Raw genomic sequence first — 40,435 nt, 5'->3', positions numbered from 1 at the left:
ATCTTAACCCCCTAGGTAGTTAGGGGCGTCTCTCGATCTGTAACCAGCGTTCGGCGAAAATTTCCGCCGGAAGCGGCTGGCTGTAGAGATAACCTTGATAAAAATCGCATCCCTGCTGGGCGAGAAAGTCCAGTTGGGGTGCGGTTTCCACGCCTTCGGCGAGGACCTTGATCCCTAAAGCGTGCGCCATGGCGATGATGGCGGAGGCGATCTCGCAGTCCTCCCTCAAAGAGGGCAGGTCATCGACGAAACACTTGTCGATTTTGATCAGGTCCAAAGGCAGCCGCTTGATCTGGGCGAGCGACGAGTAGCCCGTGCCGAAGTCGTCCAAGGCTAAAGTCACTCCAAGCTCGCGTAGGGCGGTTAACAATCCGGCGGCCGTCTGTTCTTGTTCTAGAAGTGCGGTTTCGGTCAACTCCAGCGCTAACAAGCGCGGGGGGAAACCGGTTTGGTCTAAAATTTCGGCGATCGCCTGATCGAACCGCCAGCGGTGTAGCTCCTTAGGCGAGAGGTTGGCGGCCAGGGTCGGCACGCGCAGACCTTGCTCCAGCCAAGCGCGCCCCTGACGGCACAGCGCGGCGATGACGTACAGGTCCAGTGCGGCGATGAGGCCGGTCTGCTCGGCAATGGGAATAAATTCGCTGGGCGGAATCATCCTATTCGCGCTCGGCCAGCGCACCAAGGCTTCGGCCCCGACGAGGTTGCCCTGGCGGTCGCACTGCGGTTGGAAATGAAGCACGAGCCGCTGCTCCTTAAGCGCCCGACGCAGTTGGCTGGCGAGGTGGAGGCGGCGGCGGGTGCGCTCGGTAAGTTCCGGGGTGAAATAGCAAAATTGGCCGCGTCCTTGGGCTTTGGCCTGATATAGGGCGGCATCGGCGTGCTGGAGCAAGAGGCTGGGGTCGTCGCCGTGATCGGGATAGACGGCAATTCCTAAGCTGACTCCGATCCGCACCTCGATCTCCGGGCTCAACCGCCAGGGGCGTTCGATCGCATCGATTAGGTCGGCGGCTACGCGCCCAGCGTCCTCGGGGGCGTTGAGCTCGGCCAAAACCACAGCAAATTCGTCGCCGCCTAAGCGGGCCAGCAGGTCGGTAGCGCGCAGGCGTTGCTGGAAACAGGCGGTGACTCGGGCCAGAAGGCGGTCGCCTAGGTCGTGGCCAAAGCAATCGTTGACGTCCTTGAACCGATCCAGGTCCAGCAGTATTAAAGCGAACTTCGTACCCTGCCGGCGCGCGTGGGCGATAGTCTGGGAAAGGTGCTCGAGCAGCCGACGGCGGTTGGGCAGCGAAGTCAAAGGGTCGTGGTAAGCGAGAAATTCGAGTTCTTTCTCTTGAAGCTTGCGTTCCAAGGCAATCGCCTCGAATTCCAGCGCGAAACCGATGTCGGCGGCAAGCTCTTCCAGCAATCTCAGGTGCTCGGCTTCGAAAAACCCGCGCTCTTTGGCGCCCACCGCCAATACTCCGATCGCTCGGCCGCGCACGCGGATGGGGAGCAGCGCCAGCGCCTCGATCCCGCAGCGGCCGATCTCCGCGCGCAACGCCGCATCGCCGATGGTCTCAGGGACGTTGGCCAGCCAAGGCCGGTTGTGGTTTAAAAGCTCTTTGGCCAGCGACGGCAGGGTTTTGTGCAGGCGGGACGCGTTGGTGCAAGGCGTGGCGGCGACCAGCATTTGCGGTTGGAGCTGACCGTGGGCATCGCCGAGGCCGATCCAAACCAATTCGAACCCGCCTTCGTGAAGGATGATCTGGGCGATGCGTTCGAGCAAGACCTTACGCCCTGGACGGCGGAGGATGAGTTGGTTGATCTGCGACAGCAGCCGATAGAGCCGGTGGATTTTCTCCAGGTCCGAGCGGATGCGGTGGTGCTCGCTTAAATCGCGGGTGATGACGAGGGCGCCTTCGATCCGGCCGCTGCGGTCAAATAAAGGGACGCCGTGCGACTCGACCCGCCTCTGGATTCCGTCCAGCCCTTCCAAGAGCAACTCGATCGGTTCGCCTGGCTTTCCTTGCAGGATTTTGGCCAACCAAGCCCTAGCGCGCGGGCGGTCGGGCGGGGCGAGGTATTCCCAAGCTTGGCGTCCGGCGATGTCTTGCCAGCTTTTGGCCCCGAGCAGGGCGATCCCGGCGCGGTTGATGAATCGGCGGGTGCCGTCGGGGTTGAGCACCTGGATGCAGTCGGGAGCGGCTTCAACCAGGGTGGCGAACCAGTCCGAAGTAGGTCGCCGCACTCGCCGGCGCAAGTTTTGCAACCACCGCATTAGGCCAGTTCCACCCGATTGCGGCCTTTTTCCTTAGCGCGGTATAAGGCTTGATCGGCGGCGTGGAGCAAGGAGTCCAGATCGCGCGCCGGCGGACAAGCGCCCACGCCGATCGAGACCGTCACCGGCCGCCTGAGCGCCAGAGCTTTAGGTTGCTTGGCGGCGAGGGCTTGCCGCAGGCGCTCGGCCAGTTTGCCGGCAGCGGCCAGGTCGGCGTTGGGCACGATGGCCAGAAATTCCTCCCCGCCCCAGCGGCACAATACGTCCGAGGCCCTTAAGGCGTTTTGCAGGACTTGGGCGGCGTGTTTTAACACCGCATCGCCTGCCGCGTGGCCTAAGGTGTCGTTGATGCTCTTGAAGTGGTCTAGGTCCAATATCATCGCGCTCAAGGGGCGGCCGTAGCGGCGCGCCTGGGCCAGTTCTTGGACGAGGCGCTGTTGCGCGTAACGGCGGTTGGGAAGGCCGGTTAAGAGATCGGTGTTGGCCAGCTGCTCGAGTTTGCGGCTCAGAAGCGTGAGTTCCTTGGCCTTGAGCTCGAGTTCGGAGCGCTCTTTGGCCAGTTCCTGCTGCAGGTGGACGATCCTTTGGCCGGCGCGCAGGCGGGCCGAGAGCACTTTGAGGTTGATTGGCTTGACCAGGTAATCGTCGATGCCGGCCTCGAAAGCCTCAACTAAAGCGTCTTCGGTTTCGTTGGCGGTGAGCATGATGAGATACAAGCGCTTGCCCCAGTCCGACTCGCGCAGCGTGCGGCATAAAGTCAGACCGTCCATAGGGCGCATCGACCAGTCGGTGAGTACCAGCTCGGGCGGCTGCCTGAGGATTTCCTGCAAAGCCTCTGGCCCGCTGGTGCAGGTGCGCACCTTGTGGCCCAAGTCGGCCAGCGGTTTTTTCAACCGCGCCAAGGTCAAGGGATCGTCGTCCACCACCAGAATATCCAGCCCCGGCAAGCTCGCTTCCGTAGACGCGGCTTGGGCTTTGGGCCGAGGGAAGTCGGTGGGTACTTCAAGCAACTTGGCCCAGGCGTGATAGGCGGTCTTAAGATCTTCAAGAAAGCTTGCGGCTTGCTCCTTGGCGATTCCAATCGAGCTTAAGTCCGGCGCTTCTTCCTCGCCCAGGCACCAGGCGGCTAGCCGCTCGGCCAGGGCAAGTTGAAAAGCAAGCGTTTGGGTGCGGGGGTCGCTTGCCTCCTCGGGCGCAGGCTCGGCGGCGATGGCGTCGACAAACACCTCGGGCAATTTCCAGTCGGTAAACAAAAACCCAGTCAGCTTGCGCGCATCCAAAGCGAAATACTTGCGTTCTAGGGCGGTTAGGTCTTCGGCGCCTTGGGCTTCGCGCAGACAGCGGGCGTATTCCTCGGGCCAGGCAGTGGCCAGAGCCAATTGGCCGATGCGGGAAAGAAGCCCCAAGACGAAGGCTTCCTCCGGGGCCAAGGCGCGCCGGCGCTCGGCCAATTGGCTCAAAGCCACTGCGCGCGCCAAGGATTTGGCCCAGAACCTCGGGTAGTCGAAGGCCGGGCATTGGACGATCGGGTGGCGGCTGAGCAAGGACAGGGACAAAACCAAGGCGCGGGCGGCCTTGAGGCCGATGCGGATGAGCGCCTCGTGGAGGGAGACGATGGGCCGTCGCGGCGCGATGAGGGGCGAGTTGGCGAATTTCAAGACTCTGGCGCTTAAAGCCGGGTCGGTTTGGATCAGGCGGGCGATGTCTTCTAAAGGGGTGTCTTCCCGGCTGCTCAGCTCCAAAACCTTAAGCGCCACCCCTTGCGGCGAAGGCAGGCGCTCGGCGGCTTTGAGTTCGGCAAACAGCAAGTCTTCATCCGACATGGGCGTTCTCCTTAAGCTGGGCGAGCAGCGCCGCAAGCGTCTGGCCGAGGGCGGCTGTGCGCGCGCCGTCGGGGTCGCCTTGGCCCTGTTTGGCGGCTTGTTCCAAGGCGGCGGCCTCCTCTTTAAGGCGCAGCGCGCCGATCTGCGCCGCCATGCCTTTGAGCGCGTGGGCGGCCGCTTGCAGCGCCTCCAAGTCGGCGCTTTGCTGCGCTGCTTTGAGCGCTTCTAGGCGCTTGGGCGCTTCGTCCACAAACAGGGCGATCAGTTCCTCCAACAGCGCCTCGTCGCCGTCGAGGTGGCGCAAGGCGAGGTCGCGGTCGAACTGCGCTGGGGAGGGGGCGGCTTTAGGCGTTGCCAAAAAACGCCCCAGCATCTGTTCCAGCCCTCGGCGCGTGAGCGGCTTGGCCAGGTATTCGTCCATGCCGCACGCCAGGCACTTTTCCCGTTCGTCCGCGCCGGCGTGGGCGGTGAGCGCCACCACCGGCGTGGGCGGGAGGTTCTGGGCGCGTTCCCTGGCGCGCAAGGCGCGCGTGGCCTGATAGCCGTCCAAAACCGGCATCTGGCAGTCCATCAAGACCAGATCGAAGCGCTCCTTGTCCAGGATGGCCAAAGCCTCTTGGCCGTTGGCGGCCAGCTTAAAGGTGACGCCAAAGCCGGCCAAGAGCTTGGCGATCACCTTCTGGTTGACCGGATTGTCCTCGACCGCGAGCACGCGCGCCTTAGGCCAAGCCGGCGCGGCCGCAAGGGGCGGGGGCGCGGCGCCTTCGCTTTCGGCAAACAGTTGGGTGAGCGCCTCGATGAGGCGGGTGCGGCGCACCGGTTTGAGCAGGCAAGCGTCGATTTTGGCCTCTTGGCGCTGTTGCGAGTCCAGCCAGGTGCCGGAGGTCAACAGCAGGCGTTTGGCCGCGGCGAGTTTGGGGATCGCGAGCAGGGCTTTGGCCAGCGCGACCCCGTCGAGACCGGGCATGTGGCCGTCGAGCACGATGAGTTCGGGCGGTTCGTGGGTGGTCAGCCAGGCGAGGGCTTGCAGACCGTCGGCGGCGGTTTCGACCGCAAAGCCCAAGTGCTCAAGGTACGAGGTCAAAAGCCTGCGGTTGGTGGCGTTGTCGTCCACCACCAGAGCGCTTTTTCCGGCAAATTGAGGGGAAGCCGGGGCGGTGGTGACGCCGGCGGTCTTGAGCGGCAGTTCGAAGGTAAAGACGCTGCCTTGGCCTTCTGCGCTTTTTACTCCGATCCGGCCGCCCATCGCCTCGACCAGCTGGCGGCAGATCGCCAAACCTAAGCCGGTGCCGCCGAAGCGGCGGGTGGTGGAGGCGTCGGCCTGGGTGAAGGGCTGGAACAGGCGCGCCTGGGCTTCTGGAGGAATGCCGATGCCGGTGTCCTGGACTTGAAAGCGGACGCGCCCGCCTAAGTCCATTACCTCGACCGTCACCTCGCCGCGCTCGGTGAACTTGATCGCGTTGCCGAGCAAATTGCTGAGCACCTGGCGGATCCGGGTCGGATCGCCCAGGCGGTGGGCGGGAAAAGCGGGCGGGAGGATCAGGTTCAGCTCCAGGCCTTTGCTGTGGGCGCGGGGGGCCAAGGCTGCGACCGTCTCTTCGACGAGGTGGATCAGGTCAAACGGCACCTGCTCCAATTCGAGCTTGCCGGCCTCGAGCTTGGAAAAGTCTAAAATGTCGTTGAGGATGTCGAGCAGCGCTTCCGCAGAGGCGGCGGCGGTTTCCACCAAATCGCGCTGTTCGGAAGTGAGCGGGGTATCCTTAAGCAGCTCCAGCATTCCCAACACCCCGTTCATGGGCGTGCGGATCTCGTGGCTCATGTTGGCCAAAAACGCCGCTTTGGCCTGAGCCGCCTTGAGCGCTTCGTCGCGCGCGGCAGCAAGCGCTGCCATGGCTTCTTCTTGAAGGAAGACGGTTGCGAGCATTTCCCCCACGTGCGCCAAAAACGCTAGGCGATTTGGATCTTGCGCTGGGTAAGGGGCGGTATAGAGGAACAATACGCCTAGGATAGTTTCTCGATAGCGCAAGGGGACGATGTAGTGGCCGTGGGGTTGCATGTTGGCAAATTGGCGCTCGTGGCGCGGATCGCAAAAGCAATCGTCCGAGATCAAAAGTTCCCCGGATAGGGCCGCCCGACCGCACAGGCATTCGCCCAAGGGAACGAACTGCTCTTGGGCGCGGAATTCCTCGGAGAACTGACCGTGCAGCAGATAAAGGCGCAGGCCGTCGTCCTGGCGCACGAACACCCCGCCTTTGCGCTGGAGCTCCATGCCCGAAAGCGCAAACAAGATTTCCAGCGCCTCGATCAGGCGTTCCGAGAGGGGCTTGGGGGAAGCCAGAGCCTGGGCGATCGCCAGGCGCGCCTGGGTGTCTTGGGCTTCTTGCCGGCGGCGCGCCTCCTCGGCGACTTCGGCCGAAACATCGCGCTGGATCTGAACGTAGCCTAAAAGCGTTTGATCCTCACCGAGGATCGGCGAGACTGTGATTTCCGCCCAGTATTCCAAAGGGTCCGGGGGAGCGGCCTGGCCTTCGATGGGGATGGGAAAAGGCCGAGGGCCTTTGCGCCGTTGCAGGATTCGCCCCGACCACGAGCGGCCCTCTTTGAGCTGCGCGGTCATCGCCTTGAGGGTCTTGCGGCAGGCTTTGGGGCTGTCGAGCCGATGCGGGCTCTGGCCGAGCAGCTCGTCTAGGCCAAAGCCGCAAGCACGGCAAAGCGCCGGATTGGCGTATACGATCCGGCCTTGGGCGCCGGTGATTAGGATCATCTCGGCGCAGGCGTCGAGGATCTGGCGTAATTCGGGCGAAACTTGCATCTCTCCGGGGTCTCCTTATTGGCCGTTACCCCGGTAAGTATAGACCGGCTTAGCCGAAGCGTCCGGTGATGTAATCTTCGGTCAGAGGGTGGCGCGGGTTGGTGAAGATCTTGGCGGTCGGGCCGATCTCGATCAGCCTTCCCAAGTGGAAATAGGCGGTGCGCTGGGAGACGCGCGCGGCCTGCTGCATGTTGTGGGTGACGATGACGATGGAATATTTCTCGCGCAGCTCGTCGATGAGCTGCTCGATGGTGGCGGTGGCGATGGGGTCGAGCGCCGAACAAGGTTCGTCCATGAGCAAAACTTCCGGGTTGACCGCGATCGCGCGGGCGATGCACAGGCGCTGCTGCTGGCCCCCGGAGAGGCTGGTGCCGGGCTGATCGAGGCGGTCTTTGACTTCTTCCCAGAGGCCGGCTTTTTTCAGCGAGTCCTCGACGATCTCGTCGAGCTCGGTGCGGTTGCGGGCCAGGCCGTGGATGCGCGGACCATAAGCGACGTTGGCGTAAATCGATTTGGGAAAGGGGTTGGGTTTTTGGAACACCATCCCCACCCGGGCGCGCAGGATCACAGGATCGAGCCCGTCGCGGTAGATATCTACGCCTTCAAGCTTGATCTCGCCTTCCACCCGGCAGCCCAAAATGGTGTCGTTCATCCTATTCAAACAGCGCAAGAAGGTGGATTTGCCGCAGCCGGAAGGGCCGATCAAAGCGATCACCTCGCGCTGGCCGATGTCCAAGTTGACGTTGAAGATCGCCTGTTTTTCCCCGTAGAACACGTTGACACCCCGGCAGGTCATGCGCGGTTCGGGGACGGTGTAATCGCCGATGGTGACCTGCGGCAGTTCTTCCAGCCGGTCGCGCGCGGCCGGTTCCGCCGAAGTCGCCGGGGGGGTTAGGGGGACGGTGGCAAGTTGAGTCTCGCTCCAGTTTGACATGGTTTGCACTTTAAGTGGTTGAACGGTTACCAGCGCCGCTCGAAATGTTTGCGTAAGACGATGGCCAAGGCGTTCATGAGCAGCATGAACAAGAGCAGCACTAGGATCGCAGCCGCGGCGCGCTCGACAAAGCCGCGTTCGGCGCTGTCGGCCCACAGGTAAATCTGCACCGGCAGCACGGTGGCCGGATCCCCAAATCCTTTGGGGATGTCGACGATAAACGCCACCATCCCGATCATCAGCAACGGAGCGCTTTCCCCCAAGGCGCGGGCCGTGCCGATGATGGCGCCGGTGAGCATCCCCGGCAGGGCCAGGGGCAAGAGGTGGTGAAAAACCACCTGCATCTTGGAGGCTCCGATCCCCAACGCGGCATCGCGAATCCAAGGCGGGACGGCGGCCAACGCCACCCGGGAGGCGATGATGACGGTAGGCAAAGTCATCAAAGCCAGAACCAGCCCGCCGACCAGCGGGGTGGAACGCGGCAGGCCGAAAAAGTTCAAAAATACCGCCAGCCCCAAAAGGCCGAAGACGATCGAGGGGACCGCCGCCAGGTTATTGATGTTGACTTCGATCAGATCGACCCAAAAGTTTTGCTTGGGCGCAAACTCTTCCAGGTATACAGCGGCTGCAACACCCAAAGGAAAAGACAGGGCCAAAGTCAAGACGATGGTGTAGAACGAGCCCAGAAGCGCTCCCAGGATGCCGGCCAGTTCCGGTTCGCGCGAGTCGCCGGCGGTGAAGAAAACGGAATTGAAACGCAGCTTGAGGCGGCCGTCGGCGGCCAGGCGATCGAGGCAGGCGATCTGAAGATCCGTCAGCCGGCGCTGTTCAGGTGGGTCGGTGCGCTTGAAGTAGCCTTTCAGAAACGTATCGACGTCGCCGCTCGCCGGCAGCCAGACCCGCTGGCTGGTGCCGATCACGCGAGGGTCGCTCAGCACCATCCGGCGCAGTTGATCCGCCGCGCCGACGCTGGCCAGTCGGTACAGCGCCCGGGTTGCATGGCGGTCGGCAATCTCCGGGAAAGCGTCCTTCAAGGCGCGTTTTACCAGCGCCTCGTAGTCGCCCTGGCGCAGCGAATCCTCGTCCATACGCCCTTGGGGGGCGATAATCTCGGGGTCGAAGTAAACGTCCAAAGCCAGATAACTCTGTTGGAAAGCACGCCAGCCCAAAGCGACGATGCTGGTCAGCAGGCTTCCTAGCAGAAAGAGGCCCAAAGCCACGGCCAGCACTCCGTACAGCTTCAGGCGGATTTCCCGGGCGCGGCGGCGGGGTAGGCCGGCGGCGATCTGCTCCGCTAAAGAGGTTCTATTCATAGCTTTCCCGGTATCTGCGCACCACGTACAACGCCAGGACGTTGAGCCCCAAGGTGATCACAAATAATACTAGCCCCAAGGCGAAGGCGGCCAGCGTCTTGGGGGAGTCGAATTCTTGATCGCCGATCAGCAGGGAGACGATCTGCACCGTGATGGTGGTGACCGAGTCGAGAGGATTGAGCGTCAGCTTGGCGGTGAGGCCGGCGGCCATCACCACGATCATGGTTTCGCCGACGGCGCGCGATACCGCCAGCAGGATCCCGCCGACGATCCCCGGCAGCGCCGCCGGGATCACCACCTGGGTGATGGCCTCGGCGCGGGTAGCTCCCAAAGCGTAGGCGCCGTCGCGCAGGGACTGCGGGACGGCGTGGAGGATGTCTTCGGAAATCGAGGAGACGAAGGGCACGATCATGATCCCCATCACCAGACCGGCGCCTAAGGCGCTTTCCGAGGCGATGTCAAGACCCAAGGCGCTGCCCAAAGCGCGCAGAAAAGGGGAAACCACGAGGGCGGCGAAGAACCCGTAGACCACCGTGGGCACGCCGGCGAGGATCTCCAAAAGCGGCTTGGCCACCGCTCGCAGCTTGGGATGCGCAAATTCGGCCAGATAAATAGCCGCCAAAAGACCTACCGGCACCGCCACCGCCATGGCGATTGCCGCGATCAGAAGCGTGCCGGTGAGCAGCGGGAGAAAGCCAAAAGCTCCAGAGGCGCCCACCTGATCCGGGCGGATAGCCAACTGCGGGCTCCAGCTTTGACCGAACAAAAATTCACCCACCGGCACCAGGCGGAAAAAGCGCAGCGATTCGAACAGCACCGACAGCACGATCCCGACGGTAGTGAGGATGGCCAAGGCGGCGCTGGCAATCAAGAAGATCTCCAGCGCTCTTTCTACTTGATTGCGGGCCTGAAGCTGGGGCCGGATCCTGGTCGTGGCCCAGGCCGCGCCTATTCCTGCCGCAGCCAGCACCAGCCCAGCCAGGCAGCGATCGCTCAAGGTTTTAAGCTCGCGGTAGCGCTCGACTGCCGCCTGGATGGCTGGGTCTCCGATAAGGAGGGTGCTAGGGGGTTGCTTGAGCATCAGACGTAGTTGCGATGGGGGTAGGTTGTGGATTTTTTCTGGCAACGCGGCGATGACCCGGTGGGCGATGAGATGGTCGTCTAGGACGAGCCAAAAGCCTAAGATGAAAAGCGCCGGCAAGCCGCACCAAAGGGCGGCATAATAGCCGTAGTACTGCGGCAGCGAGTGCAATCGGCCGCCGCTGGCGAGCGCCCGCCGCAACCCAAGGTAATAGGCACAGGCGCTGAGGCTCAAGAGAAGCAAAACTAAGGTGCTAAGTTGCATGCGTGATTTGGGCTTTAGCAAAACAACGCGCGGGAAACCGAAAGGCGCCCGCGCGCTATTTTACTTGATTTTCCCCCAAATCCGATTACAGGGTATCCAAGGGAATCAAATTACGGGCGACATTTCGATACTTCTCGCGCTCCTCCTTAGGCATCGGGATCAGCCCCTTGTCGGTTAGATAGCCCTCTTCTCCAAACGCCTTCTCGCTGGTGTATTCCTGCAGGAATTCTGCAAGTCCCGGGATCATCCCTACGTGGGCTTTTTTGGCGTAGATGTAAAGCGGCCGCGAAACCGGGTAGCTGCCTTGAGCGATGTTCTCAAAGCTCGGTTCAACCCCATTGATAGGCACACCCGCAATCTGGTCGAGGTTTTGATCCAGGAAGCTGTAGCCGAACACGCCCAAGGCGCTTGGATCCGCTTCGAGTTTGCGCACGATCAGGGTGTCGTTCTCGCCGGCCTCGATGTAGGCGCCGTCCTCGCGCACGGTCTGACAGATTTGCTTAAAGCGCGCCTCGTCCTTTTCTTTCAAGGCCTGGATCCAGGGGAATTGGCTGCAGCCCCCTTCGAGCGCCAATTCGGCAAAGGCGTCGCGGGTGCCGGAGGTGGGCGGCGGGCCATAGACCCGGATGGCCAGATCGGGCAAGGAAGGGTCGATCTGGCGCCAGGTCTTGTACGGGTTGGCGATCAGCTTTTCTCCTCCCTTCGGGTCGGGCACCTGTTTGGCCAACGCCAGCCAGAGCTGTTTTAAAGTCAGGCCGTTCCAAGGTGGGGATCGGCGCGCGTGAGCCACAACGATGCCATCGTAGCCGATCTTGATCTCGACGATTTCCTTGACGCCGTTTTTCCGGCAGGCCTCGAACTCGGAGGGCTTGATCCGGCGCGAGGCGTTTTCGAGGTCCGGGTGCTGGACGCCCACGCCCTCGCAGAACAACTTCATTCCGCCGCCGGTGCCGGTGGATTCGACTTTGGGGGCAGGAAACTTTGTGCTTTTCGCAAAGTGCTCGGCAACCGTGGTGGTGAACGGATAAACGGTGGAAGAGCCGACCACGTAAATGAAATCGCGCGCAAGCGCTTGGGCGCTCAAAACCAAAGATCCGAGCAGTACGAGAGACGATCTTATCTTCACGATAGACTCCTTAAAAGGTTTTTAACCGCGTTATTTTGCCGCGAGTTTATTACAGTTAGGTTACCGCCAGGGCTTTGCTCGCGATTTCAAATAGGTCCTTAGACAAACCGGGCGTGTTCAGCAAACGCGTAAGTTCGGCGCGCATATGCTGCTGCCGCGTCGAGTCGTGGCGCCGCCAGGCCGCCAGCGGCTGAGCCAAGCGCGCGGCGAGCTGGGGGTTGAGGCGGTCGAGCGCGATGAGATGCTCGGTGAGCAACCTGTAGCCGGCGCCGTCGGCGCGGTGAAAGTGAATCGGATTGCGCTGCGCAAACGCTCCCAGCACCGCGCGCACGCGGTTGGGGTAGCGGAGATCGAAATCGGGGTGCGAGAGCAACGCTTTAACTCGCTCGAGCCCCCCAGGCAGCGGGGAGGTGGCTTGGACCGCAAACCACTTGTCGATGACCAAGGGTTCCTCCCGCCAACGTCGATAAAACCTTTCCAAACACTCGCTTTGGTGGGGGTGCGGCGTGTGCGCGATGATCTTCAACGCGGCGAGCTGGTCGGTGAGGTTGCAGGCCTTGTCGAACTGCTCCAAGACCTGTGCGCGGGCAGCGTCTGTACCGAGACAAGCTAAGTATTCGAGACAGACGTTTTTCAACCGCCTGCGGCCGATTGCGGCGCTCGAGAGGTCGTAGGCTTCCTCGGGGCGGTGGTGGCGCCGGTAGCCGCCCCAAAACGCCTCCGCCAGCGCCTCCGCCAGCGCCTGCTTGGCTTCCTCGCGGACGCGGTGGACGCCGTCCACGTCGATCACCGGCAGTTGTTCAGCCAGGTAGTCCTCCTCGGGCAAGGTCAAAAGCAAGGCGGTGTAAGATAAGTCCTCAAGCGGTTCGGTCAGCAGCGCACGGAAGCCTTCTTTAAGCCTGGAGTCGAGTTGAAACCGCGCGCCTTTGAGTTGTTCCAGAAGCAAATCGGAGATCAGCGTTTGGGCGGCGTCCCAGCGCACAAAGGGATCCGGATCGTGGCGCCAGAGAAAATCCAGCTCCGCGCGCGGCCTTGGGTAATCCAGTTTGACCGGCGCGGAAAACCCTCGCAGCAAGGAGACTATCGGCGGTTCCGGCACGTCCTCGAACACAAAGGTTTGTTCGATTTGGGTCAGCGCCAGCACGCGGCAAGTTCCACCAGGCGCGCGCTCGCCTTGCAACTTGAGCGGCAGCTCCCACCCGTCTTGTCCCAGTAGCCCCAGCCGGATCGGGATCACGAAGGGTTCTTTGTGCGGCTGGCCGGGAGTAGGAGGGCAGCTTTGGCGCAAGGTCAAGGCGAAGGTCTTGGTCAGAGGATCGTAAGCGGTATGCACTGTAACCTTGGGGGTGCCGGCCTGGGTGTACCAGCGCAAAAATTGCGTAAGATCCACGCGGTTGGCGTCCGCCAGCGCCTGCACGAAGTCCTCGCAGGTCACCGCCTGGCCGTCGTGGCGGGAAAAATACCAATCCATCCCGCGGCGAAAGCCCTCTTCCCCCAGCAAAGTATGGAGCATGCGAACCACTTCGGCGCCTTTTTCGTACACCGTCAGGGTATAGAAATTGTTGATCTCCAGGTAGACTGAAGGCCGCACCGGATGGGCTAAGGGGCCTTCGTCTTCAGGGAATTGGCGCGTCCTCAAGAGATTGACGTCCTCGATCCGCCGCACCCCCGCCGAGCCCTGATCGGCGGCAAACTGCTGCTCGCGGAACACGGTCAGGCCTTCTTTCAAAGAGAGCTGGAACCAGTCGCGCAGGGTGATGCGGTTGCCGGTCCAGTTGTGGAAATACTCGTGGCCAACGACCGCCAGGATATGGTCGTAGTCGGCGTCGGTGGCGGTTTCCGGCTTGGCGAGGACGTACTGGGCGTTGAATAAATTTAAGCCCTTGTTTTCCATCGCGCCCATGTTGAAGTGGCTGACCGCGACGATCATGTAGCGGTCAAGATCGTACTCGCGGCCGTATTTTTCCTCGTCCCAGCGCATGGCGCGCTTGAGCGCCTCCATGGCGTAGGCGCATTTGTCCAAGTCTTGGGGTTCGACGTAGATCTCCAGCAGCACGTTGCGTCCAGAGGCGGTGGTGTAGGTGTCGGTTTGCTTGGCCAGCTTGCCGGCGACCAAGGCGAACAGGTAACAAGGCTTAGGGAAAGGGTCCTCCCACGTGGCAAAGTGCTGGCCGTCTTCTAAGTCGCCTTGCGCGATGAGGTTGCCGTTGCTCAGAAGCACGGGATACCGGGTTTTATCCGCCCGCAAGGTGACGCGAAAGCGCGCCATCACGTCGGGACGGTCGGGAAAATAAGTGATCCGCCTAAAGCCCTCGGCCTCGCACTGGGTGCAGAGCAAGTCCTTGGAAACGTACAAGCCCTCCAGGCGGGTGTTGGCCTGGGGGTGGATCTGCACTTCGGTTTCCAGCTCGAAGCGTGCAGGAACTTCAGGAATGACGAGGCGGTCAGGCTCGAGCCGATACCGGTCGGGAGGCAAGGGTTGGCCGTCGAGGCGGATGGCTTGCAATTTTAATTCCTCGCCGTCCAGGACCAAGGGGGCAGCGCCGGCGGTTTGGGGATTGCGGCGCAGCTGCAGGCGGGACTTCACCACCGTGGTGGCGGCCTCGAGGTCGAAATCCAGCTCGATGCGGTCGACTAGGTAAGCCGGGGGGCGATAATCCTCAAGTCGCACGGGGCGGGGAGTAGCCTCGTTCATAAATTCCTCCACGCATGCCAAGCCAACAGCAGCCAGGCGGCGATGAGCGCCAGGCCACCGCAGGGAGTGATTTTGCCAAACGCCGCCTGGCCGCTAATCGCTAAAAGATAGAGGCTGCCGGAAAACAACACAACCCCGGCGAGCATCAAGTAGCCGCTCCAAGCGAGCAAAGGGGCATCTTTCAACTGGGAGATCAGCCCTAGCCCCAGCGCGTGCCACAGCTGATAACGCACCGCCGTCTCCCAGAGCGCGCGCTTTGCCTCGGGCAGCCAAGGAGCGTGCGCGCCCACCGCGCCGGCGGCCACGCCCAAAGCTCCGAGCAAGGCGGCGGGCAAGAGAAACTTAGCGCTCATCCTAATGGAGCCACGCCAAACAGCCTAGCGTGGGCGTGGAGCAGCCCGCCGTACAACGCCAGGGCGAGGACGATCTGCCACCCGCCAAGTTCTCGCCAAATCAGCTTTTGCCGGCCCTCAAGGATAGCCTGAAACGGCAGGTTGGAGGTGACCTCAAGGTAGCGCTGCCAGCGCTCGCCCCCGTCTTGGCGGCGCTTGCGGTCGAGGTCGAAGCTGCCTTTGACCGCCAGCACCAGGAACGTGCCAAAAAAGATCGCCGCCGCCAGGTCGCCGTTGGCCAGAAGGTGCAGACCCGCCCACAGGGCGATGCCCCACATCAAAGGATGGCGGGTGATGCGCAGCACCCCATGCGCGCACGGCTCGGCCGGCAGCTCGGTTTGCAGCGCTGGATTCTTGGTGGTCAGCGCCGCCACGCCCAGATAAAAGGCCACGGGCATGAGCAGCACCGCCAGATAGCGGAAGGTGTTGGGCGAACCCCACAGAAGAACATAAGGCGCCTGGCGCCAGGCAAAGACCAGCCAAACAAGACCCAGCGAAGCGGCCACCGAAAACCCTAGGCGGTAGGTTTTTTCCCCATAGCGCGCGATTAGCCAAGAGCGCAAAGGGGTGCCGGAAATGCCTAAATGCACGCCGAGGAAAAACGCGCTGGCCAATATCAGTTGCAGCATAGCTATCCTTTTTCGCGAAGACGCGGCATTAACTCTACCAGATTGCAAGGGCGGGTGCGAACGTCGAGCTGCGCTTGGATGAGCTTGTCCCACGCGGTGGCGCAGGCGTGTTTGGAGCCGGGCAGGCAAAAGACATAGGTGCCGTTGGCCACCCCGGCCAGCGCCCGCGACTGGATAGTGGAGGTGCCGATCTCCGCATAGGAGAGAAAGCGAAACATCTCGCCGAAGCCGTCGAGCACTTTGTCCAACAGCGGCCGTATGGCCTCGGGCGTGCCGTCGCGGCCGGTTAGCCCCGTGCCGCCGGTGGTGAGGATCGCATCTACGGCAGGATCGGCGATCCAGGCCGAGACCTGCGCCCGGATTTGATAGATATCGTCCGGTACGATGCGTTTTCCCGCCAGGCGGTGACCTGCGCTTTGCAGGCGCTCTACCAGGAGTTTGCCCGAGCCGTCGGTGGCTTCGGTGCGGGTGTCGGAGACGGTGAGGACAGCGATGTTGAGCGGGATGAATTGGCGTGGCTCGACCATGACGGTATCATGAAAACGTGTTTAACCGCAGATTTTGGCTATGCCCCGAACTTTTGCGATTCCCCTCAAGCAGCATCCTGAAATTCTGCTCAACAAGGCCCAAGAAATGGCCTTGGCAAACGCGATCCACTTTATCGCCGACCAAATGCAAGGCCATTTCTCCGGCCGGGGTTTGGAGGGCACTTACCGGTTCGATCAAGATACCCTCATCGTCACCGTGGTCAAAAAACCCCCCTTCGTGACTTGGGGGATGGTCGAGCAGATGCTGCATCGGTTTTTTGCCTGACCGGCGGGCTTAGCCTGCGTGCGCGTCCGCTGGCAGAGGCACATAAAGCTCGGCGCCCGCTTTACGAAATTCCTCCGCCTTCTCGCGCATCCCAAGCTCGATCTCGGCCTCGGCGAGCGCGCGCACTTCCTGGCTGATCTGCATGGAGCAAAAGCGCGGGCCGCACATCGAACAGAAATGGGCGAGCTTGGCCGCCTCCTGAGGTAAGGACTGGTCGTGGAACTCCCGCGCTTTTTCCGGATCGAGGCTCAAGTTGAACTGATCGAGCCAGCGAAACTCGAACCGAGCTTTGGACAGGGCGTTGTCGCGGTATTGCGCGGCAGGATGGCCTTTGGCGAGATCCGCGGCGTGGGCGGCGATCTTGTACGCGACGATCCCAGCGCGTACGTCTTCCTTGTCCGGAAGGCCCAGGTGTTCTTTGGGCGTCACGTAGCACAGCATGGCGGTGCCGTACCAGCCGATGTTGGCCGCGCCGATGGCGGACGTGATGTGGTCGTAGCCGGGAGCGATGTCGGTGACCAAAGGCCCTAGGGTGTAGAACGGGGCTGCAAAGCATTCGGCCAATTCCCGGTCCACGTTCTCCTGGACAAGATGGAGCGGGATGTGCCCCGGCCCTTCGATCATCACCTGCACGTCGTGCTTCCAGGCGATCTTAGTCAATTCGCCTAAGGTCTTGAGCTCGGCGAACTGAGCCTCGTCGTTGGCGTCGGCGATGGACCCAGGCCGCAAACCGTCGCCTAAGGAGAAGGCCACATCGTAAGCCTTCATGATCTCGCAGATTTCCTCAAAATGCGTATAAAGGAAGTTCTCCTGATGGTGGGCCAGGCACCATTTGGCGATGATCGACCCGCCGCGGGAGACGATTCCGGTGACGCGGCCTGCGGTGAGGGGAATGTAGGCCAGACGCACGCCGGCGTGGATGGTGAAGTAGTCCACGCCTTGTTCGGCCTGCTCGATCAATGTGTCGCGGAAGATCTCCCAAGTGAGCTCTTCCGCCCGACCCTCGACCTTTTCCAGCGCCTGGTAGATCGGCACCGTTCCGACGGGGACGGGCGAATTGCGGAGGATCCACTCGCGCGTCTCATGAATGTGTTTGCCGGTGGATAGATCCATCACCGTATCGGCGCCCCAGCGGATCGCCCACAGCATTTTTTCGATTTCTTCCTCGATGTTGGAGCGCAGCGGCGAGTTGCCTAAGTTGGCGTTGACCTTGACCAGAAAATTGCGGCCGATGATCATCGGCTCGGATTCGGGGTGGTTGATGTTGGCCGGAATGATCGCGCGGCCGGCGGCGACTTCTTGGCGCACAAATTCCGGAGTGATCTCTTTGGGCAAGCGGGCGCCAAACGGCTGCCCGGCATGGAGGCGCTGCCCGTAAGCCTCGCGCATCGCTTGGAGATTCTGATTCTCGCGGATGGCGATGAATTCCATCTCCGGGGTGATGATCCCGCGCCGGGCGTAGTGCATCTGGGTCACGTTGGCGCCGGGTTTGGCGCGCCTAGGCGGGCGCAGGTTAGAGAAGCGCAAATGGGCGGTTTTGGGGTCGTTTAGGCGTTTTTGGCCGTATTCGGAAGTCGGCCCGGGTAAAATTTCCGTGTCGCCGCGCTCCTCGATCCAGCCGAGGCGAAGCGGCGGCAGGCCGCGCGTTAGGTCGATCTCGGCGTTCGGGTCGGTGTAAGGGCCGGAAGTGTCGTAAACATAGACCGGCGGATTTTCCACCGGCCCAGACGGGGTTTGGGTAGGGCTTTGATCGATCCGCCGCATAGGCACGCGTAAGTCTTTACGGCTGCCTTGGAGGTAAACCTTGGTCGAGGCAGGAAAGGGAGGGATGGTAAGCTGTTTGACGCGGAGGTTTTGCCGAAGTGCTTTGCCAGAGTTCATAAGGTCTCTCCACACTGTCACGTTGAGCGCAGGGAAAGACCCGGGCTTCCCTACGCCGGTCCGAACCGGATCAGGTTCCAAGGGTATCTCTCAGCACCGCCCCGGGCCTTAGGCAGTGCACCCCTAGCCCAAGCGTTAAGCTAAAGCATCGAGCCCGTGATTGCAAGCCTTAAAGCATACTAAATTGCTAAGAAAAATCTGCGCTGCGAAGCATTTACCAGAGGAAAGCAAGGGTGCTACAATCCAAAACTACGCCATATTGCCCACCGACTGAGCCTTTCGGCCTTATGCACGACGAGCTTAAATTTCCGCCGGCGGTAGAGATCAAGGGAGGGTCGGTGACTTTGCCCAGCGTGCGGCTGCTGAGCAGCAATTTAGCGGCCGTCGTGGCGCAACTAAGCCAAAAAGTGGCGCAAGCGCCTGAGTTTTTTCGCAGTGCCCCGGTAGTGATCGACGTGTCGGCGTTGGCGGACCCGTCCAAGCTCGATCTGGTGGCGCTGCTGGAGCAATGCGATCGGCTGGGAATGATCCCGGTGGGTCTGCGGGGAGGCGACGACGCCTTGCGCCGACGCGCCGTTGCCTGCAAACTCGCGCTGTTGGCCGATACGCCCGGCCGTGCAGCTCCCTTGGTAGAGATCGCGCCAAAGCCTGAAGCCGTCCCCGAACCTCGGCCGGCGCGGTCGCTGCTCATCACCCAACCGGTGCGCTCTGGCCAGCGCGTGTACGCCAAGGGCAGCGACCTGATCGTGCTGGCCTCGGTAGGTCACGGTGCGGAAGTTTTAGCCGATGGCCATATCCACATCTATGGCGCTTTGCGCGGACGGGCCCTAGCCGGCGTGCGCGGCGATACCGCGTGCCGGATTTTTTGCCGGGATTTGCAGGCGGAGTTGGTCTCCATCGCCGGGCATTACCGGATCAGCGAAGATCTGGACGAGTCGGTTCGCGGCCGTTCGGTCCAAATCTACATGCAAGATACGGCTTTGGTCATCGAGAGTTTGTGAACTTTAGAGACGAACAGGAGGTAATTGATCTGTGGCGAGAATTATCGTGGTGACCTCGGGCAAAGGCGGGGTCGGCAAGACCACCACCTCGGCGTCTTTGGCGATGGGGTTGGCCTTGCGCGGGTACCGCACCGCGGTGATCGACTTTGACGTGGGGCTGCGCAACTTGGATTTGATCCTAGGGTGCGAACGCCGAGTGGTGTACGACTTCGTCAACGTCATTAACGAGGAAGCGACGCTGCGTCAGGCTTTGATTCGCGACAAGCGCTGTGAGAATCTATATATCCTGCCGGCGTCCCAGACCCGCGATAAGGAGGCTCTGACCAAGGAAGGGGTCGGTCGGGTGCTTGAGGAGCTTGCGCGAGAATTCGAGTACGTGGTTTGCGATTCGCCCGCCGGGATCGAAAAGGGTGCGTTTTTGGCCATGTATTACGCCGACGATGCGATCGTGGTGACCAACCCGGAAGTGTCTTCGGTCCGCGATGCCGACCGGATGATCGGCATTCTTTCGAGCAAATCGCGCCGCGCTGAGCTGGGTGAGGAGCCGATCCGTGAGCACTTGCTGCTCACCCGCTACGTACCCGAGCGAGTCAAGAAGGGGGAGATGTTGAGCGTGGACGACGTGCTGGAGATCCTGGCTTTGCCTTTGCTTGGCGTCATTCCCGAATCGCAGGCAGTGCTCAGCGCTTCCAACGAAGGGGTGCCGGTGATCCTAAACGAGAAGAGCGACGCCGGCCAAGCCTATCGGGATGCGGTGGCGCGCTATCTGGGTGAGGAAGTCCCGCATCGATTTATCAACCCTGTCAAGAAGAGCCTCTTCAGCCGGCTGTTGGGAGGTTGAGTATGGGACTTTTGGATTATTTTCGCTCGTCTCGGCCAAGCAGCGCGCGGCTGGCGAAGGAGCGGCTGCAGATCCTGGTCGCTCACGAGCGGAGCATGCGCAATGCCCCGAGTTATTTGCCGCAAATGCAGCAAGAGTTGCTCGCGGTGATCCGTAAGTACGTAAATGTGGACCTCGATGCGATCTCGATCCAGATGGAGCAGGATGAAAACCGCGAAATTCTCGAGGTCAACATCGTGTTGCCTGAGGATGGCGTAGGGGGAAGAGGTTAAAACCGTAGGCGTTATAAATGGGGGATAAAATGAGCGCGCAAAAAAGTTCGGCTAAGTCCGGTGGGGCGGCCAAGCCAAAAGCGAGTGTAGAGACTACCCGCGGCGAGGAGATCGGCCTGGCGGCCGGCAAAGTATGGCATTGTCTGGATCGGCTCGGCGAAGCCTCCTCCACCAAATTGGAGGCAGAAACCGGCTTAAACAGCAAGGAGGTCCAACGCGCGATCGGCTGGTTAGCGCGGGAAGGGAAGCTGATTATTGAGCGAGATGGGCGAACCGAGGTGTTTCGGCTCGCCTGAACGATCACTATTTTTAAGGAGGACGAGGTTATGCGTAAAACGTTAAAGTGGGCTGTGGCTTGGAGCGCGGTGGCCTTAAGCGCGGCAGCGTGGGCAGGCGCCGAACAAGAGGGTGGGGCGAAGATCAAGATCCGGCCGGCGCAAGAACAAGGCGGTATGGCCATGCCGGGGATGCAAGAGGGGCAGCAAGGGACGATGGGCATGCCCATGATGCAGCAGTGCATGCAGATGCATCAAAAGGTGATGGAACGCCTCGAGCATCTGGATAAGAAGATCGACCACCTGTTCAAGGAGCAAGAAAAGGAGTCTCACGAGCGCTTGGGCGCAATCGAGTCCAAGCTGGAACACGTGATGCGCGAACAAGAAGAGGAGACCCATCAGCGCCTTAAGGCTTTGGAAACCAAGCTGGACCACGTGCTCAAGGAGCAGGAGCAGGAGACGCATCCATAAATTCGGGACGATCGCCGGTTCGGGGGCGGTATGTATGCATTCCTGCGGCAGCTGGGGTTGAGTTTTCTCGACCTTGCCCCCGTGCTGGCGGTCGTTTTGGTCTTTCAGACGCTGGTGATTGGCCGGCCGCTGCCGAATCTTTGGGGGTTGACGGCAGGCACGGCGGTGACCGTCTTGGGATTGACCTTTTTCGTACGGGGCCTGGAACTTGCGCTGTTTCCGCTCGGCGAGTCGATGGCGTATGCCTTTGCCCGCAAGGGAAGCCTTGCTTGGCTGCTTTGCTTTGCCTTCTTTCTGGGTTTTGCCACCACCGTAGCTGAGCCGGCGTTGATCGCGGTGGCCGCCAAAGCCGCCGAGGCGGCAGCGGCCGGCGGTTTGCTCGGCGACGATGCCGCGCTGCGGCAGCGGTATGCCTTGGGTTTGCGCTTGAGCGTCGGGGTGGCGGTGGGGGTGGCGTTGGTGATCGGCGTCATCCGCATCATCAAAGGCTGGCCGCTGCCCTGGGTGATGGTGGGGGGCTATTTGGTAGTGCTGGCAATAACGCCGTTGGCGCCGCCCGAAATCATCGGCGTGGCGTACGATTCCGGCGGAGTGACCACGTCGACCATCACCGTGCCGCTGGTGACGGCTTTAGGTGTGGGATTGGCTTCTTCCGTCGAGGGGCGCAATCCGCTGGTGGACGGGTTTGGACTGATCGCGTTTGCTTCGCTGACGCCCATGATCTTTGTGATGCTGTTTGGCCTGTTATGGAAGGCGTAAGTTTCGGCGCCAGCCTGCTGACCGCGGTGCGCGATTGCGCGCCTATCGTGGCGACGATCCTCATCTTCCAACTGGGGGTGATCCGCCGTCCTCTGCCGCACCTGCGCCAAGTGATCCTCGGGTTTGGGTTTGTGGTCTTCGGTATGGCCTTGTTCCTTAAAGGGCTGGAGATGGCCCTGTTCCCCTTGGGGGAGGAGATGGCGTTGCAGCTGACTGGACCCCGCTTCCTCTCCGCTTCGGGAGCAAATCCTAGCGACTATTTTTGGGTATACCTGTTTGCCGCCAGCCTAGGGCTGACCACCACGCTCGCCGAGCCGGCCTTGATTGCGGTCGCGCTCAAGGCGCGGGAGATTTCCGGCGGGGCGATTCGGCCTTGGGGGTTGCGTCTGGCGGTATCGGTGGGAGTGGCCATAGGCATCGCTCTGGGAGCGTATCGGATCGTCAGCGGGGGCTCCTTGGTTTGGTATATCTTGAGCGGGTATCTGGTGGTTCTGGTCCAAACCGTATTTGCGCCACGGGTGATCGTTGGGTTGGCCTACGATTCCGGTGGGGTAACCACCTCGACCGTGACCGTCCCCTTAGTCACCGCGCTCGGTTTGGGTCTGGCCAAAGCGGTGCCAGGACGCAGCGTCTTGCTCGATGGGTTTGGGTTGATCGCGTTTGCCAGCGTGTTTCCGATCATGACCGTGCTGGGCTATGCCCAGCTGGCGGCTTTCCTGGGGCGGAAGAGGAGGTAATCCTGATGCGTTTTAAGTTGATCGTTGCGTTTGTGGGGGACGACAAAACCGATCTGGTATTGAAGACCGCCCGCGATTTCGGCGCGACGGGGGCGACCGTGATTACCAGCGCCCGCGGCGAGGGGATCGAACGTCCCAAGACCTTTCTAGGGTTGGCCTTGGAAGCCCAGCGCGACGTGGTGCTGATGCTGGTCGAGGAACACTTGAGCCGCACGATCCTAGAAGCGGTGGCCGAGGCGGCGGGCTTCGACGCCACCCCAGGCACCGGGATCGCGTTTCAGATCGATGTGGAAGACGCCGTTGGGGTGCGCCATCAGATGGAGAAACTGGTTCCCCTAGTCGAGGAGGAAATCTGAGCGTGGACAAGAAAAAACCGCTGATTCGGGTGCGCGAGATCATGCGCACCGATTTTGGCACCATCGACGGCCTGGCCACCGTAGGCGAGGCGCTGCGCCAGATGAAGGCCCTCAAGACCTCGGTGCTGGTGGTGAACAAGCGCCACGCCGACGACGAATACGGCCTGGTCACTTCCGGCGACATCGCCCGCCACGTGTTGGCCCGCGACCGCTCGCCCGAGCGCGTCAACGTCTACGAAGTGATGGAAAAGCCGACGATTTTGATCCACCCCGACATGGACATCCGCTATTGCTCGCGCCTGTTCGCCAGATACAATCTGGTGCGGGCGTTGGTGGTCGAAGGCCGCGAGGTGATCGGCATCGTCAGCCCCAACACCCTGGTGTTGGACGGCTTGTATCGCCTGTTGGATCTAGAATAGCTTCACTCCACTAAGCGCACCGCCAAGACATCGCACTTGGCGTGGAGGATAACGCTGGAGGCAGTCGATCCGAGCAGGATCCCGAGCCCCTTGCGGCTGTGGGAACCGAGCACGATGAGATCGATGTTTTCCGCCGCCGCCACCCGCACGATCTCCGCCTTGGGGCTGCCCACCTCGATCCAGCATCGATCCTCAGGGATTTTGAGCCTTTCTGCGATCTTGGCCAGTTTCTGTTTCGCGGCCGCGATCAGTTGCTCGGTGATGTCCACGTCGAAAGGAATGATGGGGCCGTAGGTGGAATCGGTGATGGGCAGGTTATCGACCACGTGCAGGACGGAAAGCTTGGCCTGGTAGCGGTCGGCCAGGTCCTTGGCGCGTTCGGCCACAAGCTCGGCGTGCGCGGAAAAGTCGGTAGCCAGAAGGATGTTTTGATAAGGTTGCATTGACGTCCTCTCCCCGGTGTTAAAACGCTTTGCATCATAGCAAAACTTACCGTCCGGCCGCTTCCAGTTCCGCCAACGCCTTAAGCCAAGCCTCTTCAGCACTGGCGAGCCGCCGATCGAGTTCGGCCTGTTCCAGCAACAGCGCTTTGAGGCGCGCGGGTTCTTGATACAACGCCGGATCGGCGAGCTGCTGCGCGAGGACGGCTTTGGCCTCGGTCAAGCGGGACAATTCGGCTTCGGCTGTTTCCAAGGCGCGCTGCAGGGGGCGTAGGCGGTCTCGGCGTTGCGCTTTTGCGCGGCGCTCCTCTTTGCGCGAGGGCGAGCTTGCCTTGGCAAAAGCCGGCGGCCGGGTGCGGGATTCGAGTAGCCAGCGCCGGTAATCTTCCAGATCGCCGGGATAGAGCCGGGCTTGTCCGTCGGCCACCAGCCAATACCGATCGCAGGTGCAGCGCAGCAGGTGGCGGTCGTGGGCGATCAAGACCAAAGCGCCGGGATAGTCCTGCAGCGCGACGGTCAGGGCGTGGCGCATTTCTAAATCCAGATGATTGGTGGGCTCATCGAGCAGGAGCAGATTGGGCCTTTGATAAACCAACATGGCCAATACCAAGCGCGCCTTCTCGCCGCCCGAGAAGGTAGCTATCTTGGCCGTGGCGCGCTCGCCGCTAAAACCAAAGCCTCCCAGGAAAGCGCGCAGAGGCTGTTCCTGGGCGCGGGGATCGAGGATCTGGAGGTGTTCGAGCGCCGAAAGCTCCGGGCGCAATTGCTCCAATTGGTGTTGGGCGAAATAGCCGACGTTTAAAGTTTCGGCGGCCTCGCGCCGCCCGGCGAGAGGAGCTAAGGCGCCCGCCAGGGCCTTGATCAGAGTGGATTTACCCGCCCCGTTAGGGCCTAGGATCCCCAGCCGGTCGCCGGGGTTTAAGGCAAGCGTCACCCCCTTGAGCACCACGCGCGCGCCGTAGCCAAGATCGGCTTTCTCCAGACGCAGGAGCGGGAACGGCAAGTGTTCAGGTTGGCCGAGGCGGAAATGGAACGGCGAGTCGATATGAGCAGGGGCGATTTCTTCCAACCGTTCGAGCGCTTTGATCCGGCTCTGGACCTGGCGCGCTTTAGTGGCTTTGGCGCGGAAGCGGTCGATGAACGCGCGCAGGCGCGCTTTTTCGCGCTGCTGCTTGCGATAATTGGCCTGCTGGCGGGAGAGAAGCTGGGCGTGCGCGGCCTCGAAGGCCGAGTAATTGCCGCGGTAGAGTTCGATCCGGCCGTGCTTTAAGTAGAGGATGTGGTCGCAGACGGCATCCAGGAAGTCGCGGTCGTGGGAGATCAGCAGCAAGGTGCCGGAATAACTTTTAAGCCATTCTTGGAGCCAGATCACTGCGTCTAAGTCGAGGTGGTTGGTAGGCTCATCCAGAAGCAAAAGATCCGCGCGGCACATGAGCGCTTGCGCCAGATTGAGCCGCATCCGCCAGCCGCCGGAAAAATCCCGCACCGGCCGCTCCCGATCGGCTTCGGCAAAGCCTAAGCCGTCGAGCAGGCGCGCTGCTTTGGCGCGGGCCTGGTAACCGCCGATCGCTTCCAGCTCGGCGTGGAGTTTGGCCTCACGCAGGGGCGAGCCTTCCGCTTGTGCCTGCGCCAGCGCTTGCTCAACCTCGCGCAACTTGCGATCTCCGTCGAGGACGAACTCGATGGCCGGACGATCCAGCGCGGTGATTTCCTGGGCGACGGCGGCGAGAGTCCAATCGGGCGGCAGCCGGACCTGGCCGCGGTCAGGGCTCAGCTTAGCGCAGATGAGCTCGAACAAGCTCGACTTGCCGGCGCCGTTAGGTCCGACAAGACCGGTCTTGCTGCCGCGCCTGAGGGTGAAGCTGGCGCGCTCAAACAGCGGCCGGCCACCGCGGTGCAAGGAAACGTCGTGAAAACTGAGCATCCTAAGGAGACAAGTAGCGATTCTTGAGTTCGATGTAATGGTCGGCGGAATAACGCAAGAACTCGCGCTCTTGCTCGGTCAGCGGGCGCACTTGACGGGCGGGAACGCCCACGTACAGATACCCTCCTTCCAGGTGCTTGCCGGGAGGCACCAAAGCCCCCGCCCCTAAGATGAGTTCATTTCCTAGCACCGCCCCGTCCATGACGATGGCGCCGATGCCGAGCAGGCACCGGTCGCCGATCCGACAGCCGTGCGCGACCACCCGGTGCCCTAAGGTGACGAACTGGCCGATGGTCAAAGCAAACCCCTCGCCCGTATAGGGGCCGGGATGGGTGACGTGGAGCACGCAGCCGTCCTGGACGTTGCTGCCGGCGCCGACGTGAATGTGGTTGACGTCGCCGCGCACCACCGCCCCGGGCCAGATCGAGACGTCGTCGTCCAGGCGCACGTCGCCGATGACCAAGGCGCTTTCGGCGATGTACACGCGCTGCCCCAGCTTAGGAAAATGGCCTGCAAAAGCTTGCCGGGTCAAAGGGCGCCTCCTTCCTGACTCTACTTGAATGGAGTTTTCAACACGCTACGAGCTGCCATGTTCATCGCCTTAAGTGTACTGATTGCCGCCGGGTTTGTCCTCTTGATCTACGGGGTGGTCGCCTTAAAACGCGCGGTTTTCCAGGGCCGGTCCAAGCTCGGCGCGCTGCTCAAACAGCGCCACGAGGAGTTGTCCAAGCTGGTGGAGGTGTGCAAGCGCGAATTGCGATTTGAGCAGGAGCAGCGCGACGGGGTCCTTGTTTGCCTGCCTGGGGATGGCTTGGGCGCTGTGGCGGCGGTTTTAAAAAGCGAGGAGGTTTCTATTTGCGGTCGTTGTGGTACACTGTTTGGCGTTTGGTTGAACGCGCTTGGGTTCTGCGCACTCGATCCCGGAGAGGTGCCGGAGCGGCCGAACGGGCCTGACTCGAAATCAGGTGTACGCCTTGCTGCGTACCGAGGGTTCAAATCCCTCCCTCTCCGCCATGCAAAGGGAGGCCTTGATGTGGGTGCAGAAGAAAATCGTCCTGTCTCCCAAACCGCGAGGATTTCACCTCATCACCCGCGAGCTTCTCGCCCAGCTCCCCGAGATTAAGGAATTTCGGGTGGGGCTGGCGCAGTTTTTCCTCTGCCACACCTCCGCCTCGCTCACCCTCAACGAAAACGCCGACCCCAGCGTGCGCGCCGACATGGAGGCGCATTTTTCCCGCTCGGTGCCCGAGAACGCCCCTTATTACCGGCATACCCTGGAAGGACCGGACGACATGCCCGCGCACATCAAGGCTTCCTTGCTTGGGGCGGGGGTGCTCGTGCCCATCGGCAACGGTCGGCTGCTGCTCGGCACCTGGCAGGGGATTTACCTAGGCGAGCACCGCGACCGCGCAGGGCCTAGAACCATCATCGCCACCTTGGTTGGCGAATGAGCGCGCCCCTTGTCCTTGTAGCCGACATCGGCGGCACCAAGACTTTGCTCCGGCTTGGGGAAGTTCACCGGGGAGAATTTCATCCCCGGCGCGAGGGACGGTTTGCCAGCAGCGAATACGCCCGTTTCGAAGACCTTTTGGACGAATTTTTAGGACCTCTTCAGCCCGTAGCGGCCGTGTTCGGGGTGGCCGGTCCCGTGGTCGAGGGGATTTGCCAAACCACCAACCTGCCTTGGCGGCTCGACGCCAAAGCGCTTTCTGCGCAGCTTGAAGGGGCGAAGGTTTGGCTGTTGAACGACCTGCAGGCGACGGGGTTCGGCGTCCTCACTCTACCCGAGGCGCAGCTGGTCGAGCTCAATCCTTCGGCCAAACCTCGCCCCCACGCTCACCGGGCGGTGATCGCGGCCGGTACGGGTTTGGGCGAGGCATTGATCCTCAATGCCGAGAAGGGGCCGATGGTCGTCGCCACCGAAGGGGGGCACTGCGATTTTGCGCCGCTCGACGCCGAGCAAGACAGGTTGCTTGCCTGGCTGCGCGCGCGTTACCCTGGGCACGTAAGCTACGAGCGGGTGCTGTCCGGCGCGGGAATTGTGGAAATTTATCGCTTTTTAAGCGCGCGCTCTCCCGAACGAATCAACCCAGAGCTGGTTCGGCTGCTGCGGGAACAGGATCCGGCGGCGGTCATCGGCGAGCACGGCGCCGCCAAGCGCGATGCCTTGTGCTACCAAGCCTTGCGTTGGTTTGCGCGGATCTACGGTGCCGAAGCCGGCAATTTGGTGTTGAAAAGCCTGGCGCTGGGCGGCCTCTACGTGGCCGGCGGGATCGCGCCGAAAATTCTGCCCGTGCTGGCGGAAGGGGAGTTTATGGCGGGATTTACCGCGAAAGGGCGGTTTTCCGAGCTGCTCGCGCAGGTTCCGGTCAAAGTGGTGTTGACTACGGAAGTCGTCCTGCTCGGCGCGCAAGCCTGGGCTTTGCAGCGCCTGGGCGAGGGCGGATAGAATGGATGCCTCTAAGGCGAGGGGAGCACAAATGATGCGAGTGGGGGTGCCGAAAGAGACTAAGCCGGAGGAGTATCGGGTCGCGCTGACCCCGGAGGGCGTTGGCGCGCTGATCAAGGCAGGTTGTGCGGTGACGGTCGAGCGCGGAGCCGGTTTGGGGGCAGGGTTTGGCGATGCGGAGTATCTGGCCGCAGGCGCTCGCCTTGGCAGCGCCGCTGAAGCATGGGCGGCCGATCTGGTCCTCAAGGTCAAGGAGCCGCAGCCTAAAGAGTATTCTTTCTTGCGCGGCCAGATCGTGTTTGCCTATTTCCATCTGGCCGCCGCGCCCAAAGAGTTGCTCACCGCCTTGTTGGCGACCGAGACCACAGCGCTTGCGTACGAGACTTTGGAAAACGCCGAAGGGCGCTTGCCGCTTTTGGCGCCGATGAGCGCCGTGGCTGGGAATATGGCGACGTTGGTGGGCGCGTTTTATTTGGCTCGCTTTCACGGCGGGCGGGGAACCTTGCTCGGCGAGGTGCTCGGGAGCGGGTACGGCAAGGTGCTCATCGTCGGCGACGGCGTGGTGGGGCAACACGCCGCGCGGCGCGCTTGCGCCCTCGGGGCTAAAGTCGCCATGGCCGGCCTCCATCTCCAACGCGGCCAAGCGCTGCAAGCAGAGCTTGGAGCCTTGCGCTATTTTCTTTCCTCCCCCGAGGCGATCGCCGCCGAGATGGCCGATGCCGACCTCGTCGTCGGGGCGGTGTTGGTGCCCGGAGCGCGGGCGCCTAAGGTGATCACCGAAGCCATGGTCCGACACCTTCCTGAAGGCGCGGTGATCGTGGATGTGAGCATCGACCAAGGAGGGTGCGTGGCCACTTCTCGGCCCACCACCCACGCCGATCCGATCTTCGTCGAGCACGGGGTGATCCATTATTGCGTTACCAACATGCCCGGAGCTTACCCACGCACTTCCACCTTCGCCCTGACCCAGGCGACCTTGCCGTACATTCTCAAACTGGTGCGGCAAGGGCTGGCAGGGGTCCTGACGGACCTGGAGTTTTCCAAAGCCATCAATACCTATCGCGGCTGGATTACCCATCCGGCCGTCGCTGCGGCTTGGCCGGAAGAAAACCGTTACCGACCTCTGGAGGCGCTGGCATGAGCATCGACTTGCACAAATGGAGTCCAGGCCGAGTGGTGGAGCTTCACCGCTGGGCCGATGCGCTGTACTCCTTGCGCGTTGAGGCTGAAATCGAGCCGTTCGAGGCCGGTCAATTCGGCCGGCTGGGGTTGATGCTGGACGGGGAATTCGTCAGCCGTCCTTACTCCTTTGTCAACGCCCCCGAGGAGCGGCCGTTGGACTTCTATTTTATCGTCATCCCAGACGGCCGCTTGAGCCCGAAACTGGCGGCTTTGCGCCCTGGGGATACAGTTTGGGTCGCCAGAAAACCCTCTGGCTTTTTTACCTTGAGCCAAGTTCCGGCGGGTAAATTCTTGTGGCTGCTCGCGACCGGCACGGCGCTTGGGCCGTTCCTGTCCATCCTCAAAACCCAAACGCCTTGGCAAAGGTTCTTAAAAATCGTGCTGGTCCACGGCGTGCGCACTCGTTCAGAGCTTGCCTATCAAGCAACCATCGCCGGTTTTAGGAGCGTTCATCTTAGGCAGTTTCGGTTTTTTTCGAGCGTCACCCGCGAGCCCGGCGGGGATTTTTCCGTCCGCATCCCGCAGGCCATAGAATCTGGGCTGTTGGAGGAGTTGGCCGGGACGGCGCTTGCCCCAGAAGACAGCCAGGTGATGATTTGCGGCAACCCGGAGATGGTCAAGGACACGGTCGCCTTGCTCCAGGCTCGAGGATTTAAAGAAAACTTGCGCAAATCCCCAGGGCAGATCACGACGGAGCGTTACTGGTGAGCTCAATCCAACAGCGCTGGGCGTTTTCTTGCCGGAGCTTGCACGCGAGCGGCAAGAATTGTTGGATTACCCACAAGTTGGTCGTGGTGTGCGGCGTTGGCGGCAAGGTTAAATACCGACCGCCGCCGGCGAGCGCGAGTGGCAGCAGCAATTGATCGGCTAAATAAGGCCCTACCGGCACCTTCGCGGCAAGATAGGCCTTGACTTCTGCCGCCAAGCGTTCAGCTACGGTTTCTGCCCGCACCCCGCGTTCGCCAAAGCCGGTGAACACTTCGCTTAAGTGCTCGCAGCGCACCGTCACCGTGACCGCGTTGCCCACGCCGCAGCCGGTCAGGGCCTCGACGCGCAGCGCGCTTTCGGGCAGGGTCAGGGCCTTTGCCAATTCTTTGAGCTCGCGCTCGCCAATAGGGCGCGGCAGCCCAGCGACCAAAGCGCAGGCTTGAATTTCAAGCACCTTGCCGCGTTCGGGCAGGTCCAGCGGGCTAAGCTTTTCTGTTGGTTCGATTTTGGCTTCCAAAATCCCGCCGCCGCGAGGATAAAAACCCGGGCGCAGGAGGTTGAGCTCCACCTTTGCCCCCATGCGCGCGAGCAAGGGCAAAAACGCCTGAGCGAGAAAATCAAACGAGGGCGCCTTAGGATTGTGGGTGCCGCCGGTGAGGATCAGGCGGCTTGGAGCTTGCGCCAAGAGCAAGGGCAAAAGCAGGGTCTGAAGCAGCAAAGTGGTCGAACCGGCGGTGCCGATGGCAAAAGCGTAACGGCCGGGGCGCACGGTGCTCGGCTCAAAGTATAGCTCCTGCGAGCCAAGAGTGGCTCCCTCAACCTTAGCTCCACCGATCTCAGCCGCCGCCAACACGCAGGCCAGATGCTGCGGCCTTAAGCCCGGCTGAGCGCGGCGGGCGCGGAGATTGAACAGGCGCACGGGGCGTTTAAGGCACAAAGCCAAAGCCAAGGCAGTGCGCAGGATCTGACCACCGCCCTCGCCGTAGCTGCCGTCTAGACTGAGCGCGGTCATTCTTCTACCTCCAGGACGACCTCCTCGGGGATGCGGCCGTCGAGGCGAAAACCGCGCATTTGCAAAGTCCCTTTGGTGCTCAAGGAAACGATCAGGGTCAGGGCTTCCGGATAGGCGACGGCTTCTATGTCTTCGTCGGAAGGGAAAGGCGGCGCCGAAGGGTGCGAATGGTAGACGGCGAATAGGGTCTCGCCGCGCTCGCGCATGGTCCGCATCGCTTCGATCTGGCCTTGAGGGTCGAGGTGAAAATGGCGCTTTGGTTCGGCGGCGACGTTTGCCACCGGATAGAGGCTGACCGGCACGCCGCCTCGGGCGCCGATCAGGCCGCAGACTTCACATTCAGGACGGCTTTGGGCCTGATGCAGGAGAGCGATTACCAGAGCACGAGGCAAAACGACAGATTCTGGCATCTTAACGCCTCCTTCGCGCTTGGGTGAGACGGGGGCGATCTTCTAAGTCGCGGTAGCAAACGATGTTCTCAAAACCCTCGCGTTGGAGCAACTCCGCTACCGCTCCCGCTTGGGTCTGGCCGTGCTCCAACAGCAGCCAGCCGCCTGGCCGCAGCCCCTGCCGAGCTTGTGGGATCAGGCGGCGGAAGGCGGCCAGGCCGTCTTCCGCCACCAGGGCGAGGGGCGGTTCAAAGCGGATCTCGCCTTGAAGATGGGGGTCGCCTTCGGCCACGTAGGGCGGGTTGCTGACGATGAGGTCAAAGCGGTGCGGAGCGAAGGCGCAAAGCCAATCGCTCAAGACAAAGGCGATCTTAGGCGCTTTGAGGCGGCGGGCGTTGGACTTGGCCACCGCAAGCGCCTTGGGGCACAAGTCAACGGCGAAAAACTGCGCGCGCGGTCGTTCCAGGCTTAAGGAAATCGCGATCGCCCCCGAACCGGTGCCGAGATCGGCGATCCGCCAGTCCGCTTGCGGCGGAATCAGGCCAAGCGCCCGTTCTACCAGGAGCTCGGTCTCTGGGCGCGGGATCAGCACGCAAGGGTTGACCTCGAACTCGCGCGACCAAAATTCCCGCCGGCCCGTGAGATAAGCCACCGGTTCGCCCTGCACGCGGCGTTCGATCAGCTGCCAGAAACGAAGCTGGTGCTCGGGGGGCAAGATGGCTTGGGGCCAAGCCCATAGGTAAGCGCGGGGACGCCCGGCGGCGCAAGCCAAAAGCAATTCGGCGTCTAGCCTAGGAGTCGGAGAGACGTTGGCTAAACGCGCGCTCCCTTGGCAAAGGAGCGTGGCGATACAGGTCATGAGTCGGCTGCTTCCGCCAGGAGTTCGGCTTGATGTTGTTGGATCAAGGGTAGGATCAGTTCGTCCAGGTTGCCCTCGAGGATCTCATCCAGCTTGTAAAGGGTGAGATTGATCCGGTGGTCGGTCACCCGGCCTTGGGGGAAGTTGTAGGTGCGGATGCGCTCGGAGCGGTCGCCGGAGCCGACCTGAAGTCTTCTGGAGGCGGACTGTTCGGCCTGGCGTTTGGCCTGTTCGGCGGCGAGCAGGCGTGCCTTGAGCAAGGCCATAGCGCGGGCGCGGTTCTTGTGCTGGGAGCGCTCGTCCTGGCATTCGACCACGATTCCGGTGGGAAGGTGGGTGATTCTAACCGCCGAGTCGGTGGTGTTGACGTGCTGGCCGCCTGCCCCGGAGGAGCGGAAGGTATCGATGCGTAGGTCCTGCGGGTTGAGCTCGATCTCATCGATTTCTTCGGCTTCAGGCAGCACCGCGACCGTACAGGCGGACGTATGGATGCGTCCTTGGGACTCGGTCTGAGGAACGCGCTGGACGCGGTGGGTGCCGGCCTCGAACTTAAGGCGGGAATAAACCCCGGCGCCGGAAATCTTTACGATAACCTCTTTGTAACCGCCGTGCTCCCCTGGGCTTGCCGAAAGCACTTCTACCCGCCAGCCGCATTGTTCCGCATAACGCAGATACATGCGCAGAAGGTCGCCCGCAAACAGCGCCGCTTCCGCGCCGCCGGTGCCGGCGCGGATTTCCAAAAAGACATTGCGGTTGGCGTTGGGGTCCTGGGGTAAAAGCAAGATCTTAAGTTCGTGCTCCAACTTAGCTAAGCGCGCTTTGATCTGGGCAATCTCTTCTTCAGCCAGCGCTTTGAGCTCGGGGTCGTGCTCGGCAAGCAGAGCCTGCCCGGCAGCCAGGTCGGCTTCGGTCTTGCGATAATCCCGATAGACGGCGTGGATCTTCTCGAGTTGGGCGTATTCCCGGCTTAAGTCGCGCAGCCGCTGCGGATTGGCTTGGACCTCGGGCGAGCTCAAAAGCGCGGCGATTTCCTCGAAGCGCTCGCTGATTTTGTCGAGTTTGGTGCGGATGGCGTGCTGCACGGCAGTCAGTTGAGCTTGAACAATTCGCGCGCGGCCAAAATCAAATCGTGACGCTGGTGGAGGCCGGCTTTTTTGAGTTGGACACTGGGAAGATGCAGCAGTTTATTGGTCAAGGTATAAGCCAACAGTTCCAGCGCTTGTTCTGGGGGAATCCCTTTACGCAGCGCTCGTCTTGCGCGCTGCAAAGCCTCCTCGCGCAAGCGCTCGCCTTGGGCGCGAACCGCGCAGATGGTGGCGCTTGCGCTCTGCGCGCGCAGCCAGGCGAAGAATTGCTCGACCTCTCGGGCGATGATTTCTTCGGCTTTAAGGGCCGCTTCTTGCCGGTTTTTGCGGTTTTCCTCGACGATGTTTTGCAGGTCGTCGATGGTGTACAGATAAACGTCCTCGAGGTGGTCTACTTCCGGTTCGATGTCGCGCGGCACCGCCAGGTCCACCATGAAGATCGGCTTGTGGCGGCGCTTTTGGATCGCGCGCTCGATCGCGCCTTTGCCTAAGATCGGCAGGGGACTGGCGGTCGAGGAGACCACGATGTCGGCCTCAGGCAAGTATTCGGGCAACTCGTGCAAAGCGATAGCCTGCCCGCCAAACTGCCAGGCCAGCGCCTGGGCCTTGGCGAAGGTGCGGTTGGCGATGATCAGCCGCTTCAGACCTTGCTGGTGAAGGTGGCGCGCAGTCAGCTCGATGGTTTCGCCCGCACCGATCAGAAGGGCGGTCTGTTGGTTAAGATTGGCGAAAATTTGCTGGGCCAAGCGGACAGCGACGAAAGCCACAGAAACGGGACTGGCGCCGATTGCGGTGTTGGAGCGGACTTTTTTGGCCACGCTGAAGGCGTGTTGAAACAGCCGGTTGAGGGTTTTTCCTAAAGCGCCGGCTTGCAGCGCGGCGCGGTAGGCGGCTTTCAGCTGGCCGAGAATCTGGGGCTCGCCTAAAACCATTGAGTCCAGGCCGCAGGCGACGCGGAGCAGGTGACGAACCAGCGCCGCGTCGGTGTGGACATAAAGGCAAGCTGCAAAAGCGTCGGCGGGCAAGTTATGCGTGTTGGCCAACCATTCGGTCAACACGCGGCGGTCGGGCAGTTCGGTAGTGCAATACAGCTCAGTCCGGTTACAGGTGGATAAAATGGCCGCTTCGCGCAGGCCGGGTAAAGTCAGTAAATCTTGCAGGGATTCGCCTAAGCGATGGGCAGGGAAGGCAAGCCGCTCGCGTACTGCCAAGGGGGCGGTGGTGTGGTTTAAGCCTAAGGCGAGCAGGGTCATACCAGGAAAGCCATTTTAGAACGTTATTTTTCATTTTAAAAACAAAATATAATTTAAACCACAATATCCGCCGGCCTGCCCGACTGAAGAAAGGAAGTTATCCGTGGTGAAATTTTTATTCCCCTTGGTTCCGGTTTTCTTGGGACTGATCTTTCCTGGCTGTGCCCGTCTGCCTTGGCCAGGGAAAACCCAGGAAGGCGCCCCTGCGCCAATCGCCTTAGAAGGGCTGCGGCAGCGGCCTCTAAGCGGCGCCCGCGACAAGAAGGACGTCTTGTATCGCTTATTGGTCGCCGAGTTTGCCGGCCAAAACGGGGATTATGCGGTAGCGCTTGAGAATTATCTTCAGGTGGCGGCGCAGGTTACCGATTCTTGGGTAGCGGAGAGAGCCACTCAGATCGCTTTGTACCTAAATGACCTAAAGAGCGCCAGACACGCAGTAAAGCTTTGGCTGGAACGCGCCCCCCGCGCGTTGAACGCCCACAAAGTAGCATTGATGTTGGCGTTGCAAGCCGATGAGATCGAGCCTGCGGTGACGCATTTTTCTCAGGTATTGGAGTTGGCTGGAGATAACCTGCCGCAAGTTTTGTTAGACATCGTGGGTTTCATGGATCAGGGTGCGCCTAAGGAAACCGCGCTTAAGGTAATGGCGAAAGCGAGCCAAGGTTTCCCGCGCTCGCCCGAAGTTCTCTATGCCTATGCCGTGCTTGCGCTGCGCAAAGGCGAGACGCAGCTGGCTTTAGAGCAAATTTCCCGCGCGGTGGCGCTGCGCCCTAATTGGCCCAAGCTCCGCTTACTGCAGAGCCAACTTTTGGCGCAGTTGGGAGAGGACCGCAAGGCGCAGCAAATCCTGCAGGAGCTGATGCAAAAACACCCAAAGGATTTGCAGCTGCGCTTTATGTACGCCCAGCTGCTGCTGAAACAGCAGAAGTTTGACAAAGCGCTGCGCGAGCTCGAGCAGATTCTCAAGCGCGAGCCGGATCATCCCGATGTCCTGTATGCCTACGCTTTGGTCAATCTCCAACAGGGTCGGGACGCGGTTGCCGAACGCGCTTTACGCCGTCTGCGCAAACAGGATAAGTGGCGTAATGAAGCCAGTTTTTATTTGGGACGGATTGCCGCCCATCGGGGGCAATGGGAGCAAGCGCTGGCGTGGTTTGAGCGAGTTGACACAGGCGAGCTTGCCTTCGATGCCCAGGTCCAGGCGGCGGCGGTCTTGGCCAAGCTTAGGCGCAATCAGGAAGCGCTGCAGCGGCTGGAATCCTTACGCGAGCGTTTTCCTGAGCGCAAGCTCCAAGTATATCTACTGCAGGCGGAGATTCAGACTAACCTCAAAGAGTATCCGGCTGCGTTTGCGACTTTAAGCCAAGCGCTGACCGAGTTTCCAAAGCATCCGGATCTCTTGTATGCGCGAGCCTTAGTTGCTGAGCAAATCGGTAAAGCGGATATCGCCATCGACGACCTCAAAGCTGCGCTTGCCTCACGCTCTGAAGATGCGAATCTGCTCAACGCGTTAGGCTACACGTTGCTGGAGCACACCGATCAAATTCAAGAAGCGCGCGCTTATTTGGATCAGGCCATCCGGCTCAAACCTGAGGACCCGGCCATTTTGGACAGCTATGGCTGGCTTTGGTATAAGCTCGGCGACTATTCCAAAGCCCGTAAATACTTACAGCGGGCTTACGCCCTCAATCCCGATCCGGAGATTGCGTTTCACCTCGGGGAGGTGTTATGGGCTCTGGGGGATAAGCAAGAAGCGAGGCGTCTGTGGCACGAAGTCCTCAAGGCACCTCAGGACGAAAGGGTGCAATCTTTGATCGAGCGCTTCCGAGATCGGCTCAAGCCGTGAGTGTGCGCCTCGGTTTCGGGTTGCTGTTGGCGATCTGGCTGGGAGGGTGCGCGGGGTGGCGCCCGCCTGTGTCGGCGCGCGGCCAAGAGGAGCTGGCCTGGCTTGAGAGCTTACCCTACTGGCAACTGCAAGGCCGGGTGGGAGTGCGAGCAGAGCAGGGAAGCTGGCACGGAAGCTTGGATTGGATTTATCGGGACGGTCAAGATCGATTGGTGATCTTTGGACCGCTTGGGCAGGGCAAGGTAGTCATCCAAGCGCGCGCTGATTGGGTCAGGATCGAAAAAACCAATGGCCAAGTTCAGGTGTCTGACCGACCGCAAAGCTTGCTTAAGGAGGCCTTGGGGGTAGCGGTTCCTCTCCAGGCTCTGCACTATTGGATTCGTGGGCTTTCAGCGCCAGGCGAAGGCGAGGTCGAATTCGGTCCGGATGGTCGGATTATTCGGCTACGACAACAGGGGTGGCAAGTTGAATACCACGAGTATCGCTCGGTGGGCTCCTACGCCTTGCCGGTGAAATTGAGTTTAACCGGACCGCGCGGGGTACATCTTAAACTAATCGTGGATCGGTGGGAGGTCGACGTTGAACCTAAGCGAGCTTGAGGCTTGGCCAGCCCCAGCCAAGCTGAATCTAATGCTGCGCATTGTCGGGCGGCGGAAAGACGGCTATCACTTGTTGCAGACCGTATTCCAGTTCGTTGATTGGTGCGATTATATATCCTTTGCCTGGCTTAAGGCGCCGGAAGTTGTTCTGGCTAAACCTTTGCCGGAGGTGCCGCCCAACGAGGATCTAACTGTGCGTGCCGCCCGCCTCCTGCAGCAAGCGACCGGATTCCGGCGAGGAGTTCAAATTACCGTAGATAAGCGCTTGCCGATGGGCGGCGGACTGGGCGGAGGCAGCTCCGATGCCGCTACCGTGCTGGTGGCCTTGAATGCCTTGTGGAAGCTAGGGCTGAGTACCGAAGAATTGATCGATTTGGGGGTTCGGCTGGGTGCGGACGTGCCAGTATTCATCAAGGGAGTTGCGGCATGGGCCGAAGGCGTAGGGGAGAAGCTGACGCCGCTGGATTTGCCTGAGCCTTGGTATGTCCTGTTGATTCCGCCGTGCCGGGTGGAGACGGCCAGGGTTTTTTCAGCTCCTGATTTGACAAGAGACAGCCCTCTTGTCACAATAGATGAATTTCACGCTGGGGAGACAGGCAACGACTGTCTGTCAGTCGTACAAAGGATGTACCCTGAGGTTGCGGCGGCGCTTGAAGCGTTGTCGGCTTATGGTAAGGCGCGATTGACCGGAACCGGTGCTTGCGTGTTTGCCGCCTTTGCAGACCCACAGGAGGCTAAGGCAGTAGCGCACGCCCTGAGTCCAAAGTGGCGGGTTGTCTGTGCACGCGGGGTCAATCGATCGCCTTTGCTAAACAAATTGGCAAGCGTAAAATGAGATTTTTGATGGGGCGTCGCCAAGCGGTAAGGCACGGGGTTTTGGTCCCCGCATTCGGAGGTTCGAATCCTCCCGCCCCAGCCACTCGCGAGGATAGTTATTTCTCCTTCGATCGGCATGTCCAAGGTGACCGCATGCGTATGCACGATGCGGGTTTCATGATCTTTGCGGGTAATTCCAACTTGCCCTTGGCCCAGGGGATCGCAGACAAACTCAACCTGCGTTTGGGTCTGGCGTCTGTGGGCCGCTTCAGCGATGGCGAAATCGCCGTTGAAATCCAAGAGCACGTGCGGGGAAGAGAGATCTTCGTGATCCAATCCACCCACATGCCGCACGACAATCTGATGGAACTCTTGGTGATTGTGGATGCTTTGCGGCGCGCCTCGGCAGGGACGATCACAGCGGTGATTCCTTATTTCGGGTATGCGCGCCAGGATCGGCGACCGCGCTCGGCGCGGGTGCCGATCACGGCCAAATTGGTGGCAAAGATGATCACCTGCGCGGGCGTGGATCGAGTATTGACGGTGGATCTCCACGCCGATCAAGTGCAGGGGTTTTTCGATATTCCGGTAGACAACGTGTATGCTTCGCCGTTGCTTTTGGGAGATATATGGCGCCAGAAGTACGAACGTCCGATCGTCGTTTCCCCCGACGTTGGGGGGGTCGTGCGGGCTCGGGCGTTGGCCAAACGCTTAGGGGATGCGGATTTGGCGATCATCGACAAACGTCGGCCCCGGGCCAACGAATCTCAGGTGATGAATATCATCGGCGAGGTGGAGGGACGCACGTGTATCCTAGTCGATGACTTGGTCGACACTGCTGGGACCTTGTGCCAAGCCGCGCAGGCGCTCAAAGACCACGGTGCGGTGCGGGTAGCGGCTTATTGTACGCACCCGGTGTTGTCAGGCCAGGCAGTAACTAGCATCGCGAGCTCGGCGCTGGACGAATTGGTCGTTACCGACACGATTCCTTTGCGCCCAGAAGCTCAAGCTTGTAGCAAGATTCGGCAGTTGAGCGTGGCGGAGATGCTCGCAGAGACGATCCGCCGCATCGCCGTGGGAGAATCGGTCAGCTCCTTGTACGTGGATTAATTTTGGGGTTATTCAAGATGCAAGCAAGTTTTGAATTCGAAGCGGAAATCCGGTCGGCAGCTGGCACGCGTGCTGCCCGGCGGTTGCGTAGGACCAATAAAATCCCTGCGGTTCTGTACGGTGGAGACCAGCCGCCGGTGATGCTGGCGCTGACCAAAAACCAAGTGGATAAGAACCTGGAACAAGAGGCGGTGTTTTCTCATATCTTGACGATTAAGCTTCCAGGGGCCAAAGAAGTCCAAGCAATTCTCAAGGAAGTTCAGCGCCACCCGGTGACGGAATCGGTGCTCCATCTGGATTTTCAGAGGGTAAAGGCGGATGAGGAAATCCGCGTCCATGTGCCGCTGCATTTCATTGGCGAGGAAGCTTCGATCGGGGTGAGAAAAGGCGGCATTGTGCTGCACAATCTGACTGAGGTGGAGGTAGTTTGCTTGCCTCAGCATCTGCCCGAGTATCTGGAAGTGGATTTGACTAATTTGGACATCGGGCAGAGCATTCATTTGGGTGAGTTGGCTGTTCCTGAGGGGGTGCAGCTGGCCGAACTGGCGCACGAAGGGGGAGCATCGATTCCGGTGGTGACTATCCAGCCGCCGTCGGTAGGAGGAGAGACGGCAGAGACTGGCGGCGAGCAGACCTAAGCTAGCGTGAATTGCTTCGCCTTGCTGGTTGGCTTGGGTAACCCTGGTCCCGGCTATGCGAGAACCCGGCACAATGCCGGGTTCTGGTTTGTGGACGCGCTTGCGAGCCAATATGGCGTCGAGCTTGTTTGGCAGGAGCGATTTGGCGGTTGGGAGGCTAAGTTTCATCACCAGGGCGAAGCGGTGTATTTGTTCAAACCGGCGCGATACATGAACTTAAGCGGTGTGCCAGTGGCGGCAGTGTGCCGGTATTACCGGATATCGGCCGAACGGCTGTTGGTCGCTCACGATGAGCTGGATTTCGAAGTTGGGGTAGTGCGCCTAAAAAAAAACGGTGGGCACGGCGGCCATAATGGTTTGCGCAGCATTATCGAGCATTTAGGGTCCAATCAGTTCTGGCGCTTGCGGATTGGGATTGGGCGGCCGCCCCAAGGATCGGTTGCCGATTACGTATTAAGCCAACCTACAGAGGATGAACGGGCCAAGATTTGGGCCGCCATTGATCGGGCGGTTAAATTATTGCCCCAATTGCTCGAACACGGGGCGGAGAAAACTATGAATTTTCTGCACCGCTATTAGCGACACCGAGCTTAAGTGCGGTTGTGATTGACATAGACGATCAAATCGTCAAAAATAATCCGCTCCTTTTTGGAGGGGTTCCCGAGCGGTCAAAGGGACCAGACTGTAAATCTGGCGGCTTACGCCTTCGGAGGTTCGAATCCTCCCCCCTCCACCAGATGCATAGGCTCCATGCGGGTGTAGTTCAATGGTAGAACCTCAGCCTTCCAAGCTGATGACGTGGGTTCGATTCCCATCACCCGCTCCAATCGAGGTTTGGGAGCCGGAGAGCAACATAGCCCATATAGCTCAGTCGGTAGAGCACTTCCTTGGTAAGGAAGAGGTCACCGGTTCAAGTCCGGTTATGGGCTCCAATTAAACGATTGGTTTTGAGTTTCAAGCGTAGGGGATTGCAC

40 protein-coding genes, 5 tRNA genes and 1 riboswitch are annotated in these 40,435 nt (G+C 60.9%); of the genes, 25 read left to right on the top strand and 20 right to left on the bottom strand.

Annotated elements, in window-relative coordinates:
* Positions 1 to 19: 19 nt before the first annotated feature.
* From ACYQ3M_RS11025 to moaB, 11 genes are all read right to left on the bottom strand, one after another.
* The gene (locus ACYQ3M_RS11025; protein ID WP_460036132.1) at positions 20 to 2,257 is read right to left on the bottom strand and encodes a sensor domain-containing protein; all 2,238 of its coding nucleotides are present in this window, start codon (positions 2,255 to 2,257) and stop codon (positions 20 to 22) included.
* Complete coding sequence (locus ACYQ3M_RS11020; RefSeq protein WP_460036131.1) at positions 2,257 to 4,080, bottom strand: diguanylate cyclase; 1,824 nt, start codon at positions 4,078 to 4,080, stop codon at positions 2,257 to 2,259. Before ACYQ3M_RS11020 ends, ACYQ3M_RS11025 begins: the two co-directional genes overlap by 1 nt.
* On the bottom strand, positions 4,070 to 6,892 hold the full coding sequence (locus ACYQ3M_RS11015; protein ID WP_460036130.1) for a response regulator: 2,823 nt from the start codon (positions 6,890 to 6,892) through the stop codon (positions 4,070 to 4,072). Before ACYQ3M_RS11015 ends, ACYQ3M_RS11020 begins: the two co-directional genes overlap by 11 nt.
* A gap of 49 nt (positions 6,893 to 6,941) precedes the next feature.
* Positions 6,942 to 7,688, bottom strand: coding sequence for a phosphate ABC transporter ATP-binding protein PstB (gene pstB / locus ACYQ3M_RS11010; protein ID WP_460036135.1), 747 nt, complete (start codon positions 7,686 to 7,688; stop codon positions 6,942 to 6,944).
* Positions 7,689 to 7,852: 164 nt separating this feature from the next.
* A complete protein-coding gene (pstA, locus tag ACYQ3M_RS11005) occupies positions 7,853 to 9,139 on the bottom strand; it encodes a phosphate ABC transporter permease PstA (protein WP_460036129.1) in 1,287 nt (428 codons plus the stop codon).
* Positions 9,132 to 10,484, bottom strand: a complete 1,353-nt coding sequence (pstC, locus tag ACYQ3M_RS11000; protein ID WP_460036128.1) for a phosphate ABC transporter permease subunit PstC — start codon at positions 10,482 to 10,484, stop codon at positions 9,132 to 9,134. Before pstC ends, pstA begins: the two co-directional genes overlap by 8 nt.
* Before the next feature lie 85 nt (positions 10,485 to 10,569).
* On the bottom strand, positions 10,570 to 11,610 hold the full coding sequence (locus ACYQ3M_RS10995) for a PstS family phosphate ABC transporter substrate-binding protein (protein ID WP_460036127.1): 1,041 nt from the start codon (positions 11,608 to 11,610) through the stop codon (positions 10,570 to 10,572).
* Positions 11,611 to 11,665: 55 nt separating this feature from the next.
* A complete protein-coding gene (gene pepN, locus ACYQ3M_RS10990; protein ID WP_460036126.1) occupies positions 11,666 to 14,305 on the bottom strand; it encodes an aminopeptidase N in 2,640 nt (879 codons plus the stop codon).
* Positions 14,302 to 14,658, bottom strand: a complete 357-nt coding sequence (locus ACYQ3M_RS10985) for a DUF423 domain-containing protein (RefSeq protein ID WP_460036125.1) — start codon at positions 14,656 to 14,658, stop codon at positions 14,302 to 14,304. The genes pepN and ACYQ3M_RS10985 overlap by 4 nt, the downstream gene beginning before the upstream one ends.
* On the bottom strand, positions 14,655 to 15,326 hold the full coding sequence (locus ACYQ3M_RS10980) for an NnrU family protein (RefSeq protein WP_460036124.1): 672 nt from the start codon (positions 15,324 to 15,326) through the stop codon (positions 14,655 to 14,657). The genes ACYQ3M_RS10985 and ACYQ3M_RS10980 overlap by 4 nt, the downstream gene beginning before the upstream one ends.
* A 2-nt stretch (positions 15,327 to 15,328) precedes the next feature.
* Positions 15,329 to 15,853, bottom strand: coding sequence for a molybdenum cofactor biosynthesis protein B (gene moaB, locus ACYQ3M_RS10975; RefSeq protein ID WP_460036123.1), 525 nt, complete (start codon positions 15,851 to 15,853; stop codon positions 15,329 to 15,331).
* 40 nt (positions 15,854 to 15,893) lie between these two features.
* On the opposite strand from moaB, the gene ACYQ3M_RS10970 reads away from it, so the two are divergent.
* Positions 15,894 to 16,139 carry a hypothetical protein gene (locus tag ACYQ3M_RS10970; protein ID WP_460036122.1) on the top strand — a complete coding sequence of 82 codons (246 nt, stop codon included), beginning with the start codon at positions 15,894 to 15,896 and terminating at the stop codon, positions 16,137 to 16,139.
* Between the two features lie 9 nt (positions 16,140 to 16,148).
* Here the strand turns inward: ACYQ3M_RS10970 and thiC are convergent, their stop codons facing one another.
* Complete coding sequence (gene thiC / locus ACYQ3M_RS10965) at positions 16,149 to 18,020, bottom strand: phosphomethylpyrimidine synthase ThiC (RefSeq protein WP_460036121.1); 1,872 nt, start codon at positions 18,018 to 18,020, stop codon at positions 16,149 to 16,151.
* A 30-nt stretch (positions 18,021 to 18,050) separates the two neighbouring features.
* Positions 18,051 to 18,155: riboswitch (TPP riboswitch) on the bottom strand.
* 152 nt (positions 18,156 to 18,307) lie between these two features.
* Here thiC and minC point away from each other — a divergent pair.
* The 9 genes from minC to ACYQ3M_RS10920 are packed head-to-tail and all read left to right on the top strand — an operon-like array spanning position 18,308 to position 23,151.
* Positions 18,308 to 19,021: a septum site-determining protein MinC gene (gene minC, locus ACYQ3M_RS10960; protein ID WP_460036120.1), complete on the top strand. Its 714-nt coding sequence runs from the start codon at positions 18,308 to 18,310 to the stop codon at positions 19,019 to 19,021.
* Positions 19,022 to 19,052: 31 nt separating this feature from the next.
* A complete protein-coding gene (minD, locus tag ACYQ3M_RS10955) occupies positions 19,053 to 19,862 on the top strand; it encodes a septum site-determining protein MinD (protein ID WP_460036119.1) in 810 nt (269 codons plus the stop codon).
* A gap of 2 nt (positions 19,863 to 19,864) precedes the next feature.
* Positions 19,865 to 20,134, top strand: a complete 270-nt coding sequence (gene minE, locus ACYQ3M_RS10950) for a cell division topological specificity factor MinE (protein ID WP_460036118.1) — start codon at positions 19,865 to 19,867, stop codon at positions 20,132 to 20,134.
* A gap of 29 nt (positions 20,135 to 20,163) precedes the next feature.
* Positions 20,164 to 20,430, top strand: coding sequence for a winged helix-turn-helix domain-containing protein (locus ACYQ3M_RS10945; protein ID WP_460036117.1), 267 nt, complete (start codon positions 20,164 to 20,166; stop codon positions 20,428 to 20,430).
* Between the two features lie 30 nt (positions 20,431 to 20,460).
* Entirely contained in the window at positions 20,461 to 20,880 is a 420-nt protein-coding gene (locus ACYQ3M_RS10940) for a hypothetical protein (RefSeq protein ID WP_460036116.1), read from the top strand.
* 30 nt (positions 20,881 to 20,910) lie between these two features.
* Positions 20,911 to 21,639, top strand: coding sequence for a DUF1538 family protein (locus ACYQ3M_RS10935; RefSeq protein WP_460036115.1), 729 nt, complete (start codon positions 20,911 to 20,913; stop codon positions 21,637 to 21,639).
* Positions 21,627 to 22,376: a DUF1538 domain-containing protein gene (locus ACYQ3M_RS10930; protein ID WP_460036114.1), complete on the top strand. Its 750-nt coding sequence runs from the start codon at positions 21,627 to 21,629 to the stop codon at positions 22,374 to 22,376. Before ACYQ3M_RS10935 ends, ACYQ3M_RS10930 begins: the two co-directional genes overlap by 13 nt.
* Positions 22,377 to 22,381: 5 nt before the next feature.
* Positions 22,382 to 22,732 carry a P-II family nitrogen regulator gene (locus ACYQ3M_RS10925; protein ID WP_460036113.1) on the top strand — a complete coding sequence of 117 codons (351 nt, stop codon included), beginning with the start codon at positions 22,382 to 22,384 and terminating at the stop codon, positions 22,730 to 22,732.
* Between the two features lie 41 nt (positions 22,733 to 22,773).
* Positions 22,774 to 23,151 (top strand): CBS domain-containing protein, encoded by a 378-nt coding sequence (locus ACYQ3M_RS10920; protein ID WP_460036134.1) that lies wholly within the window; start codon positions 22,774 to 22,776, stop codon positions 23,149 to 23,151.
* A gap of 2 nt (positions 23,152 to 23,153) precedes the next feature.
* Here ACYQ3M_RS10920 and ACYQ3M_RS10915 read toward each other — a convergent pair whose 3' ends face one another.
* Genes ACYQ3M_RS10915 through ACYQ3M_RS10905 form a run of 3 tightly spaced genes read right to left on the bottom strand, consistent with a single transcriptional unit; the run spans position 23,154 to position 26,047 of the window.
* The gene (locus tag ACYQ3M_RS10915) at positions 23,154 to 23,594 is read right to left on the bottom strand and encodes a universal stress protein (RefSeq protein ID WP_460036112.1); all 441 of its coding nucleotides are present in this window, start codon (positions 23,592 to 23,594) and stop codon (positions 23,154 to 23,156) included.
* A 46-nt stretch (positions 23,595 to 23,640) separates the two neighbouring features.
* Positions 23,641 to 25,515: an ATP-binding cassette domain-containing protein gene (locus ACYQ3M_RS10910; RefSeq protein ID WP_460036111.1), complete on the bottom strand. Its 1,875-nt coding sequence runs from the start codon at positions 25,513 to 25,515 to the stop codon at positions 23,641 to 23,643.
* A gap of 1 nt (position 25,516) precedes the next feature.
* Positions 25,517 to 26,047: a gamma carbonic anhydrase family protein gene (locus tag ACYQ3M_RS10905; RefSeq protein WP_460036110.1), complete on the bottom strand. Its 531-nt coding sequence runs from the start codon at positions 26,045 to 26,047 to the stop codon at positions 25,517 to 25,519.
* 390 nt (positions 26,048 to 26,437) lie between these two features.
* Between ACYQ3M_RS10905 and ACYQ3M_RS10900 the strand changes: the two genes are divergently transcribed.
* The 5 genes from ACYQ3M_RS10900 (at position 26,438) to ACYQ3M_RS10880 (ending at position 29,854) form a co-directional block, all read left to right on the top strand.
* Positions 26,438 to 26,529, top strand: a tRNA-Ser gene (locus tag ACYQ3M_RS10900).
* 17 nt (positions 26,530 to 26,546) lie between these two features.
* A complete protein-coding gene (locus ACYQ3M_RS10895) occupies positions 26,547 to 26,966 on the top strand; it encodes a secondary thiamine-phosphate synthase enzyme YjbQ (protein WP_460036109.1) in 420 nt (139 codons plus the stop codon).
* Positions 26,963 to 27,964 carry a glucokinase gene (gene glk / locus ACYQ3M_RS10890; protein ID WP_460036108.1) on the top strand — a complete coding sequence of 334 codons (1,002 nt, stop codon included), beginning with the start codon at positions 26,963 to 26,965 and terminating at the stop codon, positions 27,962 to 27,964. The genes ACYQ3M_RS10895 and glk overlap by 4 nt, the downstream gene beginning before the upstream one ends.
* Before the next feature lie 31 nt (positions 27,965 to 27,995).
* Entirely contained in the window at positions 27,996 to 29,105 is a 1,110-nt protein-coding gene (gene ald / locus ACYQ3M_RS10885) for an alanine dehydrogenase (RefSeq protein WP_460036107.1), read from the top strand.
* On the top strand, positions 29,102 to 29,854 hold the full coding sequence (locus ACYQ3M_RS10880; protein WP_460036106.1) for a ferredoxin--NADP reductase: 753 nt from the start codon (positions 29,102 to 29,104) through the stop codon (positions 29,852 to 29,854). Before ald ends, ACYQ3M_RS10880 begins: the two co-directional genes overlap by 4 nt.
* Here the strand turns inward: ACYQ3M_RS10880 and rtcA are convergent.
* Genes rtcA through hemA form a run of 5 tightly spaced genes read right to left on the bottom strand, consistent with a single transcriptional unit; the run spans position 29,832 to position 34,452 of the window.
* Positions 29,832 to 30,866, bottom strand: a complete 1,035-nt coding sequence (gene rtcA, locus ACYQ3M_RS10875) for an RNA 3'-terminal phosphate cyclase (RefSeq protein WP_460036105.1) — start codon at positions 30,864 to 30,866, stop codon at positions 29,832 to 29,834. The genes ACYQ3M_RS10880 and rtcA overlap by 23 nt on opposite strands.
* Positions 30,863 to 31,276 carry a M67 family metallopeptidase gene (locus ACYQ3M_RS10870; RefSeq protein ID WP_460036104.1) on the bottom strand — a complete coding sequence of 138 codons (414 nt, stop codon included), beginning with the start codon at positions 31,274 to 31,276 and terminating at the stop codon, positions 30,863 to 30,865. Before ACYQ3M_RS10870 ends, rtcA begins: the two co-directional genes overlap by 4 nt.
* Before the next feature lies 1 nt (position 31,277).
* Positions 31,278 to 32,114: a peptide chain release factor N(5)-glutamine methyltransferase gene (gene prmC, locus ACYQ3M_RS10865; protein WP_460036103.1), complete on the bottom strand. Its 837-nt coding sequence runs from the start codon at positions 32,112 to 32,114 to the stop codon at positions 31,278 to 31,280.
* A complete protein-coding gene (gene prfA, locus ACYQ3M_RS10860; protein ID WP_460036102.1) occupies positions 32,111 to 33,196 on the bottom strand; it encodes a peptide chain release factor 1 in 1,086 nt (361 codons plus the stop codon). Before prfA ends, prmC begins: the two co-directional genes overlap by 4 nt.
* Positions 33,197 to 33,201: 5 nt before the next feature.
* Positions 33,202 to 34,452 carry a glutamyl-tRNA reductase gene (hemA, locus tag ACYQ3M_RS10855; RefSeq protein ID WP_460036101.1) on the bottom strand — a complete coding sequence of 417 codons (1,251 nt, stop codon included), beginning with the start codon at positions 34,450 to 34,452 and terminating at the stop codon, positions 33,202 to 33,204.
* A 103-nt stretch (positions 34,453 to 34,555) separates the two neighbouring features.
* Between hemA and ACYQ3M_RS10850 the strand changes: the two genes are divergently transcribed.
* The 10 genes from ACYQ3M_RS10850 to ACYQ3M_RS10805 all read left to right on the top strand — a co-directional run bounded on the left by ACYQ3M_RS10850 (position 34,556) and on the right by ACYQ3M_RS10805 (position 40,393).
* Positions 34,556 to 36,298 (top strand): tetratricopeptide repeat protein, encoded by a 1,743-nt coding sequence (locus ACYQ3M_RS10850; protein ID WP_460036100.1) that lies wholly within the window; start codon positions 34,556 to 34,558, stop codon positions 36,296 to 36,298.
* Between the two features lie 2 nt (positions 36,299 to 36,300).
* On the top strand, positions 36,301 to 36,897 hold the full coding sequence (gene lolB, locus ACYQ3M_RS10845; protein ID WP_460036099.1) for a lipoprotein insertase outer membrane protein LolB: 597 nt from the start codon (positions 36,301 to 36,303) through the stop codon (positions 36,895 to 36,897).
* Positions 36,878 to 37,732: a 4-(cytidine 5'-diphospho)-2-C-methyl-D-erythritol kinase gene (gene ispE, locus ACYQ3M_RS10840; RefSeq protein ID WP_460036098.1), complete on the top strand. Its 855-nt coding sequence runs from the start codon at positions 36,878 to 36,880 to the stop codon at positions 37,730 to 37,732. The genes lolB and ispE overlap by 20 nt, the downstream gene beginning before the upstream one ends.
* Positions 37,733 to 37,741: 9 nt before the next feature.
* Positions 37,742 to 37,816, top strand: a tRNA-Gln gene (locus tag ACYQ3M_RS10835).
* A 56-nt stretch (positions 37,817 to 37,872) separates the two neighbouring features.
* The gene (locus tag ACYQ3M_RS10830; protein ID WP_460036133.1) at positions 37,873 to 38,823 is read left to right on the top strand and encodes a ribose-phosphate diphosphokinase; all 951 of its coding nucleotides are present in this window, start codon (positions 37,873 to 37,875) and stop codon (positions 38,821 to 38,823) included.
* A gap of 17 nt (positions 38,824 to 38,840) precedes the next feature.
* On the top strand, positions 38,841 to 39,461 hold the full coding sequence (locus ACYQ3M_RS10825) for a 50S ribosomal protein L25/general stress protein Ctc (RefSeq protein WP_460036097.1): 621 nt from the start codon (positions 38,841 to 38,843) through the stop codon (positions 39,459 to 39,461).
* Positions 39,462 to 39,467: 6 nt separating this feature from the next.
* On the top strand, positions 39,468 to 40,040 hold the full coding sequence (pth, locus tag ACYQ3M_RS10820) for an aminoacyl-tRNA hydrolase (protein ID WP_460036096.1): 573 nt from the start codon (positions 39,468 to 39,470) through the stop codon (positions 40,038 to 40,040).
* 71 nt (positions 40,041 to 40,111) lie between these two features.
* A tRNA-Tyr gene (locus ACYQ3M_RS10815) sits at positions 40,112 to 40,197 on the top strand.
* A 16-nt stretch (positions 40,198 to 40,213) separates the two neighbouring features.
* A tRNA-Gly gene (locus ACYQ3M_RS10810) sits at positions 40,214 to 40,287 on the top strand.
* A 30-nt stretch (positions 40,288 to 40,317) separates the two neighbouring features.
* A tRNA-Thr gene (locus ACYQ3M_RS10805) sits at positions 40,318 to 40,393 on the top strand.
* Positions 40,394 to 40,435: the final 42 nt, after the last annotated feature.

This window comes from Methylothermus subterraneus (assembly GCF_054656915.1).
The sequence above is the reverse complement of the archived record's forward strand: the minus strand, read 5'-3'. Positions and strand labels throughout refer to the sequence as shown.

Coding starts and splice junctions, on each gene's coding strand:
- ACYQ3M_RS11025 (WP_460036132.1), bottom strand. CDS start 2,257: ATGCGGTGGTTGCAAAACTTGCGCCGGCGAGTGCGGCGACCTACTTCG.
- ACYQ3M_RS11020 (WP_460036131.1), bottom strand. CDS start 4,080: ATGTCGGATGAAGACTTGCTGTTTGCCGAACTCAAAGCCGCCGAGCGC.
- ACYQ3M_RS11015 (WP_460036130.1), bottom strand. CDS start 6,892: ATGCAAGTTTCGCCCGAATTACGCCAGATCCTCGACGCCTGCGCCGAG.
- pstB (WP_460036135.1), bottom strand. CDS start 7,688: ATGACCTGCCGGGGTGTCAACGTGTTCTACGGGGAAAAACAGGCGATC.
- pstA (WP_460036129.1), bottom strand. CDS start 9,139: ATGAATAGAACCTCTTTAGCGGAGCAGATCGCCGCCGGCCTACCCCGC.
- pstC (WP_460036128.1), bottom strand. CDS start 10,484: ATGCAACTTAGCACCTTAGTTTTGCTTCTCTTGAGCCTCAGCGCCTGT.
- pepN (WP_460036126.1), bottom strand. CDS start 14,305: ATGAACGAGGCTACTCCCCGCCCCGTGCGACTTGAGGATTATCGCCCC.
- ACYQ3M_RS10985 (WP_460036125.1), bottom strand. CDS start 14,658: ATGAGCGCTAAGTTTCTCTTGCCCGCCGCCTTGCTCGGAGCTTTGGGC.
- ACYQ3M_RS10980 (WP_460036124.1), bottom strand. CDS start 15,326: ATGCTGCAACTGATATTGGCCAGCGCGTTTTTCCTCGGCGTGCATTTA.
- moaB (WP_460036123.1), bottom strand. CDS start 15,853: ATGGTCGAGCCACGCCAATTCATCCCGCTCAACATCGCTGTCCTCACC.
- ACYQ3M_RS10970 (WP_460036122.1), top strand. CDS start 15,894: ATGCCCCGAACTTTTGCGATTCCCCTCAAGCAGCATCCTGAAATTCTG.
- thiC (WP_460036121.1), bottom strand. CDS start 18,020: ATGAACTCTGGCAAAGCACTTCGGCAAAACCTCCGCGTCAAACAGCTT.
- minC (WP_460036120.1), top strand. CDS start 18,308: ATGCACGACGAGCTTAAATTTCCGCCGGCGGTAGAGATCAAGGGAGGG.
- minE (WP_460036118.1), top strand. CDS start 19,865: ATGGGACTTTTGGATTATTTTCGCTCGTCTCGGCCAAGCAGCGCGCGG.
- ACYQ3M_RS10945 (WP_460036117.1), top strand. CDS start 20,164: ATGAGCGCGCAAAAAAGTTCGGCTAAGTCCGGTGGGGCGGCCAAGCCA.
- ACYQ3M_RS10940 (WP_460036116.1), top strand. CDS start 20,461: ATGCGTAAAACGTTAAAGTGGGCTGTGGCTTGGAGCGCGGTGGCCTTA.
- ACYQ3M_RS10935 (WP_460036115.1), top strand. CDS start 20,911: ATGTATGCATTCCTGCGGCAGCTGGGGTTGAGTTTTCTCGACCTTGCC.
- ACYQ3M_RS10930 (WP_460036114.1), top strand. CDS start 21,627: ATGGAAGGCGTAAGTTTCGGCGCCAGCCTGCTGACCGCGGTGCGCGAT.
- ACYQ3M_RS10925 (WP_460036113.1), top strand. CDS start 22,382: ATGCGTTTTAAGTTGATCGTTGCGTTTGTGGGGGACGACAAAACCGAT.
- ACYQ3M_RS10920 (WP_460036134.1), top strand. CDS start 22,774: ATGCGCACCGATTTTGGCACCATCGACGGCCTGGCCACCGTAGGCGAG.
- ACYQ3M_RS10915 (WP_460036112.1), bottom strand. CDS start 23,594: ATGCAACCTTATCAAAACATCCTTCTGGCTACCGACTTTTCCGCGCAC.
- ACYQ3M_RS10910 (WP_460036111.1), bottom strand. CDS start 25,515: ATGCTCAGTTTTCACGACGTTTCCTTGCACCGCGGTGGCCGGCCGCTG.
- ACYQ3M_RS10895 (WP_460036109.1), top strand. CDS start 26,547: ATGTGGGTGCAGAAGAAAATCGTCCTGTCTCCCAAACCGCGAGGATTT.
- glk (WP_460036108.1), top strand. CDS start 26,963: ATGAGCGCGCCCCTTGTCCTTGTAGCCGACATCGGCGGCACCAAGACT.
- ald (WP_460036107.1), top strand. CDS start 27,996: ATGATGCGAGTGGGGGTGCCGAAAGAGACTAAGCCGGAGGAGTATCGG.
- ACYQ3M_RS10880 (WP_460036106.1), top strand. CDS start 29,102: ATGAGCATCGACTTGCACAAATGGAGTCCAGGCCGAGTGGTGGAGCTT.
- rtcA (WP_460036105.1), bottom strand. CDS start 30,866: ATGACCGCGCTCAGTCTAGACGGCAGCTACGGCGAGGGCGGTGGTCAG.
- ACYQ3M_RS10870 (WP_460036104.1), bottom strand. CDS start 31,276: ATGCCAGAATCTGTCGTTTTGCCTCGTGCTCTGGTAATCGCTCTCCTG.
- prmC (WP_460036103.1), bottom strand. CDS start 32,114: ATGACCTGTATCGCCACGCTCCTTTGCCAAGGGAGCGCGCGTTTAGCC.
- hemA (WP_460036101.1), bottom strand. CDS start 34,452: ATGACCCTGCTCGCCTTAGGCTTAAACCACACCACCGCCCCCTTGGCA.
- ACYQ3M_RS10830 (WP_460036133.1), top strand. CDS start 37,873: ATGCACGATGCGGGTTTCATGATCTTTGCGGGTAATTCCAACTTGCCC.
- ACYQ3M_RS10825 (WP_460036097.1), top strand. CDS start 38,841: ATGCAAGCAAGTTTTGAATTCGAAGCGGAAATCCGGTCGGCAGCTGGC.